Genomic DNA, 57,671 nt, shown 5'->3' on the forward strand with positions numbered 1-57,671 from the left:
GAAAAGAGTTTGATAATCATTTGATTGATGAATGTTTAACAGCATTTGGAATTAAACGGTCCTTAAGTCGCAAAGGCTGCCCCTATGATAACGCAATTGCAGAAAGCACATTCAAAGCAGTGAAAACAGAATTTGTGTCAAATACTATTTTTGATTCACTGGCGCAACTTAAATTGGAATTTAATCACTATGTGGATTGGTTTAATTATAATCGACTTCATTCAACATTAAATTACCAGTCGCCGATTGAATACAAAAGAAATCGATGACCTTATCTTTTTGGTACTAAAAAGTGTGGACATACCATAATAAATTTCTATTATTAGAGGTTAGTTGTTAATAAATTTTTAAACAGATAATGTTTTATTTTGAGGTGTTATGGATTATTTCCCCTTATTTTGTAAGCTAGAAAACCGTGATTGCTTATTAGTCGGTGGCGGTGAAGTTGCTGAACGTAAAGCTCGATTATTACTTGAAGCTGGTGCCCGCTTAACTGTCAATGCGCATGAATTTAACGAGCAATTCATATGCTGGAATGAACAAAAACAACTAGTTTTAGTTCAAGGGGAGTTTAATGCTGAATTACTGGATGATAAATGGTTAGTTATTGCGGCAACAGACTGTCAGGAAACTAATCAAAGAGTGAGTATTGAGACGGAAAAAAGGCGTATTTTTTGTAATGTGGTTGATTCTCCAAAAGATGCGAGTTTTATTATGCCCTCAATTATTGATCGTTCCCCTATTATGGTTGCTGTCTCTTCAGAAGGGCATGCTCCTGTTTTGGCTTGATTATTGCGTGAAAAACTAGAGTCCATTTTACCTCAACATTTAGGCAAATTAGCTAAATATGCCGGTTATTTACGTAATAAAGTTAAAACAACCTATCAAACAGTGACGGAACGTCGTCGTTTTTGGGAAAGGCTATTTTCTCATGATAGGTTAGCTCAAGCGATTGCTAATAGCGATTCAGATCATGTTGAAAAACTCACCAATGAGCTATTTGATACATCACTTGATTCCCGTGGTGAGGTTGTGTTAGTTGGTGCTGGTCCAGGTGATGCGGGCTTGTTGACTTTAAAGGGATTACAGCAAATCCAACAAGCAGATATTATTGTCTATGATAGATTAGTATCGGATGAAATTATGAATCTAACCCGTCGCGATGCTCAACGTATTTTTGTTGGTAAGCGAGCAGGATTTCATTGTGTACCTCAAGAACAAATAAATCAGATTCTTTTACAACAAGCTAAAAAAGGTAAGCGTGTTGTACGTTTAAAAGGTGGAGATCCTTTTATTTTTGGTCGAGGTGGTGAAGAGCTCGAAACATTATTTAACGCCGATATTCCATTTTCTGTAATACCAGGAATTACAGCAGCTTCAGGTTGTTCTGCATATAGTGGGATCCCATTAACGCATCGGGATTATGCTCATAGCGTACGTTTAATTACTGGTCATTTGAAAGATGGTAGTCACCTTGACTGGAAGAGTTTAGCCGCTGAAAAGCAAACATTAGTTTTTTATATGGGATTATCTCAAGCCAGTAACATCGAAAAACAATTAATTAAATACGGTATGAATGCAAATACGCCAATTGTAATTGTTGAAGAAGGCACAACAACGAAACAAAAAGTAATATCAGGCCAGTTATGTGATTTAGCACAATTATCTTTGCAAGCCTGTAGTCCTAGTTTAATTATTATTGGGCCTGTTGTTGCATTACGAGAAAAGCTAAATTGGTTTTCTGAGTGTTAGTGGGTGCTAAAGGTTTGATCTGTTCATATTTTAATGGCGTCTTTTTAACGTGTAAAAAAGTTTAATATAAACATAAAATACGATTAACAGTTCATAGTATAATGTGACTCTAAACCGAGGGAGATATCGCAAATACGCACTATTGCAGTTAGATAGTAAAAGCGCTTTTTTCTAAAATAAAGAACAAAATTCGTCACTAATAAAATGAAACACTGCCCAGTAAGTGTTTTATTTTAACTTGAGATAAAAATCAAATAAAATCAATACTATACCTGGATATTTTTTTATGAAAACTTTTTTGTTTTGGCGGTGTTATTTTAGGAAAGCGTTACTGTTTTAATTGTTCAATAAGAAGACAGGTTATAAAAATTACTTTGATCATAGTCAAAAAATAAAGCCTATGCTAGACTGAATCAAACTCTGAAGCTTTTTTACCTAAGTGGCATTTTCATATGGTGGATTAGTCGCGGTATAACGCAGAAATGGTTATGCTTCCCGATTTGGATAAGGTGTTTAATGTATATATGCAATTAGTTGATAATTATCAGCGTCGATTTCAATATCTGCGTTTGTCGATTACCGAGCTGTGTAATTTTCAGTGTCAGTACTGTTTACCACGTGGTTATCAGCCTAACAAGAAACATAAATTTTTGTCGCTCAATGAAATTAATCATGTTGTGGCAACATTTACTGATCTCGGTGTACGCAAAATTCGATTAACTGGTGGCGAGCCTACCTTGCGTCGCGATTTTATTGATATCTTATCGCTCATATCTTCCTATCCCAGCGTGAAGGAACTCGCTATTACGACCAATGGTTCACGTTTATTAAAAAATATTCACCATTGGCATCAAGCTGGTTTAAATGCGATTAATATTAGTATTGATAGTTTTTCTCCCCATTTATTTAAATTAATTACTGGTCAAGATAAGCTTAAAGAATTACTGCATTGTGTTGATAAATCGTTAGAAGTAGGTATAAAAAAAGTCAAAATTAACACCGTTTTGATGAAAAATATGAATGATAATTTAAATGATTATTTGTTATGGATTAAAAATATTCCAGTAGAGTTGCGTTTTATTGAACTTATGGAAACAGGCGAAAGCAATGATGTATTTAATCGTTATCACTTGTCTGGTAGTTTTATTGAAACACAATTAATTGCGCAGGGATGGGAGTTACAACCCAAAAAACCTTTATCAGGTCCAGCTAAGATTTATGTGCACAGCGATTATCAAGGAAAAATTGGTTTGATTATGCCCTATTCAAAAGATTTTTGTAAAAGTTGCAATCGATTACGTGTATCATCTATCGGTAAATTACATTACTGCCTATTTGGTGATGCGGCGGTTGATTTACGTGATTTGTTGGAAAGCTCAGAACAGAAACAACAATTAAAAGCAAGAATTCTTGCTTCATTAATGATTAAACCAGAAAAGCATTTGTTACATGATCATCGTGTAGGGCTCACCCCTAATTTATCTTATATCGGTGGATAATTGGCTGTTCTGTTTTGGGACATTGTCAATTTGCCAATGTTGTATAGCCCAATCTAGTAACTGTTTTTGAGTGGCGTCTTGCCAATCTTCTGGCACATATTGTCCTAGAAACTGTAAAGCCTGGACGGTTAACGCTTTAAAATTGTTTAAATCAATCGGGCTAGCATGATTTTGTTTTGATAGTTTATTGCCATTTTTATCTAATACTAGTGGTAAATGGCTGTAACTTGGCACAGAAAAACCAAGCAGTTGATATAGTGAGATTTGTTTTGCAGTAACAGGTAAAAGATCCGCGCCACGAACAATTTCGGTAATTCCTTGTTCATGATCGTCTAAAACTACCACTAAGTTATAGGCAAATAAGCCGTCTTTGCGGTGAATAATAAAATCTTCTTGCGCACTTGCTTTTTCAACTGTTTGTAAGCCACGAATCTGATCTTTAAATTGAAAAATAGGATGATTTTGTTTTAAACGTACAGCAACTTGTTGCTTATTATTGATAGATAAATGTCGTTCACGACAAAAGTTATCGTAAATACCATTTGTTAGGTTTTGAATTCGTTGTCTAGTACAGTCACAATAATAGGCTTGTTGTTTATCTATAAGTGTTTTTAAAACAGTGCGGTAACGCTCACTGCAAGATGATTGATACAAGACCGTATCATCCCAATATAAATTAAGCGCTTCAAGCGTTTTTAATATAAGTGATGATGCCCCTTTGACTTCTCGTGGTGGGTCGATATCTTCGATACGGACAAGCCATTTACCACGACAAGATTTAGCTTGGAGATAACTACCAAGAGCCGTTACCAACGAACCAAAATGTAATGGCCCTGATGGTGAAGGGGCAAAACGACCGATATAATGCATAGGTCTGATTTGGAATGATAGATAACAGGGATTACATACCCATTTGTTTTTCGCGAAGTTCTGCAAGCGTTTTACAATCAATACATAAATCGGCTGTCGGTCTTGCTTCTAAACGGCGGATTCCAATTTCAACACCACAAGATTCACAATAACCAAAATCGTCTGATTCGATTTTCTTTAACGTTTTTTCAATTTTTTTGATGAGTCTTCTTTCTCTATCTCTAGCGCGTAATTCAAGGCTGAATTCTTCTTCTTGTGTTGCTCGGTCAGCCGGATCTGGGAAGTTTGCTGCTTCATCTTGCATATGCGTAACTGTTTTTCCCATTTCACCTTGTAGCTGAGTTAGCCAAGCTTCTAAAATAAGTTTAAAATGTTTCAATTGCTTAGGGTTCATGTACTCCTCGCCTTTTGCCTCTTTATAAGGCTCAAGCCCAGCAATTGAAAGCAGGCTAAGAGAAGATGTATTTACTTTTTGTTCCTTTTTCACTGCAATCCCCTTAAGTAAAGATTATTTGAAAGCGCTAAACTATAGCAATAATTCAGCCTTTGGCAAATTTTTTTTATCATTTTTATAGTTAAAAAATAGGAAAAATAATACAACTATATGTTATTAATAAAGATAATTAATTATTCCACTTTTTTAATCCATTTTCAGGACATTTAGCTACTAAATCGTACAATTTGTCGTTATCGGGGAAAATAAGTTCAGGACTGATATCAAATAGTGGATAGAGGACAAATTCTCTATTTTTTATATGATAATGAGGGATAGTAAGTCTTTCATTATTAATGACTAAGTCATCATAAAGTAAAATATCTAAATCTAGGGTTCTAGCGCCCCAACGATTATTTTTGCGTACGCGTCCTTGTGCTTTTTCAATAGCTTGTAGTTCATCAAGCAATGCTATAGGCGATAAGCTTGTCGTCAGTTTAATTACTGCATTAAGATAATCATTTTGATCTTGTGGCCCTAAGGGCTTACTTCGGTAAAATGGTGAAATATCTACCACTTTTGTGCTAGGCAAACAGCGTAATGATTCAATAGCACGATTAGCTTGTGCAAACGGATCTTCAAGGTTGCTCCCTAAAGCAACATAACAAATTGACATAATTAGACTTATTTTTTTGTGATATTAAATATAATTGAATGGCAATATCTTAGCACATAAAACAATTGCCAAGAATGATTATATAAATAGATTCATGCTTATGACTTTGTGTTATAAAAATATAACCATATAATCTTTAACTTTTTATCTATTTTTCATTATGTTACCTATGGTAAAGCAAATTATTTTATTAAATGGTTATTTTTATTAGTTATTGTATTTATTGAGAATATAAAATGAATTCAGGTCAACAATTAAGTTTTTTAATAAAAAATACTTCAATAATCAGTGATCCTCAAGTTATTGATTGTGCTATCAAGGGGATAACCGATTATTTTGCCTGTAGTTTACAAGCTTGTCAGGAAGATGATGTTCATAAATTACTAGCATGGATAGCAGATGAGGGTGGAAATACTAGAGCTTTGCTGATTGGTCAAAAAAAGTTAGCTACGGCAAGGCAAGCAGCACTTTTTAATGGCTTTCAAGCGCATTGTTTAGATTATGATGATGTACATTCAGATGTTAGAGGCCACCCCTCAGCCGTTATTTTATCCGCTCTTATTGCTAGTGTTCGATTAGATAGTATTGAACAAAAGATTGATAGTCGACGTTTTTTAACGGCTTATGTTATTGGTATTGAAGTGATGGCTTTGTTGGGTAAAAGTGTTAATCCACAGCATTATGAAAAAGGTTGGCATGCAACTATTACTTTGGGTGGAATTGCTGCCACTGCTGCTATTTGTTATCTCTATGATGAACCTTTTTTATCACAGGCATTAACATTAGCAGCTACACAAGCATCAGGAATGCGTTTGTTAATGGGTACTCCGATCAAATTTTTACATGCAGGATTAGCAGCACAGCATGCTGTACAATCCGTTGAATGGTTAAGAGCTGGTATACATGCCGATCAGGATTTTTTAGATGATAAATTAGGTTTTTTGGCTATTTATGGGCAAGGTAATACACATTTTGATTTAAGTCATTGGGGTAAAACTTGGAAGATTGTGGATCCCGGATTATGGTTTAAAAATTATTCTTATTGTTCAGCTGCTGCTTATATTGCTGATGCGGGTCAATTACTTTACCAAAATCTTAGCTTTGAATTTGATAATATTAATAATATTGTTATTTATTTTGCACCGCCAAATAGTGATGCTGCATTGATATATAAAACCCCTTCATTGGCGCAGCAAGGACGTTTTTCGGCTGAATATGTTTTAGCATTAACTCTTTTAGGATTGCCACTTGGTTTTGAGCAGTTTTCATCACAACCTATTTCAAATGCAATAAAACAATTAATGCAGAAGATGAAACGAAGTTATCAAACGCATCTTACGCCACATCTAGAAGCTTATAATGGGCGTTATGTAATTATTGATATTTTTCTTAAAAATGGTAAAAAGATAAGTCAGCGTATTGATATTCCCAAAGGTTCTCCTAAAAACCCATATAGCCAAACTGAAATGTCGTTAAAATTGCATTCAGCGATTAAAGATCAAACTAAAACAGAGCAATTATTAACAGATATTCATAAACTAGCAAAAGGTTTAGATATTCGTCAATTTCTATTATCTTATTTATTTACTCTTTAAATGTTAAATTATTATCATTAGTTAGTATATTTTTTAACTAAATTTCAAAATCAATTTCGTCAGTTAGCTGGCGTAAAAATCGTTGCGTAATTTCATTTTGAGGATTATCGATGACTGATTTTGCTGGTCCCTCTTCGATAATCATTCCTTCTGCCATAAAGATAATTCGATCTGCAACGTACTTAGCAAACTCCATTTCATGCGTTACTATAATCATAGTAATATGTTCTTTTGCTAGCTGTAGCATGACTTGCAATACTTCGTGTACTCGCTCAGGATCGAGTGCAGAAGTCGGTTCATCAAATAATAATACATTTGGTTTAACAGCTAAAGCTCTTGCAATTGCAACACGTTGTTGTTGACCACCCGATAAAGTGATGGGATATTGTGTTGCGTATGGCAACATACCGACTCGTTCTAATAATGATAATCCTTGTTGTTTTGCTTTGGTTTTATCCATTTTTTGACCAACAATTAATGGATAAGTTATATTTTCTAATGCTGTTTTATTTTTAAATAAATTATAGTGTTGGAAAACCATAGCGGACTGTTTTCGTAAGTTGCTTTCTTCTTTAATACTATAATGCTTACTATTAAGTGATACAGTTCCTATTTTGATAGTGCCTGTATTTGGTTTTTCTAGTAAATTTAAACAACGTAACAGAGTTGATTTTCCTGAGCCTGATGGGCCAATAATGGCAACAACTTCACCTTGTTTTATATTTAAGTTGATGTCCTTTAATACTTCATTATTTGCAAAACGTTTAGATAAATGCGAAACAGAAATCATAACCTTACTCCTTAACGATGATAAGGTACATTGAGCTTTCGCTCTAATTGTTTTTGTATCCAAGAATAGGCAACAACAGTTAGCCAGTAAACAATACCTACAGCTAGATAGGTTTCGAAGTAGAGAAATGAGTTAGCGGTTAACATTTTCCCCGATGCTAATAGTTCTTGTACGCCAACAAAAAAGGCAACAGACGAATCTTTAAGTAATGAAATGAACATATTACCAGCGTTTGGTAGGGCATTGACCATAGCTTGTGGTAGTATAATACCTCGATAAACTTGTATTTTACTTAAACCAACGGTTATTCCTGCCTCTTTCTGACCTTGATCAACGGACTTTAAACTTGCCCGGAAAATTTCAGCTAAATAGGACGAATATTTTAAACTGAAGCAGATAATAGCTGCTGTTGTAGCGCCCATTTGTTTTAGAACAGGAAAAATTTGTGGTAATCCGTAATAAATAATAAACAGTAATACAACAGAAGGTATTCCTCGAAACAGTGATATAAACAGTGCAAAAAACGAATCGATAATGATTATTTTATTGCTACGTAATAGTGCAATTGTTAGTCCAAATATAATGGCAAACATAATCGATATGATGGTAATAAAAAGTGTAACAGGCAGATAAGGTAATATCTGCGGAAATACACTTAAAAAATAGTTTACATTAAAATTCATAGGGTAATATCTTCACCAAAATATTTAATAGCAAGGTTTTTCAATGTGCCATTGGTGCGTAACTTTTCGATGGCTTGATTGAATTTTTTACGTAGTGCTTGGCCTTTTTCATCTTTACTAAATGGAAAAGCAACTTGCTCAATAGTAATTGGCTCACCCACTAATTTAAACGGTAGATTTTTACGCTTAATTTCAGCCAGTAATATTGGCTTAGAATTGACATAACCATCAACTCGTCTATACTCCGTGTCATACATTGCACCATCTCGTGTTTCATAGGTCTTGATTGTTATTTCGTTGTTAGGAAAGGCTTTTTTTAGATTATTTATATGATTTGAGCCTAGCACACCGGCAATGGTTTTACCTTTAAAATCAGATAATTGCTTGATATCGTTGTTATCTTTGTGGGTAACAACTTGGCTACCGTAAAGGCTATAGGTATTGGAAAAATCATATTTGGCTTGACGAGCATCTGTAACCGCAACTGCATTGGCAATAGTATCTAAACGCCCTGAATCAAATTGCCCCATTAAACCACCAAATTCAGCAATGATCCATTCGACTTTATAGCCTAATTCGTTAGCAATTGCTTCAGTAACTTCAACATCAAATCCGACTAAATTGCCATCTTGTTTATAACCGTTTGGATAGCTTTGTCCTGTGGAGCCCACTTTAATTACATTTTGCTCTGTTACTTGATGATTGGATTTATTATCACAACCAATTAAGGCTAGGCTAGTTAATAATAGAGCGGACAGTAACTTGCTTATTTTTTTCATAGTTTATTACTCCTTTTTTCCATTCGGTATAGTTTTTATGATTTAAGATTTTTTCAAAATAAAGGGTGGTATGATCGGGTGTTAAATTAGCTTGCCCTATTTTTTTATAGCCTCTATTAATATAAGTTTGGGCAAGCCATGGATGATTTGCAGCAGTGCCTAACGTGACTGCAGGTAATTTTAGTTGGTTAATTAGAATTTGCTGTTCAACAAAATTCCATAATGCATTACCATAACCTTTGCCTTTATATTGTGGCGCTGTTGCAAACCAACCTAAATGCGGTACCCCATAAGGTCCAGGGTTATTGCCCCACGGAAAGCGAATACTTAAGGTTGATAGTAGATCACCTTCTTTTTCAAATAGATACACGGCATTGGAATCAATATGGTCAGCAATTTGCGATTGCGTGATTGTTGCTGCGGCAAAATGAATGCCTAATTGAGTGGTGGATTGATAAGCATAATGCAATAGAGCCTGATAAGCAGGAATGTCTTTATGAGTGATTAAGCGAAAGCTCATGCTAATACTCCACACTGTTCAGCATATTGAATAACTTGTGCTACTTTTTCCGGTGCAGAGCCAATATAGCTAATTGGATCTAACCAAGCATCAAGTTCGGATTCGGTGAATTCTTTATTTAAACGTGGTTCTTCTAATAATATATCTTTAAATGGTCGATTTTGTTCAAATGCTTTCATGGCGCTTTGGTAAACTAAATTATGTGCAGTTTGTTTACCTAATCGTTTGCCGATTTCAAACATCACTTTTTCAGATAGTAGTAAACCATTTTGTAGTGATAAATTGGTCAACATTTTGTCAGCATTGACTTTAAGTCCTTTAAGTACGGTAAGTGCTGTCTGTAATTGCGCTGAAATATAGAGAGTAATTTCTGGTAGTGCGATCCATTCGGCTCGCCAACTCATGGCATCGCGCTCATGTTCAACTTTCATTGATTCGTGAATTAACGCGACGCTTTTTAAAAGTGGAGCTGTCAAACTGGCTAAACCTTCTAATGCCGCTGGGTTGCGTTTATGCGGCATGGTAGTTGAGCCTATTTTTCCTTCCGAGAACGGTTCTTCAACTTCGTTAATTTCGGTACGCATTAAGTTGTAAAATTCATTGCCCATTTTACCTAATGTGCCACTAATTAGCGCAATGACTGATGCATATTCAGAAAAACGGTCACGAGCTGCTTGCCAACCGATATTAGGGATATTTAGTCCCAGTATTGTTAGAGCACGAGTTTCAACTTGTGGTCCTAACTTGCCCATTGAGGCATAAGTACAAATTGCACCACTAATATTACCGACTAATACTCGTTGTTTGATTTCACTTAAACGTTGTAAGTGCCGAATAAATTCATCTAACCATACGGCAAGTTTAAAACCAAAGGTTGTGGGGAGTGCTTGCATGCCATGGGTTCTTCCAACCATGGGTAAATACTGATACTTTTTAGCTAAACGTTTTAGTTCTAGTGCCACTAGTTTGCTATCGCGTTCAATTACAGTAAAAGATTGTTTTAATTGTAAAACAGTTGCAGTATCGACGATATCTTGTGTGGTTGCGCCGTAATGAATATATTGACCCGCATCACCGACTTGTTTTTGCAGTGCATTAATTGTTGACATTAACGAATGTTTGGCTTTAGCTGCTTCTTCGGCAATTTGTTCAATTGATAATTTAGATGCATCGGCTTTGGATATGATTGAATTGGCTGCTTCAATTGGAATAACGCCTAACTCGCCTTCCGCTTTAGCTAAAGCAACTTCGACATCCACCTGTTTTTGCAAGCGATTTGTCTCTGACCAAATTGCTCTCATTTCGTTAGTACCAAAGTTATTGCCCAAAATTAAAAAATCTAAAATATGTGACGCCATCAAACTATCCTCAATAATTGTTACTATCTTACTCAATAATTATTAGTAATTATTGGAGTATCGTCTAATAATCTGTTTTTCTATTGATATAACCAAATGGAATAAAATACTAATAAGAAGGAGGAGGTGTAAGTAATCATTAGAATAATTTTTGATTAATAAGGATATGTATGCCAAATCTAAACCTGTTTTTTATAGTAAAAAACATATTAATTTAAAGGGGGAAGTAAATAGAAACACCCTTTATTTGAGCGTTTCTATTGTTATGACTGTTTATTATTAAAATTTCTATAGTACTTCAACAATTGATTCGCAAAGTCTGGACATGTTATCTAATGTCATACCAGCCACGTTGATACGTCCTGAGTTTACGATGTAAATGCCATAATCATTACGTAATTTTAGTACTTGTTCTTCGTTCAAACCACTGAACGAAAACATGCCATTTTGTTTGGCAATAAAACTAAAATCTTGATTTGCACCTTTGTCTTGTAAGGTTTTTACAAATAGTTGTCGCATGCGGTGAATGCGTTGACGCATACTTGTTAATTCATCGATCCACTCTTCTTTTAATTCTTCATTGTTTAATATATAAGAGACGATTTTAGCTCCATGGGCAGGAGGGTTTGAGTAATTAGCTCGAATAATTGTTTTGACTTGACTAAAGGCTCGATCGGCAATTTCAGCATTTGCCGCAATTAATGTAAATGCTCCCACTCGTTCGTTATATAAACCAAAATTTTTAGAATATGAACTTGCAATAAGTAGTTCTGGATGATTATTGGCAAATAACCGTAACCCATAAACGTCTTCTTCTATACCTTGTCCAAAGCCTTGATAAGCTAAATCAAACAGTGGTAACCAACCATTTTTTAAGGCAAGATTCGATATAGCTTGCCATTGTTCTGGGGTTGGATCGATACCCGTTGGGTTATGACAGCATCCATGGAATAATACTGCTTCGCCAGCAGTAACTTGGTTTAAGCTACTCATCATGGCATCAAAATCAAGAGTGTACGTTTGTGCACTGTAATAATGGTATTCGCGTACTTCAAGGCCTGCCATTTGGAATACACTACGATGATTTGGCCAAGTTGGATTACTAACCCAAACTCGTTTTATTTTGGTTTTGCGAGCTAAAAAGTCTGCCATAATGCGTAAAGCCCCTGTTCCTCCAGGTGCTTGTGCAGTTCTTGCTCGTTCATTTTCACTACCAAAAAGCAAAGTTTGCGTTGCAATATTGAAGGATTTGAGACCGTCAATAGGAAAGTAACTTTTTGTGGTTTCGTCATTTAGTAACAAATGCCCTGCTTTTCTGACACTTTCTAAAATAGGGGTTTTGGTCGTTTCATCTTTATAAATACCGACACTTAAATTAATTTTATTGGTGCGTTCATCTTTATTATAAAGGTCTGCTAGCCCTAAAATGGGATCGGCTGGTGCCGCTGTCAAATTTTCAAACATAATCCACCTATTTAATTGATTATTATTACTGCATTATATACACATTATTTTGTAAGTTACAATTTCAAATAGGTATACGATAAAATAGATTTTTGTAAACATTTTTAACGTTCTTATAGTTACTGAAAAACTGTAAGTTGATTAAAAAATGAAATCAAATCATTAGTTAATGTCGTTAGTTCTCCTGTTATTAAGTCCTCTTTTACTATTTCGCCCGTTAAATTGTTTAATGAAATTATTTTTGTGCTGTCATCCGTCGTAGCTATAAAAATGGTTGGTGTTCGTTTTAATCTTTTTTGTTGGGATAAATGAGCTATTAAATTTTGTTCTAAAGTTGAAAAGTCATCATCGTTCCATGCTTGAATTAAGGTTAAATCTGTGTCGGTAAATTTAGCCGTCATATTACCAGCATATTGTGTACCATAAAAAATGTGAGCAGAGGGATGTAAAATGATACCAATAACTTGTTCAACAATCGATAGATCTCTTGGCGGCTCTAATAAGAATGGTTGCCAAAATACCGTGAGATGGTCAGTTTTTAAAATACAAGGCGAGGGGATGGCATGTAGTTCTTCGCCTTGTGGTGCGTATTTGAATTGCTCAATCCAACGAGTAGTAAAATTAAGTAAGGCAATTTTATTGACAGAGTTCATAAACAGATATATCTCATATTTAAATTATAATGTTATTTTATCTTCATTATACTGATTAAGTTTTGTTATGCATAATTGCATCGGTGTTTTATTTTTAGTTAATGGGATAATTAGTAAGAAAAAATTTTGTAAAAAAGTTTCAGGTAACTATGTGTTTCAGTAAAAAATCTAAGCAAATTAAATAAGTTATTTATTGTGTGGTTAAAGCAAGTTGAATATAACTAAAAATGAATTCTTAACTGTTTGTAAAATAGCCAGTTTAATTTGCTTGCTATCCTTGACTGAAACGTTAATAATAGTGGCGGATAATTTTATCCTTGTAATGCAGCAATGGCGTTAGACATTACAGTTTTTCAAAATAAAATAGCGTAAGTAGAATCATTATAATTAGATAATATGTTTATTTTAAACAATTGCATAAAGATTTAGTTTATTTGCTAAAGCCATTAAGAAACATAGGCTTGCAAATTAGCCATATTAATAGTGTCAATAAATTATACAATTAGGTTTTTTTTAATATTTAGTGCTTTTTAATTTAGCATGTTACTTAATGTATGATATTGATGTTGTGTAAGCGGTATCAGGTTCACATAAAATAATAACAAAAATAACATAAATAAAATAATGAATGCTGTATACCAATATTTAGTTAAGTACCATTATTCATCATTGTTAAAATAATCACTTATCAATAATAAGATTCTACCTACTGTTAATTAAGATTAATCAAGAGTGTAGAATAATGAAAAGAATGCTAATCAATGCAACCCAGCAAGAAGAGCTGCGAGTTGCGCTTGTTGATGGTCAACGATTGTATGATTTAGATATCGAAAGCCTTGGACATGAACAAAAAAAAGCGAATATTTATAAAGGTAAAATCACTAAAATCAATCCAAGTTTAGAAGCCGCTTTTGTTTCGTATGGTGGTGAGCGTGATGGTTTTTTACCTTTAAAAGAGATTGCTGAAAGCTATTTCCCATCTAATATTTCTGGTCGTCGTAGTATTAAACATCTGCAGGAAGGTCAAGAAGTCCTTATCCAAATTGAAAAAGAGATTCGTGGCAAAAAAGGTGCGGCTTTAACCACCTATATTAGTTTAGCTGGTAGCTATTTGGTGTTGATGCCTAATGATCCTCGTGCTGGCGGTGTTTCGCGCCGTATAGAAGGTGAAGAAAGAGCAGATCTTAAGCGTATTATTGATGCAATTGAAAAGCCAAGAGGCATGGGCGTTATAGCTCGAACGGCGGGTGTTGGTAAAAGCCAAGAGGAGTTGCAACAAGATTTAGATGCATTAGTTAACTATTGGACAGCAATTCAAAACGAAGCAAAAAAACATCCTGCACCAAGCTTGATTCATAAAGAAAGTGATATCATTACTCGTGCGTTTCGTGATTATTTGCGTGATGATGTTGGTGATATTTTAATTGATAATCCTAAAGTACTTGAGATTGCTAAAAAACGTTTAGCTGATTTGGGACGTGTTGAGTATATTAGTCGCTTAAAGCTTTATGAGGGTGATGTGCCATTATTTAATCATTTCCAAATAGAGGGGCAGATTGAATCGGCATTCCAGCGAGAAGTTCGCTTACCTTCTGGTGGTTCAATCGTTATTGATGCCACCGAAGCGCTTACAGCAATTGATATTAACTCGGCTAAATCCATTCGTGGTAGTGATATTGAAGAAACAGCATTTAATACTAACCTTGAAGCAGCCGAAGAAATAGCTCGTCAACTACGCTTACGTGATTTAGGTGGTTTGATTGTTATCGATTTTATTGATATGACACCAGTCCGTAATCAGCGTGAGGTAGAAAATCGCTTAAAAGAAGCGATGAAAACCGATCGTGCACGAATTCAAACTACGCGAATTTCACGCTTTGGTTTACTTGAAATGTCGCGCCAACGTTTAAGTCCTTCATTACGCGAAGCAACGCATCATATTTGTCCTCGTTGTCAAGGTACAGGTACAGTTCGGGACAATAACTCATTGTCTTTATCTATTCTTCGATTGATTCAAGAAGAAGCAATGAAAGATAATACAGTACAAATCGATGTTATTGTTCCTGTGCCAATAGCAAGCTACTTACTCAACGAAAAACGTCGTGCTATCACCAATATTGAAAGTATGCATCCTGATGTCAAAATTGTGATTGCTGGCGATGAAGAGATGGAAACCCCATTGTATAAGGTGATTCGTAAGCGTAGAGGCGAAGAAACAGATGTACTGAGTTATAATCTTCCAAAATTGATTCGTGAACTTGAGGAAGAGGAAGAAGAGCAACAAGCTGTTGAAGTTATTGTTGAACAAGCTGTATTATCAGGCCCTAAAGTTGAAGCATGTGTAGCACCAAAAGAAAAGGTAGAGTCAAAAACTAAAAAATCAGGCGGTCTGTTTAGTGGGTTATTTGGTAAATTACGTAAACTGTTTGTTACTGAAAAAGTAGAACCTCAGCTAGAAGTTAAAACAAGACCAACTAAAAGACGGGATAATCAACGTTCAAACAATCGACGTCAACGTAATCACCGAAACAACAATGCTGTTAATAATGGTAATTTTATTGCAGCAGGTAATATTGACGAGGTTAAAGAATCAAGTCGAAATAATAATCGCAGAGCTAAACAAAATAGTAATTCAAATACTAATTTAGCAAACTCTGAGAATAATTTTAAGGCAGATAAAGTTGTCGAGGAAGTAGTACAACCCAAACTGCGTGAGGCTAAGCCAAGACGTCAACAACGAGCATTAACTAGAAGTGTTCGTGTGAAAAATAGTAATGCTACTGCCACGGTGCAGACAGAACAAGAACGGGTAATTATTCCTTCTTTACTATTGCCTGTTATTGTCTCAGAATCGGCTGAGGGCAATATTGTATCGGAAATTCAACCGAAACGTCAGCGCCGTACTTCAAGACATTTACGAATGAATGGCCAACGTAATAAACGCCGTGTTCGTAATGTAGAATTAAAACAGTCTCCAATACCATTACCGTTTGCAGCAGCATCATTGGAATTAGCTTTAGGTCGTGTTGTTGTTGATTACAGTCAAATAGCTAATTATGAACCACATAATGTGGTACCTGTCATTCCATCGCTTTTACTCCCTGTTATTGTTAAAAATGAGGAAGATGTAAATAGTACTGCTAGTGTTAATGAGGTATCAAAAGCTCTTTTATTTGTAAGTGCTCAAGAGGATTTTACCGTTAATGAGAAAAATGATAGTGATCTTGTAATTAATGATTCACACTCAATAGGTTATTCTTCATCAGCAATGACTAAAGCACCTGCACCAGAATATGTGACTTATGATGTTGAAATAAAATCGCGTGAAGAATCAGATTATCATTTTGAAGGTAAAGGTAATGCTGGCGGTTTAAGTGCTCAGGATCATGCTTATGCTGCAGCAAGTAAACCAGTAATACTGGATAATCAATAAATAGATTAATACACGGTGGCGTGGTTATGTCGCCGTGTTTTAATTAATTATAATAGCGATAAAGATAAATAATGATTATCTATATTTTTAAGAAAATAGTAACGTTTTTGTTTATTATCTGCGTATTAGCTCAGATTAGTTTTTGTTTAGTTTATTTTAACCCTCACTCAACATTTAACATTAATAATTTAAGTTTTTTGGATGCATACAGTGCTTTTTTTAAACAGTTGCTGCAAGGTCAATTCAGATTGTTAACTGGAGAAACGGTGCCGTTTCTTCATACATTATTGGCTACATTTGAACTGTGTATTCTCGCTTTATTCGTTGCTTTACTGATTGGATTACCATTGGGAATTTTTCTTGGGCTTAGTAATATTAATTGGTTAAATAATATTATCCGTTTAGGATCTTTATTATTGTATTCTTGTCCTATAGTTATGGTTGTTATTATTGTTATGTATTGGTTATCGCCAACTTGGTCGATAACGATGAATTTTAATGTATCGCCATCAGTAGCTGGAACTTCTTTATTGGATCTTTTAATTTCATCAAAAACAGATAAATGGCATATGATATTTGATCAACTTCACTATTTGTTTTTGCCGATCATTATTTTAGCTATTCAACCAAGCATTATGACTATTCAACTTGTTAGCCAGAATGTAAGAAATACATCACGACAGAATTTTATTAAAATGGCGATTATTCGTGAGCGATCACCATTTAAAATTTTACGCCGTCATTTATTACCTAATTCCATTCCTGCGACTATTCCACAGCTAACTTATAATACGACAACACTATTGTTTTCAACTATGGTAATTGAAATTTTATTTAATCGAGTAGGATTAGGACAATGGGTGATGCTTGCTTATCATCATCATAATTATTTTGTTATTTCTATTGCCATTTTAGCCTGTGGCACTGTCATCAGTTTGTTAACGTTATTGGGCGAAATTTCGGCGGTAGTTATTTATCCTTTACGTCATAAGGAACATTATGTCTAGGCAAGAAAGATTGCTTAAAAATGTTAATTTAAGCTTTAATCGGTTGCATAACAATCTTTACTTAATTATTGGCTTTTATGGCATATTAGCGATCTCATTTGTGGCATTATCAACCAAATGGTTTTTTCATGCTCATTTAACCCCTATTTACCCAACTTCATTACCACCTGCTTGGTGGTCTAATGGTGATATTAATCATATATTAGGTACAAATGCTAAAGGACAAGATATTTTTGATTATTTGTTAATTGGTTATCGTTCAACTATGTCAATGACATTAAAGGCGGTTTTTTATGTGGCTGTCATTGGTGGGTTAATTAATTACTTAATGTTTTTTATATCATTTATACGCCCTTTTATATTATTTGTTTTTAAATTTTGTATGGTAGTACCACCGTTACTTGGTGTGATTGTGATTAGCTTATTATTAGAAGATGACATTACTAATGTTTTATTGGTAATAGGGTTATCTTATACGCCACGCTTTATTTATAATATTCATCAGCGTGCCATCAATGAATGGAATAAAACGTATATTACGGCCTATAGACTTGATGGATTATCTTCCTTTACAATTTTTAATCATTATATTTTACCTAATATTTTACCTATTTATTTGACTGAAATTGTTTCGCTATTTGGTTCGATTATTTTAACTATTACTACCATAACTTTTTTAGGTTTTGCCAATGATGTTTCTCGACCAGATTTAGGTATGATGATGTTTCAGATGAAAGATATCATTGCAACTAATTATTTAGCCTTTTTATCTCCGGGAATTGCGGTTTCTGCTACAATTATTTTGGTTTATTTATTCAATTTTGGATTATATGGCCGTCGAGCAGGAACTTAATTATGGCATTATTAGATATTCGGAATTTAACCATTGAGTTTATTACGCCAGATGGTCTTTTGCGCGCAATTGATCGTGTAAATTTAAAGTTGTCAGAAGGTGAAATTCGAGGTTTAGTTGGTGAGTCAGGATCTGGAAAAAGCCTTATCGCTAAAGCTATTTTAGGCGTAACTAATCATAATTGGAAGATTTCAGCTGATCGATTTTATTTTAATGGCATTGATTTACTTAAACTTACTCCTAGACAGCGCCGAAAAGTCATTAGTGCCAATATATCGATGATATTCCAAGAACCACAATCTTGCTTAGATCCTTCCATGAAAGTAGGACAACAATTAATTAGTGCAATTCCAAGAAGGACATTTAAGGGGCATTGGTGGCAAAGGTTATTTTGGCGTAAACATCGAGCGATTGAGTTATTGCATCGGGTAGGAATTAAGAATCATAAGGAGATATTAAAATCTTATCCGTTTGAATTGACTGAAGGTGAATGTCAAAAAGTCATGATTGCAATTGCGTTAGCTAATCAGCCTAAGCTACTTATTGCTGATGAGCCGACAAATGCGATGGAAGCAACTACTGAAGCACAAATTTTTAGGTTGCTAGCTAGTATGAATCAAAATGTGGGTACCACTATCTTATTTATTAGTCATGATCTGCAAATGGTTACCAGATGGACTGATCGTATCAATGTTTTATATTGTGGACAGACAGTTGAAGTTGCTGATAGTAAAGATTTAATTAAATTGCCTTATCATCCTTATACTCAGGCGCTAATTTATGCAATTCCTGATTTTGGTAAAGCGATGCCGCATAAAAGTCCTTTAAATACTTTGCCTGGAGTGATCCCATCATTAGAACACCTACCAATAGGTTGTCGATTAGGGCCTCGTTGTCCATATGCTCAGAAAAAATGTATTTTGGTGCCAGAATTGATACCGATAAAAGATCATTTCGTAGCCTGTCATTTTCCGTTAAATACTGATGAGTAGCCATAAATAATAGGAATATACGATGAATCCAATATTAAGAGTGCGTAACTTATCTAAGCAATTTAAAATTCCTAAAGGATTTCTGGGACATTTATACATTAATGCGGTGAAGCCATTATCGTTTTCTCTTAATGAAGGTAAAACACTTGCAATTATCGGGCAAAATGGTTCTGGCAAATCGACACTTGCAAAAATGTTAGTTGGTATGATAAAGCCCGATAGTGGAGATATCTGGATTGATGGTAATAAAGTTCAATACGGCGATTATAGCTATCGTTGTCAACTAATTCGTATGATATTTCAGCATGTAGAAAGTTCATTTGATCCAAGATTACGTATTGGGCAATTGCTTGAAATACCATTAAAGTGTAATGCTAATTATGATGCTCATGAACGTGAAAAGTTAATTAGAGATGTATTGAAGCAAGTTGGATTGTTACCTGAACATGCCTCTTATTATCCTTCAGTGATGGCTGCGGGGCAAAAACAGCGTGTGGCATTAGCTCGAGCATTGATTTTAAAACCCAAAGTAATAATTTTAGATGAAGCATTAGCTGCACTTGATATTTCGATGCGTTCGCAAATTGTTAATTTAATGCTGACGTTACAAGCTGAACAAAATATCTCTTATGTATATGTTACCCAAGATATTGGAATGATGAAACATATCAGCGATGAAATTTTAGTTATGCATAATGGCGAATTGGTTGAATATGGTAATACCGCTGAAGTATTAGCTTCACCGCTGAGTGATATTACCCAAAAATTAATCAATAGCTATTTTGGTGAAGCGCTTACCGCAGATACTTGGCGTACCGATACTCGTACTTTTTAATCAACAATTCTATTCGAGTTATTTTGATTTTTGCATGAAGCAATACACATTTCTTTAGAATGTTCGTCAATTTGTAATTTGATTATTTTGATTATTTTGTTAGATAAAAAATCTCGACAAATAAATTAAAAGATACTATATTTAGCTATACGGATTTCTAGACGTCTATTTGATGTTTAAAAATGACTTACCGATTTAGGAGTTTTTGTTATGCCTATTTGTATTCCTGACTCATTACCTGCGGTTGATGTATTACGTAATGAGAATGTATTTGTTATGACTTCATCTCGTGCTAATACCCAAGAAATTCGACCTCTTAAGCTTCTTTTTTTAAATTTAATGCCTAAAAAAATTGAAACAGAAAACCAATTTTTACGCTTACTTTCTAATTCGTCTTTACAAGTTGATATTCAGTTATTACGTATTGATCAGCGAGAGTCTAAAAATACGCCTATTGAACATTTAAATAGTTTTTATTGTGATTTTGATGATATTTGTGAGCAAAATTTTGATGGGTTAATTATAACAGGTGCCCCACTAGGGAAAGTGGCTTTTTCCGATGTTGTGTATTGGTCTAAGTTAGCTGAAATTATTACTTGGGCAAAGGATCATGTTACTTCAACTATGTTTGTTTGTTGGGGTGTTCAAGCTGCTTTGAATGTCTTATATGATTTACCAAAATTTACTCGCACGCAAAAGTTATCGGGTGTTTTTCAGCATCATATTGTGCAATCTAATGCGATTTTAACACGCGGTTTTGATGATACCTTTTGGGCTCCTCATTCTCGTTATGCTGATTTTCCAATTGATAAAATAAAAACATATACCGATTTAACTATTTTAGCTGAGTCTGATATTACTGGTCCTTATTTAATGGCTACAGCTGATAAGCGGATGGTGTTTGTAACAGGTCATCCTGAATATGATTCTTCAACGTTGGCAAATGAATATTATCGAGACTTAAATGCAGGCATTCATCCTGATATGCCATATAACTATTTTCCTGATAATAATCCTCATTTAACACCAAAAGCCACATGGCGTAGCCACGCTTACCTATTATTCAGTAACTGGCTCAACTATTATGTTTACCAGTTAACTCCATTTGATTTAACTACTCGAAATTTAACGATTGATGACTAATAAAGGTTAGCCGCATCTTATAATCAAATTTTGTTAGGTTGTTGCTAGATTTATTTAACAATAACCTATTTAAATTGGATCTTACAATTCCAAATATTAAATAATAATTGGTTAAACTTGCGAAATATGATCTGAATGTAATTTTAGTTATATAACTAGACTTGCAACCAGAATGTTACAGGACCATCATTAATCAATGATACTTGCATATCGGCTGCAAATTGGCCAGTTTGAGTTGTTATTTTTTGTTGGCATTGTTCTACAAAAAACTGGTAAAGCCTATTTGCTTCATCGGGTTTAGCGCCTTTTGTAAAGCTTGGTCGCATTCCTTTTTTAGTGTCTGCAGCTAGGGTAAATTGAGAAACAACTAATACTTCGCCATTAGCTTGGTTAACATTTAAATTCATTTTTCCTTCATTATCGCTGAAAATACGATAACCTAAAACTTTGTCACATAAACGAATTGCTTTTTGTTCGTCATCGTCTTGCTCAATTCCGAGTAAAATCAGTAATCCCTGATTAATTTGTCCAATGATATTATTGTCTACTGTCACACTAGCTTTTTTTACTCGTTGGATTAAGGCGATCATAATTTAATTACTCTGGTAAAGAAGGGTTGTTAACAATATGTTTTTTTTGTCGGTTATAGTCAGTTAAGGTTGCTGCAAATTCGGCCCCAAACAAGACAATGCACCAAGAAAAATAGATCCAAACTAACATAATGGGGATTGATGATACTACTCCGTAAATGAGTTGATATGTTGGAAACGAAGTAACATATAGTGCAAATGCGCGTTTACCTATTTCAAATAATGCTGCAGCGACAAACGCTCCAATCATCGATTCTTTTAAAGGTACAGACTCGGTCGGGATAATGCTATAAAGTAGCCAAAATCCAACTACAGAAATAATAAACGGTAAGCAATTAAGTAGTATATTACCCGTTGTTGCTGTAGATAGCCATTTCAATGAAAAAACATAAGAGCTAACCGCTATACTAGAGCCGATTAAAATTGGGCCTAAGGTTAGTATTGTCCAATACATGGTTAGATTGTATATAAAGGAACGTTTGCGTTTAGTTTGCCAAATATGATTAAGTGCTGTATTAATTGAGTTGATAAGCAACAGTGATGTGACAATCAGACCAATTATACCAACAAAGGTCATTTTTTTTGTATTGGAGATGAATTGTTCTAAATAATTTTGAATGGTGTCACTCGCCGTTGGAACAAGATTGTTATAGATTAATTGTTTCAATAAATGGCTAATTTCATCAAACATAGGAAAAGCTGAGAGTAAAGAAAAAATAACGGTAATAAGTGGAACTAGTGCTAGGATGGTGGTATAAGCGAGTCCCGCAGAAGAAGTTGTTAGTCGGTCATGGTTGATACGATTCCATAACATTTTCATAAAAATCTGTATTTGCGTCATTGATCTCATCGGCTTTTTATATTCTCGTTAGAAATAACACAATTATTAATCCCATTACTATTTAATAAGTTTAATGTGATATCGGCTTCTTTTTTACTGGTATAAGGTCCTACTGTGACTCGATATAATTGGCCTGAAGAAATATTGCCACTAACCCCCGTCATTGCGAGCTTAGCTTTTAGTTTATCAGCATTAGATTTATCTTTAAATGCACCACATTGTAATAGCCATTTGTTTGTAATAGCTTGTGTTGGCTGTGATTGTGATGTTACATTTGATGTTTGGTTTTTCGTTGTTGCTTCTTTTTGAGAAGGCGTTACAGTGCGTGCATTATTGACAAAGCTATTTAAGATTTGCTCTCTTTCACTAGCAATTGAACTTGATGTTGAGCCATAATTAGCATTAGGGGCTTCTAATTCTTTAAGGTATGTCCAACGCTCTTGAGGTTGTTCAGGTAAAGTTATTGAAGGAGGTTGAGTTTTTGCTTTTGGTGGTTCAACGGATTTTTTAGGTGTATTATTTGCAACAAAATAGAGAATAGCAGAAAATAAAATAATAATTATAATAGCCAAAAATATCATAAAATTAGGCTTATTTCGTGACTTATTTTTTTTTGATTGGCTCTTTTTTCTGACATAATCACGCTGAACCACAATAAACTCTCTTTTTAATAATATTGTATAAAATAAAACTAGTATATAAATAAAAAAAGTGGCTTACACCACTTTTTTCGTATTTCTTTAACTATGTTAGTCAAAAGATTAATGTATTAAGCCAACGCTTTAATTTGTTTGATTAGATTTGCTTTATGACGTGCAGCTTTATTTTTGTGAATTAAGCCACGAACCGCTTGACGGTCAACAACTGCTTGCATGTCTTTGAATGCCACTTCAGCTGTTTGTTTATCACCAGCTGCGACAGCTGCGTAAACTTTCTTAATATAAGTACGCATCATTGAACGGTTACTAGCATTATGTTTACGGCGTTTTTCGGATTGAACCGCACGCTTCTTAGCTGATTTGATATTAGCCAAAGTCAACTCCCAAGTTTAGATAAAAATTACATATTAATAAGGTGGCAAAATATGCCTTAATTTCTTCCTATTGTCAATGGCGTTACATAAAAAAATATGTTGGTAGTTTTTGTATTTATTATTAATGTTTATTATTTGCACAGCAATCCCTATAACCTAAAAAGAATTTTTATGTTAGAATAGCGTAAGTTTTATTTTATTTATATTTTACAAGGGGAAGTATCATGTCTATTATTAGAATGCAAGATCTTGATCTAAAAGGAAAACGCTTATTTATTCGCTCAGATCTTAATGTGCCGGTCAAAAATGGTAAGGTAACTTCCGATGCGCGTATTAAAGCATCACTACCTACTATTGAAGAAGCCATCAAAAAAGGTGCTAAAGTAATGGTTACCTCTCATATTGGCCGTCCAACAGAAGGTGAATATAATCCAGAGTTCTCTTTACAACCTGTTGTTGATTATTTAAAAGAACACGTGTCATTCCCTGTTCGTTTAGTAAAAGATTACCTCAATGGTGTAGATGTAAAAGAAGGCGAGTTAGTTGTACTTGAAAACGTTCGTTTCAATGTAGGCGAAGGTAAAGATGATGAAACTTTGTCTAAAAAATACGCTGCTCTTTGTGATATTTATGTAATGGATGCATTTGGTACAGCTCACCGAGCTCAAGCTTCGACTCATGGTGCTGGTAAATTTGCTCCAGTGGCTTGTGCTGGTCCATTGTTAGCAGCTGAACTTGATGCGTTAGGTAAAGCATTAGATAATCCAGAAAGACCAATGGTTGCTATCGTTGCTGGTTCTAAAGTATCAACAAAATTAACCGTACTTGATTCTTTATCAAAAATTGCTGACCAAATTATTGTCGGTGGCGGTATTGCTAATACTTTTATTGCCGCTGAAGGTTATAATGTAGGTAAGTCTCTTTATGAAGCAGACTTAATTTCAGAAGCTAAAAAATTAATGGCTAACTGTGAAATCCCAGTTCCAACTGATGTTCGTGTTGCAACAGAATTTAGTGAAACAGCAACAGCGACTGAAAAATCAGTTAAAGATGTTAAAGAAAATGAACAAATTCTTGATTTAGGTGATAAATCAGCAGAAGTATTAGCAAGTATTATTAAAAATGCTAAAACCATTTTATGGAATGGTCCAGTGGGTGTTTTTGAATTTCCTAATTTCCGCCGTGGTACTGAAATTGTAGCAAAAGCAATTGCCGATAGCGAGGGTTTTTCAATTGCTGGTGGTGGAGATACATTAGCTGCAATCGATCTATTTGGTATTGAAGATAAAATCTCTTATATTTCAACTGGTGGTGGGGCTTTTCTTGAGTTTGTTGAAGGTAAAAAACTCCCCGCTGTTGCGATGCTAGAAGCTAGAGCAAAGGCCTAGTATTTGAGTTCAGTAAAAGGATGAGATAATTACTAATCCTTTAATTTTTATAAATAAATTTATAGGTAATAAAATGGTTACTAAGATTTCTGATGTTGTTAAACCTGGTGTTGTCACTGGTGATGATGTTCAAAAAGTATTTCAAATCGCTCGCGAAAATAACTTTGCATTACCTGCGGTTAACTGTGTTGACACAAATACTATCAATGCCGTTATTGAAACAGCCGCAAAAGTAGGTTCTCCTGTTATTGTTCAGTTTTCTAACGGTGGAGCTCAATTTATTGCTGGTAAAGGCCTAAAATTAGAAGGTCAAGAATGTGCTGTGTTGGGTGCTATTTCTGGCGCAAAACATGTTCATCTTATGGCTGAAAAATATGGAGTCCCTGTTATTGTTCATACTGATCACTGCGCTAAAAAATTACTTCCATGGGTTGATGGCTTACTGGATGCAGGTGAAACTCATTTTGCTAAAACAGGTAAACCATTATTTTCATCTCATATGATTGATCTTTCAGAAGAGTCATTAAAAGATAATATTGATATTTGTTGTCAATATCTTGCTCGTATGTCAGCAATGAAAATGACTTTAGAGTTAGAGCTAGGATGTACTGGTGGTGAAGAAGATGGTGTTGATAATAGTCATATGGATAGCTCAGCACTTTATACTCAACCAGAAGATGTAGCTTATGCTTATGAGCGTTTAAGTGCTATCAGTCCTCGTTTTACTATTGCAGCTTCATTTGGTAATGTGCATGGAGTTTATAAACCAGGTAATGTTAAATTAACGCCAAAAATTTTAGATAACTCACAAAAATATGTATCTGAAAAATATAATCTACCAGCTAAATCATTAAACTTTGTATTCCATGGTGGATCAGGCTCTACACCAGAAGAAATAGCTGAAGCAGTTAGTTATGGTGTAATTAAAATGAATATTGACACAGATACGCAATGGGCTAACTGGTCTGGTATCTTAGATTACTACAAAGCAAATGAAGCTTACTTACAGGGGCAATTAGGTAACCCTGAAGGCGTTGATGCTCCAAATAAAAAATACTACGATCCTCGCGTATGGTTACGTAAGGGACAAGATTCTTTAGTTGCTCGTTTAGAACTTGCATTTAAAGAGCTTAACGCTGTAGATGTTCTTTAATTTTTATGTTATTTAGGATTAAAGCAAGGTATTTGCCTTGCTTTTGATTTATCTATTCTTAAATTAAATCTTGCATTTTCATTTAAGTTATAGGATAATTCTACCCTCATTTAACTTAGGGGAGCTGTCTATTTATTAATAATTATTAATAGAGGCGTTTGCACCCGAGCAAAGGAAACTAAAAATGGCAAAAAAAGTACAAGCTTACATCAAGTTGCAAGTTGCAGCTGGTGCAGCAAATCCTAGCCCACCAGTTGGTCCAGCACTTGGTCAACATGGTGTGAATATCATGGAATTCTGTAAAGCATTTAATGCAAAAACAGAAAGCATGGAAAAAGGATTACCAATTCCTGTAGTAATTACAGTCTATTCTGACCGTTCATTTACATTCGTAACTAAAACACCTCCAGCTGCTGTTTTGTTAAAGAAAGCGGCTAAAATCAGATCTGGTTCAGGTGAACCTAATAAGAAAAAAGTAGGTAAAGTAACGAGTGCACAAATTCGCGAAATCGCTGAATTGAAAGCTGCAGATATGAATGGTGCTACCATTGAAACGATGATGCGTTCTATTGAGGGAACAGCTCGTTCAATGGGCTTGGAAGTGGAGGGTTAATTCATGGCTAAATTATCTAAGAAGGCTAAACTTATCCGCGAAAAAGTAAACGCAACTAAACAATATGAAATCAATGAAGCAATTACTTTATTAAAAGAATTAGCTACAGCTAAATTTACAGAAAGTGTTGATGTTGCTGTGAATTTAGGTATTGATTCACGTAAATCAGATCAAAATGTTCGTGGTGCAATCGTTCTTCCTCATGGTACTGGACGTAGCGTGCGTGTTGCTGTCTTTACTCAAGGTGCAAATGCAGAAGCGGCAAAAGAAGCTGGTGCTGAATTCGTGGGTATGGACGATCTTGCAGATCAAATCAAAAAGGGCGAAATGGATTTTGATGTCGTAATTGCATCACCTGACGCTATGCGCGTTGTTGGTCAATTAGGTCAAATTTTAGGACCACGTGGTTTAATGCCAAATCCTAAAGTTGGAACTGTAACTCCTAACGTTGCAGAAGCTGTAAAAAACGCTAAAGCTGGTCAGATCCGTTACCGTAATGATAAGAATGGTATTATCCATACTACTATTGGTAAAGCTGATTTTGATGCAGATAAGCTTAAAGAAAATTTAGAAGCATTACTTGTTGCGTTGAAACGTGCAAAACCAGCCTCTTCTAAAGGTGTATTTATTAAGAAAGTTAGCCTTTCTACTACAATGGGTGCTGGTGTTGCTATTGATCAAGCAACATTAAATGCAACTGTTTAATTATTATTTATAATTTATAATTAAATAGAGAAATCGGTTGGTGTCTGGCCTTAACCAGACCCCGTCCAAGACCGTAGGTGTGGTTGTTGTGTGACTACTTAATTTTCCTACGTAGACGGTGACAGAACCTGATAAGATATAATAGAAGGATTCTGCTCATCGTGGTTGTGCTAGCTATATTTGTAGCTAGCTTGAATAAGTCTAGGCTTTTGCCTAGTATAATCCAGGAGCAATACCAATGGCACTAAATCTTCAAAATAAACAAGAAATTGTTGCTGAAGTCAATGAAATCGCCAAAGGTGCGCTATCTGCAGTTGTTGCTGATTCTCGAGGCATAACTGTAGAAAAAATGACTGCATTACGTAAATCTGCTCGTGAAGCTGGTGTTTATATGCGTGTTGTTCGTAATACGCTATTACGCCGTGTTGTTGAGGGCACTCAATATGAGTGTTTAAAAGATACGTTTGTTGGTCCAACTCTAATTGCATTTTCAAATGAGCACCCAGGTGCTGCAGCGCGCCTTTTTAAGGCGTTTGCGAAAGAAAATGAAAAATTTGAGATTAAAGCCGCAGCCTTTGAAGGTGAGTTGATTACTGCAGCGAATATTGATCGCTTAGCAACATTACCTACATATGAAGAAGCATTAGCTCGCTTGATGTCAACCATGAAAGAAGCCGCAGCTGGCAAATTGGTTCGTACTCTTGCAGCGGTTCGCGATCAAAAAGAAGCTGCTTAATTGGCGGTTTGATTGTGAATTTTATTAATTAAAAAATGTAAATTTGGGAAACTATATTATGTCTATCACTAAAGAACAAATTTTAGATGCAGTTGCTGAAATGTCTGTTATGGATGTTGTTGAACTTGTATCAATGATGGAAGAAAAATTTGGCGTTTCTGCAGCAGCAGCTGTAGCCGTAGCCGCAGCAGGTCCAGCTGAAGCAGCAGAAGAGAAAACTGAATTTGATGTAATCTTAAAAGATGTTGGTGCTAATAAAGTAGCTGTTATCAAAGCAGTTCGTGGTGCAACTGGTTTAGGCTTAAAAGAAGCTAAAGATCTTGTTGAATCAGCTCCAGCAACAGTTAAAGAAGGCGTTAGCAAAGCCGATGCTGATGAACTTAAGAAAGCACTTGAAGAATCTGGTGCAGTTGTCGAACTTAAATAAGTTTATCGATATTCCGATAAATGGCTGGGGGTTTTATACCTCCAGCCTTTTTGCGCTATAATAAGTTAAAGAATTTTATTTGAAGATTATCAATAAAAAATAATAAAGAAATAGTATATTTATTAAGCCTAATCAATTGATATTTATAGATATTTTCGATGAGGTGTCAGGTGTATCAGTTGGCGATAACACCCTGATGAATATTTAATCATGCTAAAATAGCAGATAAGCAAGTTGAGGAACTAATGGTTTACTCTTATACCGAGAAAAAACGAATTCGTAAGAATTTTGGTAAGCGTCCACAAGTCTTGGATATACCGTATCTTCTTTCTATTCAACTTGATTCGTTCCAGAAATTTATTGAGCAAGATCCAGAAGGACAATATGGCTTAGAAGCTGCATTCCGTTCAATATTTCCGATAAAAAGTTATAGTGGTAACGCTGAGTTACAGTACGTGAGCTTTATGATGGGCGAACCTGTGTTTGATGTTAAAGAATGTCAAATTAGAGGGATCACTTACTCAGCACCGTTGCGCGTAAAATTACGTTTAGTTATTTATGATAAAGATGCGCCAGAGGGAACAGTTAAAGATATTAAAGAGCAAGACGTCTATATGGGCGAAATTCCTTTAATGACAGACAATGGTACATTTGTGATAAACGGTACAGAGCGTGTAATCGTATCGCAATTACATCGTAGTCCAGGTGTGTTCTTTGATAGTGATAAAGGTAAAACGCACTCTTCTGGTAAAGTTTTATATAATGCTCGGATTATTCCTTATCGTGGTTCTTGGCTTGATTTTGAATTTGATCCAAAAGATAATCTTTTTGCTCGTATTGACCGTCGTCGTAAACTTCCAGCAACAATTATTTTACGTGCATTAGGTTATGAAACAGAAGAAATTTTAGATATTTTCTTTGAAAAAACTATTTTTGAAGTTAGCAAATCTAAGTTAAAAATGGATCTTATTCCAGAGCGTTTACGTGGTGATACAGCGCTATTTGATATTGAGTCAAAAGGTAAAGTTTACGCTGAAAAAGGTCGACGTATTACAGCTCGTCACATTCGTGAGTTAGAAAAAGATAAAGTTAGTAAAATTGATGTACCAGTTGAATATATTGTTAATAAAGTTCTTGCTAAAAATTATGTTGATGAAGAAACAGGTGAGGTAATTGCTTTTGCCAATACACCGATTTCATTAGAACTATTACTTCAATTAACGAATGCTGGATATAAAAAGATAGAAACATTATTCACTAATGATTTAGATCATGGTGCATTTATTTCTGAAACCTTAAATGTTGATTCAACTCGTGACCGTCTTGGAGCATTAGTTGAAATTTATCGCATGATGCGTCCGGGTGAGCCACCTACAAAAGAAGCAGCTGAAGCGTTATTTGATAATTTATTCTTCTCTGACGAACGCTATGATTTATCTGCTGTTGGTCGAATGAAGTTTAACCGTTCATTAGGGCGTGATGACATTGAAGGCGAAAGCGTTTTAACGAAAGATGATATCGTTGACGTAATGAAGAAATTAATCGCTATTCGTAATGGTCACGGTGAAGTTGATGATATCGACCATTTAGGTAATAGACGTATTCGTAGTGTTGGCGAAATGGCAGAAAACCAATTTCGTATTGGTTTAGTTCGTGTTGAACGAGCAGTGAAAGAACGCTTATCTCTAGGTGATCTTGATTCACTAATGCCACAAGACATGATTAATGCTAAACCAATTTCAGCAGCGATTCGTGAATTCTTTGGTTCAAGTCAGTTATCTCAGTTTATGGATCAAAATAATCCACTATCCGAAATTACGCACAAACGTCGTATTTCAGCTTTAGGACCAGGTGGTTTAACGCGTGAGCGGGCAGGATTCGAAGTGCGTGACGTACATCCAACGCACTATGGACGTGTATGTCCAATCGAAACGCCTGAAGGTCCAAACATTGGTTTGATTAATTCATTAGCAGTTTATGCTCGTACCAATGAGTATGGATTTTTAGAAACACCATACCGTCGTGTTATTGATGGTATTGTAACTGATGAAATTAACTATCTATCAGCGATCGATGAAAGTGAATTTGTAATTGCTCAGGCAAACTCAAATCTTGATGAAAGTGGTCGTTTTAAAGAAGATTTAGTAACTTGTCGTTTAAGTGGTGAATCGGGTTTATATAGTCCTGAACAAATTCATTATATGGATGTATCAACTCAACAAATCGTATCAGTTGGTGCTTCATTAATTCCGTTCCTTGAACATGATGATGCGAACCGTGCCTTAATGGGTGCGAACATGCAACGTCAAGCTGTACCAACGTTGAAAGCTGAAAAGCCGTTTGTTGGGACAGGTATGGAACGTGCAGTAGCTGTTGACTCGGGTGTAACAGCGGTTGCTCGTCGTGGTGGTATAGTTCAATATGTTGATGCATCACGTATTGTGGTTAATGTTAATTCAGATGAAATATACGCCGGTGAAACAGGTATTGATATTTATAACTTAACTAAATATACCCGGTCTAACCAAAATACTTGTATTAACCAAATTCCATGTGTGGAATTGGGAGAAAAAGTTGAACGTGGCGATGTACTGGCAGATGGACCATCTACTGATTTAGGTGAATTAGCATTAGGTCAAAATATGCGAGTGGCATTTATGCCATGGAATGGTTATAACTTTGAGGATTCTATTTTAGTTTCTGAAAAAGTGGTACAAGACGACCGTTTTACCTCGATTCATATTCAAGAGTTATCTTGTATTTCTCGTGATACAAAATTAGGTGCAGAAGAAATTACGGCGGATATTCCAAACGTAGGTGAAGCAGCACTGTCTAAACTTGATGAGTCAGGTATTGTATATATCGGTGCTGAAGTAAAAGGTGGCGATATTCTGGTTGGTAAAGTGACACCTAAAGGTGAAACTCAATTAACACCAGAAGAAAAATTACTACGAGCTATTTTTGGTGAAAAGGCATCCGATGTTAAAGATACCTCATTGCGTGTGCCAAATGGTGTTTCGGGTACAGTTATTGATGTTCAAGTATTTACTCGCGATGGCGTAGAAAAAGATAAGCGTGCGATTGAAATCGAAGAGATGCAACTCAAGCAGGCGAGAAAAGATTTAACTGAAGAACTTAAAATCTTAGAAGCTGCATTGTTTGCTCGAATTCGTGATGTATTAATTTCAGGTGGAATCAAAGCGGATAAATTAGATGCTTTACCACATCAAAAATGGCTAACAATTGGTATTGCAGACGAAGATAAGCAAGCTCAATTAGAACAGTTGGCCGAACAGTACGACGAAATAAAAACAGAGTTTAACAAAAAACTTGAAGCTAAACGCATGAAGATCACTCAAGGTGATGATCTACAGCCTGGCGTTCTTAAAATCGTTAAAGTGTACTTGGCAGTTAAACGTCAAATTCAGCCAGGTGATAAGATGGCTGGTCGTCATGGTAACAAAGGGGTTATTTCAAAAATTAACCCAATTGAAGATATGCCATATGATGAAAAAGGTCGTCCAGTTGATATCGTATTGAATCCGCTAGGTGTTCCATCCCGTATGAATATTGGACAGATCTTAGAAACTCATTTAGGTATGGCTGCTAAAGGTATTGGTCAGAAGATCGATGCTATGCTAAAAGAGCAGCAGGAATTAGCTAAATTACGTGAGTTTATTCAGAAAGCGTATGATCTTGGTTTAGGTGCTGCGCAAAAAGTTAATGTTGCACAATTCACTGATCAAGAAGTGATGACTTTAGCACAAAATTTACGTAATGGTATGCCATTAGCAACACCTGTATTTGATGGTGCTAAAGAGCAAGAAATTAAGGCATTACTTGAACTGGGTGACTTACCAACTTCTGGTCAAATTACTTTGTATGATGGTCGTACAGGTGAAAAATTTGAACGTCCAGTTACTGTAGGTTATATGTATATGCTCAAATTGAATCACTTAGTTGATGACAAAATGCATGCCCGTTCTACAGGTTCATACAGTCTGGTTACTCAACAACCATTGGGTGGTAAAGCTCAATTTGGTGGTCAACGTTTTGGTGAGATGGAAGTGTGGGCACTTGAAGCATATGGTGCAGCTTATACCTTACAAGAAATGTTAACTGTTAAATCAGATGACGTAAACGGTCGAACTAAGATGTATAAAAATATTGTAGATGGTGATCATCGTATGGAACCTGCGATCCCAGAATCATTTAATGTACTATTAAAAGAGATTCGTTCGCTAGGTATAAATATAGAGTTAGATGAAGAGTAATTTTTGCTAACTTAAATGATTTCTATTTATAGGGATAACTTATTAGTAATAATAAGTTATCTAATTGGTTTAACTCCATAGGAGTCAATTGTGAAAGACTTATTAAAGTTTCTAAAAGCACAAACAAAAACTGAAGACTTTGATGCTATCAAGATAGGCCTTGCTTCTCCTGATATGATTCGCTCATGGTCTTTTGGTGAAGTCAAAAAACCTGAAACAATCAATTATCGTACGTTCAAACCTGAACGTGATGGATTGTTTTGTGCACGTATTTTCGGACCAGTAAAAGATTATGAATGTTTATGTGGAAAATATAAACGTCTAAAACACCGTGGTGTTATTTGTGAAAAATGTGGAGTTGAAGTAACTCAAGCTAAAGTACGTCGTGAACGTATGGGGCACATTGAACTTGCATCTCCAACTGCTCATATCTGGTTTTTAAAATCATTACCTTCTCGCATCGGCTTATTACTTGATATGCCACTTCGCGATATTGAACGAGTGCTTTATTTTGAGTCATTTATGGTTCTTGATGGTGGCATGACTAATTTAGAGCGAGGTCAGATTTTAACTGAAGAGCAATATCTTGACGCGTTAGAAGAGTTTGGTGATGAGTTTGATGCTCGTATGGGTGCTGAAGCTATCCAAGAATTATTGCGTAATATTGATGTGCAAGCAGAATGTGAAGCTCTACGCGATGAGCTAGCAACTACTAATTCTGAAACTAAGCGTAAAAAACTAACTAAACGTATTAAGATTATCGAAGCATTTATTCAATCAGAAAACAAACCTGAATGGATGATCTTAAATGTATTACCTGTGTTGCCACCAGATTTACGTCCATTGGTTCCACTAGATGGTGGGCGTTTTGCAACATCAGATCTAAATGATCTTTACCGTAGAGTTATTAACCGTAATAACCGTTTAAAACGTTTGTTGGATTTAGCTGCACCAGATATTATTGTCCGTAATGAAAAACGTATGTTACAAGAATCTGTTGACGCATTATTAGATAATGGTCGCCGAGGTCGTGCGATTACAGGTTCTAACAAACGCCCATTAAAATCCCTTGCCGATATGATCAAAGGTAAGCAAGGTCGTTTCCGTCAAAACTTGTTAGGTAAACGTGTTGACTATTCGGGTCGTTCTGTAATTACTGTAGGTCCATACTTGCATTTGCATCAGTGTGGTTTACCGAAGAAAATGGCACTTGAATTATTCAAACCATTTATTTACGGAAAATTAGAACGTCGCGGTTATGCAACAACCATTAAAGCTGCGAAGAAAATGGTTGAGCGTGAAGATGCAATTGTTTGGGATATCTTAGATGAAGTTATTCGTGAACATCCAGTATTATTAAACCGTGCTCCAACGTTACATAGATTAGGTATTCAGGCGTTTGAACCTATCCTAATTGAAGGTAAAGCGATTCAATTACACCCACTAGTTTGTGCGGCATTTAATGCTGACTTTGATGGTGACCAAATGGCGGTTCACGTTCCATTAACGTTAGAAGCTCAGTTAGAAGCACGTGCGTTAATGATGTCAACCAACAATATTCTTTCACCGGCAAGTGGAGAACCTATTATCGTTCCTTCTCAGGATGTGGTTTTAGGCCTTTACTATATGACTCGAGATAAAGTTAATGCCAAAGGTGAAGGCATGGTATTAACTGGTCCTAAAGAAGCTGAAAAGCTATACCGTTTAGGCCTAGTTGAATTGCATGCTAAGGTTAAAGTTCGTATTACTGAAAGTCAACGAAATAGTGTAGGTGAGTGGGAAGATACTACTTCGATTGTTGATACAACTGTCGGTCGTGCAATTCTATGGTTAATTATGCCAAAAGGAATGAACTTCTCTGTTATTAATCAGCCTCTTGGTAAAAAAGCGATCTCTAAGATTTTAAATATTTGTTATCGCCAATTAGGTATGAAAGATACAGTAATTTTAGCAGACCAAATTATGTACACTGGATTTGCTTATGCAGCGCGTTCAGGGGTATCTGTTGGTATTGATGATATGGAGATTCCAGCTAAGAAATCACAAATCATCAATGAAGCTGAAATTGAAGTTGCTGAAATTCAAGAGCAATTCCAATCAGGCTTAGTAACTGCTGGTGAACGTTATAACAAAGTTATCGATATTTGGGCAGCAGCTAATGAACGTGTTGCTAAAGCCATGATGGATAACTTATCAACTGAAAAAGTCATTAACCGTGAAGGTGAGGAAGAAGTTCAATCTTCTTTCAATAGTATTTACATGATGGCCGACTCAGGTGCACGTGGTTCTGCTGCACAGATTCGGCAGCTAGCTGGTATGCGTGGTTTGATGGCAAAACCAGATGGTTCGATTATCGAAACACCTATCACAGCGAACTTCCGAGAAGGATTAAACGTACTTCAGTACTTTATTTCTACTCATGGTGCGCGTAAAGGTCTTGCCGATACTGCATTAAAAACCGCAAACTCAGGTTACTTAACTCGACGTTTAGTTGACGTTGCACAAGATCTAGTGGTAATCGAAGACGACTGTGGCACCTTAGAAGGTGTGGTCATGACACCAGTTATTGAAGGTGGTGATGTTAAAGAACCACTTCGTGAGCGTGTATTAGGTCGAGTCACAGCTGAAGATGTATTAAAACCTGGTAGTGCAGATATCTTAATTCAACGTAATACTTTGCTCGATGAAAATAAATGTGACTTACTTGAAGCTGAATCGGTAGATAGCGTTAAAGTACGTTCAGTTGTTTCGTGTGATACTGATTTTGGTGTTTGTGCAAAATGTTATGGACGAGATTTGGCTCGAGGTCACTTGGTTAATAAAGGTGAAGCTATCGGCGTTATTGCTGCGCAATCAATTGGTGAACCAGGTACTCAGTTAACCATGCGTACGTTCCATATTGGTGGTGCGGCATCGCGAGCTGCTGCTGAATCAAGCGTACAAGTTAAAAACAAAGGTAGTATTAAATTAACTAATGCTAAATTTGTAACTAACCCAGATAAGAAATTGGTTATTACTTCGCGTAATGCTGAATTAACTATTATTGATGAATTAGGTCGAATGAAAGAAACTTATAAAGTTCCTTACGGTTCGATTTTAAGTAAAGGTAATGGTGTAACAGTTGATGCGGGTGAAACTGTTGCTAACTGGGATCCGCATACAATGCCAGTTATTTCTGAAGCAAAAGGTTTTGTTCGTTTTGTTGATATGGTTGATGGGCAAACTATTACTCGCCAAACTGACGAATTAACTGGTTTATCATCTATTGTGATATTAGACGTAGCCGAACGTACTGGTGTGGGTAAAGATTTACGTCCAGCAATTAAAATTGTTGATGCTAAAGGCAAAGATATCTATCTTTCTGGTACAGAAATGCTTGCACAATACTTTTTACCAGGTAAAGCGCTAGTACAGTTAGAGGATGGTGCAGAAATCAATATTGGTGACACACTTGCTCGTATTCCACAAGCATCTGTTGGTACCAAAGATATCACCGGTGGTTTACCTCGTGTTGCTGACCTATTTGAAGCACGTAAACCAAAAGAGCCTGCTATTTTAGCTGAAATTGATGGTATCATTTCATTTGGTAAAGAAACGAAAGGTAAACGTCGTTTAATTATCACTCCGTTAGATGGTAGTGAACCATATGAAGAAATGATTCCAAAATGGCGTCAACTTAACGTGTTTGAAGGTGAACAAGTTGGTCGTGGAGATGTAATTTCTGATGGACCTGAATCGGCTCATGACATTTTACGTCTACGTGGTGTTAATGCTGTAACACGCTATATTGTAAACGAGGTTCAAGAAGTTTATCGCCTACAAGGTGTGAAAATTAACGATAAACACATTGAAGTTATTGTGCGCCAAATGTTACGTAAAGCAACAGTTATCCATCCTGGTGGCTCTCGCCTGCTTGAAGGCGAACAACTTGAAGTTTCACGCTTGAAGATTATCAACCGTGAACTTGAGGCTCAAGGTAAAGAACCAATTGTTTATTTACACGATCTACTTGGTATTACCAAAGCATCATTAACGACTGAATCATTTATTTCTGCAGCTTCGTTCCAAGAAACGACTCGCGTCTTAACTGAGGCAGCGGTAGCTGGTAAAAATGACGAATTACGTGGCTTAAAAGAAAACGTAATTGTTGGTCGATTAATTCCAGCTGGTACAGGTTATGCTTACCATAAGGAACGTTTACGTAAACGAGCAATGCCATCGACGGATGAGATTCAAACAACAATTTCAGCTGAAGAAGCTACAGCTAATTTAGCTGAGTTACTAAATTCTGCTGAAGAAAATCAATAGTCTCATTAGATTTGATTCATAAATAGCACGCACAGCGTGCTATTTTTTTATATGATAAATAAAAGTTATAAATTAAAAAAGTATAGGCACGTATGTTGTAATGAATCGTCTTTACCTTTCACAAGGGAAAATAGAAGAGAGCTATGCGCTGTTTTCTACAGAGTGGACGTCTAAAGTGGATTTTAAAGCTTAAGTTAATTTTGCACAATTTGCTCATAATCTTCATAATATAAATAGCTAAGTATAAGAAGATTAATTTTTTAATCTTAAAAAAGTTAAATAAAATCAATATTCAATCTGAGCATTTTTGGAAAAATAAACTAATCTTTTAATTTTTACCTATTTTTTACAATGGTTGAATATTATCCTCAATGTATAAATGACAGTATTATCTAATTAATCAAATTATAGAAATTGTATTTTTAAATGTATTTGTGAGGGTTGGGTTTTATGATCTAAATCACAAAATTGAACATAGATTTAATCAATAAATTGTTGTATCAAGAGTAACAATTCTTGCTTATTGCTGTATTTAGCAAACTTTATAATAAATTTCCTCTTGTAGACGGAAAAATTCTCTATCCACATTAAGCCTTGATTGATTTACGCTTATTTCATCCAATTCAAAAAACAATAAGAGATATGTATTAGCTATGAACCCAATAAAATTTCGAATGATCGAGGATAATTTAGAACCAGAGTTAGTTACTGAACAAACCATTACGATCATCAATAGTTGGTTAGTACAGCATCAAATCATACAAAATGATGTTCAAAAAGCGATGTTATTTTCACATGTAAAAGCTATGGTTGAAAGGGCCAAAACATTAGAAACATTACCTGAAGTCGCCCCTGGGTTATTTGATGAACTTTCAGAAGAATCTTTAGAATTGGCAAGAAAAACAATAAACTTATTTGATAATTTACCGATAGAAGAAGCATATTTATTGGCAGTTCATTATGAAGTAGCTAAAGCAAATTAAACGATTACTAGACAAGTAAAAAACAATAATTAATAGGAGAAATATTATGGCAGAAGTGGTCATTGTTATCGGCGATAGAATGGGAAAAGGGCAAAAAATTGCGGAGGGAATTAATTCAGTAGAAGGTTGTCGTGCAATTGTCATTCCAGGTATGGCTGCAGATATGAAATTAGGTGACGTAATGAATAAAGAAAATGCCGATTTGGGCCTTTCATTTTGTGGTAGTGGCGGAGCTGGTGCTATTACTGCACAAAATAAATATGGCTATTCACAACGCCATGGTATGCGATCAATTGAAGAAGGTGAAACAGCTATCAATGACGGCTGTAAAGTTCTTGGTTTTGGTTTTATGGACACGGAAGAATTAGGACAACGTGTAGCAAAAGCATTTCTAAAAAAATATCCACGTTCATAAACGGTAAATAAGAATGAAAAAAACAGAACAGATACTTGTTAGAGTAAAAGGTCATGGTGATTCTAAGCAGCGAGCTTTTGCTATAGCTTTAAGTCAGGTTCAGAAAGAAGTACTCAAAAACACTAATAATATTATGTTGCGAATAGAACCAATTGACATTCAAGTTGTATCAGCAATAGAAAAGATAACAACAGAACGTTTTTTGTTTATCTTTTTACCAAGGAAAAAGACATTTTATGAAATCACGCTTGATGTATCTGTTAACCTAATTTTTATTGATTTAAATGATATTAAATGTACATCAAAATAACATAACGTAAAAGGGAAGTTATGGAAATTTTAATTATTGCATTCAAGTCTATTATTATCGGTGGACTTTGTGGTTTTGGGGTTGGTGCGGGAGCTGCTCGAATGTTTCATGCACCAACTTATCAAGGGATGGGAGCGTTTCGGACATTAGGTGAACTTAATTCTTGTGAAGGTGATCCTGCAGCGCACTTTTCATTTGGTTTAGGGTTCTTTTTTAATGCGTGGGCTTCATCGGTTGCTGCTGGTTCTTTTACTCAAGACGTCGATCATCGCATCATCCCTAACTGGGGTGGAGCTTTATTGATGATAAAAAATCGTAATCTTGCAGAAACCTTACATGATCCTAAAAAGATGGCATTTGCTTGTGCATTTATTGGGATGATTGTGGTGCTATTTTTAAATACAACTACTTCGGTTATTCCTGATTCGCTAAAAATTACTGCAACGAAGGTTCTTGTTCCTGCCGCTAACTTGCTAGTAGCAACTGTTATGCCCGTTATTTTCTGGTTAGCCGCTCTAGATGCAGGGCGTCGTAGTGGATTTTGGGGAACGTTATTTGGTGGGCTTGCACAGTTAATTATGGGCAATGCAGTACCTGGTTTGGTGTTAGGTATATTGATTGGTAAAGGTGTAGATGATAGTGGCTGGAACCGTGTGATGAAAATCATGTTAGTTGCTGTCATTATTTTATTTGTTATGAGTGGATATTTCCGTGGTTTTGATTTGAAGATGATTAACTCGTTTAGAGATGGTTTATCTTATTGGTTTAAATAATATAGGGATACATTATGAATACACAAACAATGATCAATAAAAGTTTTTGGTATGCCGATTGGTCTTTCCCTATCATTTGTGGGCTATTATCTGCCGGTATTTTTGCTGGAACGCATACATTCTATGTGTACGGTATTGGTGCATTTAATGAAATTGCATTTGTTGCTATGCTTAAATCAGGAATGACCACTGGCGATTATGGTGCTGTTGCAGCTTTTAGTGCGAGTTTTTTATTTGCTCGTGTTATTGAAGGTTCATTAGTCGGTATTCTAGATATCGGTGGTGCATTACAAACAGGTATTGGGCTTGGTGTACCTGCGTTACTACTAGCTGGTGGCTATACTTTACCTGTTGAAAATTTTTTTGCAGCGTTAGCAACTGGATTGATATTAGGTGCGCTTATAGGTTTAATTATTATTCTTATTCGTAAATTTACCGTCAATAGTGGTGGTTCAACTTTTGGTGCTGATGTCATGATGGGGGCCGGGAATGCATCAGGACGATTTCTTGGTCCTATGATTATTTTATCTGCGATGGTTGCTTCAATTCCTATTGGTACTGGTTCATTATTGGGGGCGCTACTTTTTTATATATGGAAAAAACCAATCACAGGTGGAGCTATTTTAGGTGCTATGATTTTTGGTGGTATATTCCCAATTTTATAATATTAGTTATTCCCCTCTGTAATTTATTAAATTGCAAAGAGGGGATTCGGAATAGAATATGTATGATTTAATTATAAAAAATGCCAAACAAATTGATGAATCAGTAACAGATATTGCTATTCATCATGGAAAGATTGTTGCGATTGCTAGTTCTATTACAGACCAATCTGAGCGTGTCTTAGATCTACAAAATAAGCACTATGTCAGTGCAGGATGGATTGATTCACACACCCATTGTTTTGCTCGTTCACCTATTTATCATGATGAGCCTGATTTGATCGGCGTTAAAGCTGGTGTCACCGCGGTTGTTGATGCTGGTAGCATTGGAGCTATCGATGTAGATGAGTTTTATCAATTAGCTCAGCAAGCAAGTACACATGTTTACTCTTTTTTAAATATTTCTAAAATCGGGTTATTAAGGCAAAGTGAACTGGCCGATTTACAAGATATTGATTTATCATTATTTGATTCGGCATTAGCTAAGTATCCCGAATTTATTATTGGTATCAAAGTTCGAATGAGCCGTAGTGTAGTAGGTGAAAATGGCATTTTACCTTTAGTTAAAGCTAAAGAAATGCAAAAAAAGAGTGGTTTACCTTTAATGATCCATGTTGGTAATAATCCTCCAGAACTTGATGAAATTGCTGATTTGTTAACAGAAGGTGACATTATTACACATTGTTTTAATGGTAAACCCAATCAAATCTTTGATAAACAAAATAAACTGCGTGGTTCAATTAAACGAGCCATTGAACGTGGTGTGATATTGGATGTCGGTCATGGTGGTGAAAGTTTTAGTTTTTCAGTAGCAGAACGTGCTAAATGCTTAGATATTTATCCTAATACTATTAGCTCTGATATTTATTCTAAAAATCGTTTACAGGGACCAGTTTTTAGCCTGGCTAATGTGATGACAAAGTTTATCTGTCTTGGTTATAGTCGAAAAAGAATCATTGATAGTGTGACGAAAAATGTGGCACAAGTTTTGCAGCTTAAAAATAAAGGTGTTTTATCGGTTGGTTATGATGCAGATTTGACTATTTTTGATATTAGACAGCAAACAGTTTCATTATTAGATTCAGAAGGTGAAGTTAGACAAAGTGATGAGCAATTTGTTCCTCTAGCCTCTATTGTTGCTGATGAGAAAAACCATTTGATACGAATTAAAATAACAGAAGAAGGTAGTAAAAATGAGCTCAGAATCTCAAACTGAAAAAGATGTTTACAGTAAATATAACCTAAAAAAGGTAATTAATGCATCAGGACGAATGACAATTTTAGGTGTTTCAACGCCAAGGCCTGAAGTGGTCGATACTGTATCTCATGGGCTAAATGAATATTTCGAAATTAAAGATTTGGTTGATAAAACCGGTCAATATATTGCTAAATTGCTTAATGTTGAAAATGCGGTGGTAGTATCATGTGCTTCTGCTGGTATTGCCCAAGCTGTTGCTGGATTAATTATCAAAGATGATCGCGATTTATTATTTAATTTGCATTCATCTGACAAATATGTCCCCCGTGAAATCATTGTTCCTAAAGGTCATAATGTTAATTTTGGTGCACCAATTGGCACAATGGTTTCTTTAGGTGGTGGGGTTATTGTTGAAGCTGGTTATGCCAACGAGTGTAAGCCTGAACATATTGAATCACTAATTAATCCAGATACTGTCGCAATTTTATATATTAAGTCACATCATTGTGTCCAAAAAAGCATGTTGTCGGTTGCACAAACTGTAGCAATTGCAAAAAAACATAATATCTCATTGATTGTTGATGCAGCGGCGGAAGAAGATTTACAAACTTATTATCAGCAAGGCGCAGATTTGGTCGTTTATAGTGGTGCTAAAGCAATTGAAGGGCCAACTAGTGGTTTGGTTATTGGTCGTCATCAGGCGGTGGAATGGTTAAAACTACAATCACAAGGTATTGGCCGACCAATGAAAGTAGGAAAAGAAGGTATTTTAGGATTAACAAAAGCTATTGAACTTTATATTACTGATAAAAAGACTGAAACAGGACAGCAAATGGTGACTAAAATGACACCATTTATTGAAAGCCTAAATACACTTGATGGAGTATCTGCCAGAGTCGTTTGGGATGGTGCAGGACGTGATATTGCGCGTGCAGAAATAACGTTTGATGGAAGTGTAATAGGTAAATCTGCAATTGAGATAGTTGACCTGATGAAAAAAGGCGAAATTGCAGTGTATTTCAGAGAATATAAAGCCAATGAAGGTAAAGTTGATGCCGATGTGCGTAGTGTAACATCAGCCCAACTCGATATTATTTACAACAAAATCAAAAATATTATTCAAGGAGCAAAATAATGCAACTGACTCCAAATTATTATAACGATCGTGTTTGTTTAAATGTTTTAGCAAATTCAATCGATAATGCAAAAGAGATTTATGAAGCGGCACAAAATCATGTAGTTGTTGGTATCTTATCTAAAAACTATCCAGATAATGAATCAGCGATTGCGGATATGCAAAAATACGCAGCAGCTATCGATAATGCCATTTCTGTGGGGCTTGGTGCAGGTGATCCAAATCAGTCAATTATGGTGTCTGAAATTTCAGCGGCACTTCAACCACAGCATATTAACCAAGTTTTCACTGGTGTTGCAACTAGCCGAGCATTATTAGGGCAAAAACAAACTGTTATTAATGGTTTAGTTTCGCCGACAGGTAAAGTTGGTTTAGTTAATATTGCAACTGGACCTTTAAGCTCAAATTCCCCAGCAGGAGTTATTCCAGTGGAAACGGCTATAGCTTTATTGAAAGATATGGGCGGCAGTTCAATAAAATATTTTCCCATGGGTGGACTAAAACATAAAGATGAATTTGAGTATGTGGCTAAGTGTTGCGCTGAGTACGATTTTTATCTTGAACCGACAGGTGGAATTGATCTAGATAATTATGAAGCAATTTTAAAAATTGCTTTAGATGCAGGTGTAAAAAAAATTATTCCACACATCTATAGTTCTATTATTGACAAAGCGACTGGTGCAACGCGAACCAATGATGTCAAACAACTTTTAGCAATCACACAAAAACTAGTAGGATAAATGATGTCATCTAAAGTGCTTTTCTCTTATCAGCGATTAGCGTATTTATTTGATACTATAAAAAAGGAGACACTACCTCAGCAAGAGTTAGCTAATCGCTTTTCAGTATCTACTCGCACAATTCGTACTGATGTTTCAGCACTTAACGATGTTCTACGTAGTTATGGTGCTCAGGTTGATTATACTAAAAATGTAGGATATCAACTTGTAGTAACCGATCCTGTCAGTTATGCTCAATTGCCTATTACTCAAGCAATTGAGCAAGTACCAAGAACTAGTAAAGAAAGGATTTCGACTTTATTGATTGCTTTTTTAACACAGTCCAATTCTGTGAAATTGGATGATATCGCTGATGAGTGGTTTTTAAGTCGCAGTACTTTACAAAATGATGTTATTGAGGTTAAACAATATTTAGATAAGTACAATTTATCTCTTGAAAATCGCCCTTATTATGGGATGTACTTAGTTGGCGAGGAGTCATCAATTCGAGCGTGTTTAACTGATATATTGTGGCAACGTCATATGGCAGAAGATACTATAAACGTAAACAGGCTTCGTCAGACGATATTAAATGATATTGATTTAGATTATCTTGAAAAGATTTTACAAAACCAACTTGAACGTTTTGAACTAAAGTTAAATGCTGAAGGACAGGGATATTTGCTTTACAGTTGCGCTGTATCTATCACTCGTATTACTCAAGGTTATGAGCTGCTTGAATATCAAGTTGATCAAATTAATACAACAGTTATTAGTGCTGCACGTGAAATTTCAGAAGAGTTTTCATATTTTTTAGGCAGTGTACTTTGTGATGCGGAATTTAATTATCTGTGTGTACAAATTATTTCTCGAATAATAACAGAATCCCCAAATCAAGCAAAAAGTTTGGCGTTAGTTGAGCATATATTATCTTATATTAATGATACATATCACTATAATTTATGGGATGATACTAAATTACGCCAAGATATGCTGATTCATACGTCATCAATGTTATCTAGGATAAAATACCAAATAAGAACAACCAATCCTTTATTGCATGAAATTAAACAATATTATCCATTTGCTTATGATATTACGCTTTCTGCGTTAACTAATACAGAAAAGTACACCGAATCAAAAATGACAGAGGATGAAATCAGTTATTTAGCCTTACATATTGGTGTAGCATTGGAGCGAAATTATAGTGCAGGGCATGAAAGATTTGCACAAATTCTATTAGTTAGTGAGCTCAGTAACTCAACTTTGCGTATGGTTGAATCAAAAATTAAGAGAGATTTTCCGCATATACAAATTAATCGTACACTTTCCTATCGAGAGTATGAGCAATTAACACGGATAGAAGAGGATTTTGTTGTATCAACTGTTCGCTTAACCGAAAAAGACAAACAAATTGTCAAAATAGCACCATTTCCGACAGCTTATCAGCTTGAACAATTAGGGCGATTGGCAATGGTTGATCGAAAAATGCCTTATATTATTGAACGTTTTTTTGATGAAAAGTTTTTTATTATTATTGATAAACCAGTGACACAAAAAGAGATTTTTAAAAGTATTTGTGTAAGGCTTGAACAATCAGGATATGTTGGTAGCGATTTTTATCCATCAGTTGTTGAGCGTGAAAAAATAGTCTCTACATTATTAGGTGAAAATATTGCTATTCCTCATTCAGTTGGATTGTTGGCAAGAAAAACTGTAGTTACGACTATTTTAGCACCACAAGGTATTGTTTGGGATAAAAATGAAGTTGCACATGTTATTTTTTTATTAGCAATTAGCAAAGATGAATATGAAGATGCTATACGAATATATAATTTGTTTGTAAATTTTGTCAAAGAAAAGTCTACCAAACGTTTATTAGATAGCAGAACTTTTGATGATTTTCGAGCGATTATGAAAGATAGTTTGTGTCGATTATCATAATAAATGAAAAGACCAAAATAACTACTTTTATACTGAGATATGGGTGTTTTCTGAAAAAACTTTACAAGAAAAAAATAATCATTAACAAAATGAATATTAAAGTAATAATCAACAACTCAAACAAATTATATTGTGTGATCCCATTGACGAAACCTTGATTTAAAGGTAATATGCGCGCCTTATGGCATTGTGTAGTTTTTAACTACACTAAAAAAATTTTTTAAGGTAGTATGCATATCTTATGCAAAATAAATTACCATTTACTATTGACCCGATTAAATCGGCACAAAAACGACTTGATTATATTGGATATTATCCACTTCAAGCGGTAAATAGGGTTGATAGCCCAAAAAGTGATATTGAGTGTAGTTTGTCTTTTTATTATGATGAACAAAAACTCTGCATTATCAATATTGATGCAAAATTAACGTTAGAACAAACTTGTCGACGTTGTTTTAAACCTTTTGTCACTGAAGTTCATGTGACGAATAAATTTAGTCCTGTTAAGAGCGATGCTCAAGCAGAGACGCTACCGGAACATTATGAACCCGTTTTGATGAACGAGTTTGGTGAAGTAGATATATTAGCGTTACTTGAGGACGAAATTATTCTCTCGTTACCAATTGCGCCGGTACATGATAGTAAACACTGCGAAGTGTCAGAAGCAGATATGGTATTTGGTGAAATTCCTACTGAGAATGAAAAAACAAATCCATTTGCAATTTTAGTTAGTTTAAAGAATAAGGGGTAAATCCATGGCTGTTCAACAGAATCGTAAAACTCGTGCAAAACGTGGTATGCGTCGTTCTCATGATGCATTAACTGTTGCTAATATCTCAGTTGATGAATCAGGTAAAACACATTTGCGTCATCACGTAACCGCTGATGGTTATTATCGTGGTCGTAAAGTGATTTCTAAATAATTATTTAGTAATTAGAAATCCTCAGGTGACATTTTGGATAATCTAACCATTGCGTTAGATGCTATGAGCGGGGACTTCGGTCCTCGTATTGTTGTTCCTGCTGCAATACAAGCACTAAATAATTATCCAACTCTTTCAATTTTTCTGGTAGGGTGTCTAACAGAAATCAATCCTTTTTTGCCTAAAGAAAAAGCAAAGTTAATTACTCAATACCAACAAGAAGGTCGATTAATGTTGATAGAATCGACATCAGTAATAGCTAATGATATGAAACCTTCTTATGCAATTCGTAATAGTCAAGGATCTTCTATGAGAATTGCGCTTGAACTAGTTAAAGATAATAAAGCTCAAGCATGTGTAAGTGCTGGTAATACTGGTGCGTTAATGGGGCTGTCAAAACTACTTTTGCATTCATTGATGGGTATAGATCGTCCTGCACTCGTTGCTATAGTTCCAGCATTAAACAATCAAAATACAGTAGTATTGGATTTAGGAGCTAATGCTGAGTGTGATAGTGATATGTTAGTTCAGTTTGCGATAATGGGTGAAATTTTAGCTAAAACAGTGCTTAATATTGAATATCCTCGTGTTGCATTACTTAATATTGGTGAAGAAGACATTAAAGGTTTGGATAAAATTCGTGCGGCTTCTGCTATTTTGAAATCAAATAACAAAATTAATTATATCGGTTATTTAGAAGGTAACGAACTTTTAACGGGTAAAACTGATGTACTCGTTTGTGATGGTTTTGTGGGTAATGTAACGTTAAAAACAGTGGAAGGCTTAATAAAAATTTTTATGTCTTCTTTTAAATTATCGTTAGGCCATAATTCATTATTATTGAAATTATTGAGTAAATGGCTACAAAGAAAAATTGCAAAAAATTTTGGTTATTTAGATCCCGGACGATATAATGGCGCTTGCTTGCTTGGACTTCGAAGTATTGTGATTAAAAGTCACGGTAGTGCCAATCAAAAATCATTTTATGCAGCAATAGAACAAGCTATTTTGGCTATACAAACAAATATACCTGAGAAGATAGCAACGAGCCTTTCTTCCGCACTACCCGAGAGCGAATAATTAGATGTATACAAAGATATTAGGAACTGGGAGTTATCTTCCAAAACAGATAAGAACTAATGCAGATCTTGAAAAAATGGTTGATACCAGTGATGAATGGATCACAACGCGTACTGGTATTAAAGAAAGACGTATCGCAGAGCCAGATGAAACTGTAACGAGCATGGCTTATGAAGCTGCTATAAATGCAATTGAAATGGCCAATATCGATAAAAAAGAAATCGGTATGATTATTGTTGCAACAGCAACTTCGGTCAATGCATTTCCAAGTTCTGCAACAGAATTACAAGCTAAATTAGGTATTGGTGATGTCGTTGCTTTTGACGTGTCAGCTGCTTGTTCTGGGTTTATTTATGCGCTTGATATTGCTGACAAATATGTTAAAAGTGGTGCAATTAAATATGCTTTAGTTGTTGGTTCTGACATGTTAACCCGTGGTGTTGATCCAAATGATCGAGGCACCATTATCATTTTTGGGGATGGTGCAGGAGCGGTTGTTGTCGGCGCATCAGAAGAACCAGGTATTATTGCTTCGCATCTTCATGCTGATGGTCGTTATGGTGATTTATTAAAATATCCATATGTTGATCGCCGTAATATGAATGATCCTGTTTATATGACAATGCATGGCAATGAAGTGTTTAAAGTGGCAGTTAAAGAACTGTCAAATTTGGTTGACGAGCTTTTAACTGAGAACACGCTCAATAAAGCAGATTTAGATTGGTTAGTTCCGCATCAAGCTAATTTAAGAATTATTTCTGCAACCGCAAAACGCTTAGATATGGATATGAATAAAGTTATTGTCACATTAGATAAGCAGGGCAATACTTCTGCTGCTTCTGTGCCTTGTGCTTTAGATACTGGTGTAAGAGATGGACGAATTCAACGAGGTCACCTAATTTTATTAGAAGCCTTTGGTGGCGGATTTGTTTGGGGATCTGCACTAATTAGATTTTAGTTTATGAAGTATTTTTAATGATCAAGGATTTAATAATGACCAAATTTGCAATGGTATTTCCAGGACAAGGCTCTCAAGCTGTCGGTATGTTAAAAGATCTTGCTGATAATTTTCCGATTGTCAAATCAACATTTGATGAAGCTTCTGATGTGTTAGGTTATGATTTGTGGGATTTAGTACAAAAAGGCCCAGTTGAAGAACTAAATAAAACATGGCAAACACAGCCAGCACTACTTGCTTCATCTGTTGCAATATTTAGAGTCTGGCAAAGTGTTAATGGTACTCAACCTGATTTTATGGCTGGTCATAGTTTAGGTGAATATTCTGCTTTAGTTTGTGCAGGCGTGATTGAGTTTAAAGATGCGATTAAATTAGTCGAATTACGCGGAAAATTAATGCAAGAAGCCGTGCCAAGCGGCACAGGTGCAATGTATGCTATTATTGGATTAGATAATGAATCAATTAGCAAAGCATGTGAGCAAGCGGCTCAAGGGCAGATTGTTGCGCCAGTGAATTTTAATTCGCCTGGTCAAGTAGTTATTGCTGGTAATAAAGAAGCTGTTGAACGTGCAGGCTCACTATGTAAAGATGCGGGTGCTAAGCGTGCATTACCGCTTGCTGTTAGCGTGCCATCACATTGTGCATTAATGAAGCCAGCAGCTGACAAATTAGCGACTACATTAAACGATATTGAATTTAACACACCAAAGTTTGCTGTTATTAATAATGTCGATGTTAAAGTTGAAACATCTGCAGAAAAAATCAAAACTGCATTAATTGCTCAGCTTTATAGCCCTGTACGTTGGACTGAAACTGTTGAATATATGGCAAAACAAGATGTAAAAATTTTAGTTGAAATGGGTCCTGGGAAAGTATTAACGGGATTAACTAAACGTATTGTTGATACACTTTCTGGTCTTGTGGTTAATGATAAAGTATCATTAGAAACGACATTAGAAAACACAAAGTAAAATGGTAAAAGAGGTGGTTATGAACCTATCAGGAAAAATTGCTTTAGTTACGGGAGCAAGTCGTGGAATTGGTAAAGCAATTGCAGAAAAGTTAGTTGCTTGTGGCGTAACTGTTATTGGTACGGCAACAACAGAAAAAGGTGCTGAAGCTATTAGCCATTACTTAGGATCAAATGGTAAAGGTCTTGCTTTAAATGTGACAGATGAAACATCAATTGAGTCGGTTATTAGTGCAATTAAGACTGAATTTGGTGATATTGATATTTTGGTTAATAACGCAGGTATTACTCGTGATAATTTATTAATGCGAATGAAAGAAGACGAATGGCAAGATATTTTGAATACAAATCTAACATCTGTTTTTCGTTTATCTAAAGCATTATTGCGCACAATGATGAAAAAACGCTATGGAAGAATTGTAACCATTGGCTCAGTAGTAGGCACAATGGGAAATGCTGGCCAAGCTAACTATGCTGCAGCTAAAGCTGGGTTAATTGGTTTTAGTAAATCATTAGCACGTGAAGTTGCATCACGAGGTATTACTGTTAACGTGGTTGCACCTGGTTTTATTGCAACTGATATGACTGATGCATTAACAGATGAACAAAAATCTTTAACATTAGCACAAGTTCCTGCTGGACGATTAGGTGAACCAGCAGAAATAGCTAATGCAGTAGCATTTTTAGTATCAGATGAAGCATCTTATATTACTGGTGAAACTTTACATGTCAATGGCGGCATGTATATGGTGTAATTGGTTAGAATAGTGTAAAATGAGCCATTATTTTAACGGTTTGAACAAAAACTAAGCAATTGGGTTGAAAAATGATTGGCATCTTTTTCAACATTTTATAAACTTACATTCACCGCCACTTTCGGCGATTTTTATAGGAAAAAAAAGAGTATGAGCACTATTGAAGAGCGAGTTAAGAAAATTATTGTTGAGCAACTTGGTGTAAAAGAGGAAGAAGTTAAAAACGAATCTTCTTTCATTGAAGATCTTGGCGCTGACTCTCTTGATACAGTTGAATTAGTTATGGCTTTAGAGGAAGAATTTGATACTGAAATTCCTGACGAAGAAGCTGAAAAAATTACAACTGTTCAATCTGCAATTGATTATATTACTGCAAATCAATAAGGTTAGTAGAGTTTTTATGATAGGCGGTCAAATGATCGCCTAGTTTATATTTATATCTTTAATTATTAACTTAAAAACAAGTCGGTATAAATCTTTAGAAAACTCAAAATAAAAATTTTCAATGATTCAAATTTCATTTCAATCCTTTCCTGGAGGGCAATGTGTCTAAACGCAGAGTTGTTGTTACTGGAATGGGCATGATATCTCCTGTAGGTAATACAGTTGAATCCACTTGGCAAGCTTTGTTAGCTGGGCAAAGTGGTGTTGAACTCATAGAGCACTTTGATACAGCCCCTTTCGCAACGCGCTTCGCAGCGATGGTTAAAAACTTTAATGGCGAAGATTATAATATTTCACGCAAAGATGCACGTAAAATGGATTATTTTATCCAATATGGTATTGCTGCAGGTATGCAGGCAATGCAAGATGCAGGCATTGAAATCACGAATGAAAATGCAGAACGAATCGGTTGTGCTATAGGTTCAGGTATTGGTGGGCTTGGGTTGATTGAAGAAAACCACAGTGCATTAGTAAATGGTGGACCACGCAAAATTAGCCCGTTTTTTGTACCATCAACAATTGTTAATATGATTGCGGGACACTTATCTATTATTTATGGATTAAAAGGACCGAGTATTACTATTGCAACAGCTTGTTCTTCAGGTGTTCATAATATTGGTCATGCTGCACGCATGATTGCTTATGGTGATGCAGATGCTATGTTAGCGGGTGGTGGCGAAAAAGCGAGTACTCCATTGGGTATCGGTGGTTTTGGTGCAGCTCGTGCTTTATCAACTAATAACGACAATCCTAAAGCAGCAAGCCGTCCTTGGGATAAAGACCGTGATGGTTTTGTGTTGGGTGATGGTGCAGGAATCATGTTCTTAGAAGAATATGAACACGCCAAAAAACGCGGAGCTAAGATTTATGCTGAACTAGTTGGATTTGGTATGAGTGGTGATGCTTATCATATGACTTCGCCTCCAGCCGATGGTAGTGGTGCGGCCTTAGCAATGAAATGTGCACTTCGTGATGCAGGTATTGCTCCAGATCAGGTTGGTTATATTAATGCTCATGGTACATCGACCCCCGCTGGTGATAAGGCTGAAACCCAAGCGGTAAAAAGTATTTTTAAAGAAAATGCTAGCAAAGTGATGGTGAGTTCAACTAAATCTATGATAGGGCATTTATTGGGTGCAGCTGGTGCGGTTGAGTCAATTTTCACTGTCCTAGCATTACGTGATCAAGCTGTTCCGCCGACAATTAATCTTGATAATCCTGATGAGGGGTGTGATCTTGATTATGTTCCTCATACAGCGCGTCAGGTTAAAAATTTAGAATATGCACTTTGTAACTCTTTTGGTTTTGGCGGAACCAATGGTTCGGTACTATTTAAAAAAATATAATTTTTAATTATTTTCCCATCACAAAAAGTGGTGGGAATTTATTCATTTCTTGTTAATGTGTTGTCAATAATAGTCCATTTTTATTAAGTAAAAATGTAGCGTATTCCCCATCTTTCCAACATTTTATTTGGTCAATTGAATGTTAAAGCTTATTTTATATTCATACTAACAAATATTCTTTTTCCTTGATTGAAGACGATATGTTTAGTGTATGTTCAAATTTTATTCTTATATTTTAGGAGCTTTAAATTCGGCAGATGCCTGCTATTCATGATGGCTTTACTGTATCAGAAGCAATACATGATTATTGGTATGGAAAAAAGTAGCGATAGGTACTTTTGCAATGTTAATGTTAATTGATAGTGATCCAGATCCAGATATGATTGAAACTGTATATAATTTCAGTGAATCTGTCGGTTTACCAACCAAGCTGGCTGAATTTGGCTTAGCTAATACCAGTGATGAAGAGTTGATGAAAATCGTTATAAAAGTAGCAAATACAGAGGGATTACGTCGTAAATAGTTTTGCACTTTTTTAGATTAATTGTGCTAACTTTAAATGTACTCTGGTTGGTTTTTACATCAAGAATTTTTATTTCTTTTACATTTTGTTGTAAGTTCATGTAGGTAAAGAGAATAAGAATATTCTTCTTGCTTATGTTATAATTCAAAGCCAATTTTATAGCTTCATTTCTGGTAATTATGGCAGAACCAAAATTTATTCATCTTCATTTGCATAGTGATTTCTCTATGATTGATGGAATTGCTAAGGTAGGTGCATTAGTAAATGAAATGAGCAAGTTGCAGATGCCTGCATTTGCAATCACTGATTTTACTAATCTTTGTGGACTGGTTAAGTTTTACGGCTCAGCAATGTCAAAAGGTATTAAACCCATCATTGGTGCAGATCTCGCTATTAGAAGTTCTCAATTGCCTGATGATATTTATCGTTTAACTCTGTTAGCTGCTAATAATCAGGGATATCAAAATCTTACTTTATTAATTTCTAAAGCTTATCAGCGAGGATACATTGGAGATTTGCCTGTTGTTGATAATGAGTGGTTAATTGAGCATCGAGAAGGGTTAATTGTATTAGCTGGACGTGAAAGTGATATTGGTATCGGTATCGTTCGCAATAATCAAAGTATTATTGAGCATGCTATTAATTTTTACCTTGAAAATTTTAATGAGCATTTTTATTTTGAGTTAGTACGGACTAAACGAATCAATGAAGAGCTATTTATTCATAGTGCAGTAAGATTAGCTGAACAGTATCAATTACCCGTGGTTGCTTCTAATGATGTTCGCTTTTTAAAATCTTCAGATTTTGAGGCTCACGAAATTCGTGTTGCTATTCATGATGGGAATACACTTGAAGATCCCTCTCGACCTAAAAATTACTCAGCAGAGCAGTATTTACGATCTGAACAGGAAATGTGTGAACTATTCTCTGACATACCAGAAGCGCTTGAAAATAGTGTTGAAATAGCAAAGCGCTGTAATGTAACCATTCGGTTAGGTGAATATTTTTTACCTAAATTTCCTACTGGTGATATGTCGACAGAAGATTTCTTAGTGCATAAATCGCGTGAAGGTTTAGAAGAAAGACTTGAGTTTTTATTTCCCGATCCAGAAGTTAGAAAACAAAGAAGACCTGAATATGATGAGCGTTTAGAAACAGAATTAACAGTTATTAATCAAATGGGTTTTCCTGGATACTTTCTAATCGTTATGGAATTTATTCAATGGTCGAAAGATAATGATATTCCCGTCGGACCTGGGCGTGGTTCAGGTGCGGGTTCACTAGTTGCGTATGCTTTAAAAATTACCGATTTAGACCCACTGGCGTTTGACTTACTTTTTGAACGATTTTTGAATCCAGAACGTGTTTCAATGCCTGATTTTGATGTTGACTTTTGTATGGAAAAGCGAGATCTAGTAATTGATCATGTTGCTGATATGTATGGTCGTGATGCAGTCTCTCAGATTATTACTTTTGGAACTATGGCGGCTAAAGCAGTAATCAGGGATGTTGGCCGAGTACTTGGACATCCTTATGGCTTTGTTGATCGGATTTCCAAATTAATTCCCTTAGATCCGGGAATGACATTGGTTAAAGCTTTTGAAGTTGAGCCTCAACTTCAGGAGTTATACGATAATAATGAAGAAATTAAATCATTAATTGATATCGCACGTCAATTAGAAGGTGTAACTAGAAATGCAGGTAAGCATGCTGGGGGCGTTGTAATTTCACCAACTAAGATTACAGATTTTTCGCCAATTTATTGTGATCCAGAAGGAAATCACCCAGTAACCCAGTTTGATAAAAATGATGTTGAATATGCAGGCCTTGTTAAATTTGACTTTTTAGGACTAAGGACATTAACCATTATTGATTGGGCAATCAAAATGATTAATGAACGTCAGTTAAGAGAAGGAAATAAGCCTATCGATATTACTCGAATTCCTCTCGATGATCAGGCGTCATTTGATTTGTTATTGAAAGCCGAAACAACAGCTGTGTTCCAACTTGAATCTCGAGGTATGAAAGACTTAATAAGGCGATTAAAACCTGACTGTTTTGAGGATATGATCGCTTTAGTTGCCTTATTTAGACCAGGTCCGTTACAATCAGGTATGGTAGACAACTTTATTGACCGTAAACATGGCAGAGAAGAAGTGTCCTATCCTGATATTAAATATCAACATGAATCATTAAAACCTATCTTAGAACCAACATACGGTATTATTTTGTACCAAGAACAAGTTATGCAAATTGCTCAGACTTTGTCGGGTTATACATTAGGTGGTGCGGATTTATTACGTCGAGCTATGGGGAAGAAAAAACCTGAGGAAATGGCAAAGCAACGCTCTGTTTTTAAAGAAGGTGCCGAAAAGCAAGGTATCGATGGTGAGCTTTCCATGCGCATTTTTGATTTAGTGGAAAAATTTGCCGGTTATGGTTTTAATAAATCTCATTCAGCAGCTTATGCGCTTGTTTCTTATCAAACATTATGGTTAAAAACTCACTATCCAGCAGAATTTATGGCTGCAGTTATGACTGCCGATATGGATAATACTGATAAAATTGTCGGTTTGGTTGATGAATGCTTACGGATGGGATTAAAGGTTAATCCACCAGATATTAATAGTGGTCTTTATCACTTTCATGTGAATGATAAAGGTGAGATTATTTATGGGATTGGGGCTATAAAGGGTGTCGGTGAAGGTCCTATTGAGGCAATTGTTGAAGCACGTAATAGTGGTGGATATTTTAAAAATATATTTGAACTTTGTGCTCGAACAGATATGAAAAAGATCAACCGCCGTGTACTTGAAAAACTTACTATGGCAGGGGCATTTGATAAATTAGGCCCTCACAGAGCAGCTATTTTGCATAGTATTAATGATGCAATGCAGGCAGCGGATCAATATGCAAAAGCTCAAGATATTGGTCAAGAAGATATGTTTGGAGTCTTAGCGGAAGAACCTGAACAAGTTGAGCATGCTTATGCTGCGGTACCTGAATTACCCGATCAAGTTTTGCTTGATGGCGAGCGTGAAGCTTTAGGACTTTATTTAACAGGGCATCCTGTAACGCAATATTTAAAAGAATTAAATCGTTATACTGGTGGATTGCGAATTAGTGAAGCATCTCCGACAGGCTGGGGAAAAACGGTCACTTTTGCTGGTATTGTTACTGATGCTAGGACTCGAATTACTAAAAAAGGTAAAAAAATTGGCTTGTTTACTTTAGATGATCGTTCAGGCCGTATTGATGGTATGCTTTTTGCAGAATCTTTGGAAAATTTTGGACATTTACTCGTAAAAGATAAGATCTTAATTGTTACAGGCCAAGTTAGTAATGATGATTTTAATGGTGGTTTTAAAATGTCAGTGCGAGATATTGTTGATCTAAAAGATGCCCGTACTAAATATGTAAAAGGATTGTTTATTACATTAACTGAAAGCGAAGCAAATCAAGCAATATTGCAACGTTTACAACAACTTTTAGAACCTTATCGTCATGGTAGTGTGCCTGTTAGCTTATATTATCACCGGGATGATTCGGTTGTTAGGATTCAATTCGGTACGACATGGAGGGTTATTCCAGAGGACGCTCTGATTATTGAATTAAAGACACTTATTGGCATAGATCGTATTGAATTTGAGTTTGAATAAGAAAACAAACTTATTAATAGTAGTCTGGTTGATTAATTAAATTTATTAAATAATGTTACTTTAATTAAATGTAAGTGGTATAACATTTTGAATAGTTGAAGTCTAATAATATAAATTTAGGTGACTTCAATGAGTATTACATAGTAGAATTGGATTAATTTTATTTTAAAAATTAGCCAGTATACTGTATTAGATGTGTATTTTTTAAAATACCAAATAAATTAAGAGGCAATTACAAGCGTTATGAACAATTTTTTGGAATTTGAAAAGCCGATAGCGGAATTAGAAGCAAAAATTAATTCCTTAAAGAATATTGATTCGCAACAAGTTGAATTAGATATTAATTTAGATAAAGAGATTAAGCAATTACATAAAAAAAGTCGTGAATTAACAAAAAAAATATTTGCTAATTTAACTCCCTGGGAAATTGCGCAATTAGCTAGACATCCAAATCGTCCTTATACATTGGATTATCTGAAAGAAATTTTTACTGATTTTGATGAATTAGCTGGTGATAGGGCTTATGCCGATGACAAAGCAATTGTTGGTGGAATAGCTCGTATTGATGGAAGATCTGTGGTGGTTATTGGGCATCAAAAAGGTCGAGAAACAAAACAGAAAATTTACCGGAACTTTGGTATGCCCGCTCCAGAAGGGTATCGTAAAGCTTTACGATTAATGCAATTAGCGGAGCGTTTTAAATTACCGATTATCACTTTTATTGATACTCCAGGTGCTTATCCCGGTATTGGTGCCGAAGAGCGAGGGCAAGCAGAAGCTATTGCTCGTAATTTAAGAGAGATGTCACGTCTTAAAGTACCAACTATTTGTACAGTAATTGGAGAGGGGGGCTCTGGGGGCGCTCTTGCTATTGGGGTTGCAGATAAAGTTAATATGCTTCAATATAGTACTTATTCTGTCATATCGCCAGAAGGTTGTGCTTCGATTCTATGGAAAAGTGCCGATAAAGCATCAGTTGCAGCTGAAGCTATGAATATGACTGCAGATAAATTACTAAAATTGAATCTTATTGATTCAATTATACCTGAGCCACTGGGTGGTGCCCATCGTGATTATGCTGTCGTATCTACTTCACTCAAAACACAATTACTTAGTGATCTTAATGAACTTGAAAGTATGGATTTATCTGCATTATTAGAAAGAAGATATCAACGTTTGATGAACTATGGTTACGTAAGGTAATTTTAAATTTGGAATATTGTAATGAAAAAATCGACAGGCTTACTACGTATCCTTAAGGCAACAAAATATTCTTTAAAAGGCTTAAGATCGGCGATCAAACATGAAGCTGCATTTCGCCAAGAGTTAATTCTATTAGTTGTGGCTTATATTGTTGTAATGCTAATTGATTTCTCTATTTATGAACGTATTTTGCTACTTGGTTCAATTGGAGTGGTGATGATTACTGAGTTAATAAATAGTGCAATTGAGTGTGTAGTTGATCGTATTG

52 protein-coding genes, 1 pseudogene and 1 riboswitch (1 of these 54 running past the window's edge) are annotated in these 57,671 nt (G+C 35.4%); of the genes and pseudogenes, 39 read left to right on the forward strand and 14 right to left on the reverse strand.

What is annotated here, in order from left to right:
• From A9G37_RS07395 to moaA, 3 genes and pseudogenes are all read left to right on the forward strand, one after another.
• Positions 1-269, forward strand: a 269-nt coding sequence (locus tag A9G37_RS07395; RefSeq protein WP_141670985.1) for an IS3 family transposase, incomplete at its 5' end; no start/stop codon positions are given.
• Positions 270-378: 109 nt separating this feature from the next.
• A pseudogene (cysG, locus tag A9G37_RS07400) lies at positions 379-1,752 on the forward strand (siroheme synthase CysG).
• A 406-nt stretch (positions 1,753-2,158) separates the two neighbouring features.
• Positions 2,159-2,280, forward strand: a riboswitch (molybdenum cofactor riboswitch).
• On the forward strand, positions 2,277-3,251 hold the full coding sequence (gene moaA, locus A9G37_RS07405; RefSeq protein ID WP_065575102.1) for a GTP 3',8-cyclase MoaA: 975 nt from the start codon (positions 2,277-2,279) through the stop codon (positions 3,249-3,251). (Overlaps the previous riboswitch by 4 nt.)
• Here the strand turns inward: moaA and gluQRS are convergent.
• The 3 genes from gluQRS to folK all read right to left on the reverse strand — a co-directional run bounded on the left by gluQRS (position 3,231) and on the right by folK (position 5,230).
• On the reverse strand, positions 3,231-4,121 hold the full coding sequence (gene gluQRS, locus A9G37_RS07410) for a tRNA glutamyl-Q(34) synthetase GluQRS (protein WP_065575103.1): 891 nt from the start codon (positions 4,119-4,121) through the stop codon (positions 3,231-3,233). The two genes, moaA and gluQRS, sit on opposite strands and share 21 nt — an antisense overlap.
• A gap of 31 nt (positions 4,122-4,152) precedes the next feature.
• Positions 4,153-4,608: an RNA polymerase-binding protein DksA gene (gene dksA / locus A9G37_RS07415; RefSeq protein ID WP_034910366.1), complete on the reverse strand. Its 456-nt coding sequence runs from the start codon at positions 4,606-4,608 to the stop codon at positions 4,153-4,155.
• Positions 4,609-4,744: 136 nt separating this feature from the next.
• Positions 4,745-5,230 carry a 2-amino-4-hydroxy-6-hydroxymethyldihydropteridine diphosphokinase gene (gene folK / locus A9G37_RS07420; protein WP_065575104.1) on the reverse strand — a complete coding sequence of 162 codons (486 nt, stop codon included), beginning with the start codon at positions 5,228-5,230 and terminating at the stop codon, positions 4,745-4,747.
• Between the two features lie 236 nt (positions 5,231-5,466).
• Here folK and A9G37_RS07425 point away from each other — a divergent pair, with 236 nt between their 5' ends.
• On the forward strand, positions 5,467-6,825 hold the full coding sequence (locus A9G37_RS07425) for an MmgE/PrpD family protein (RefSeq protein WP_065575105.1): 1,359 nt from the start codon (positions 5,467-5,469) through the stop codon (positions 6,823-6,825).
• 37 nt (positions 6,826-6,862) lie between these two features.
• On the opposite strand, the gene A9G37_RS07430 is transcribed toward A9G37_RS07425, so the two are convergent.
• The 7 genes from A9G37_RS07430 to syd all read right to left on the reverse strand — a co-directional run bounded on the left by A9G37_RS07430 (position 6,863) and on the right by syd (position 13,072).
• Positions 6,863-7,615 carry an amino acid ABC transporter ATP-binding protein gene (locus tag A9G37_RS07430; protein ID WP_065568694.1) on the reverse strand — a complete coding sequence of 251 codons (753 nt, stop codon included), beginning with the start codon at positions 7,613-7,615 and terminating at the stop codon, positions 6,863-6,865.
• An 11-nt stretch (positions 7,616-7,626) separates the two neighbouring features.
• Positions 7,627-8,298, reverse strand: coding sequence for an amino acid ABC transporter permease (locus tag A9G37_RS07435; RefSeq protein WP_065568693.1), 672 nt, complete (start codon positions 8,296-8,298; stop codon positions 7,627-7,629).
• Positions 8,295-9,077, reverse strand: a complete 783-nt coding sequence (locus tag A9G37_RS07440; RefSeq protein WP_065568692.1) for an amino acid ABC transporter substrate-binding protein — start codon at positions 9,075-9,077, stop codon at positions 8,295-8,297. The genes A9G37_RS07435 and A9G37_RS07440 overlap by 4 nt, the downstream gene beginning before the upstream one ends.
• Complete coding sequence (locus A9G37_RS07445) at positions 9,034-9,597, reverse strand: GNAT family N-acetyltransferase (RefSeq protein WP_081297693.1); 564 nt, start codon at positions 9,595-9,597, stop codon at positions 9,034-9,036. The genes A9G37_RS07440 and A9G37_RS07445 overlap by 44 nt, the downstream gene beginning before the upstream one ends.
• Positions 9,594-10,955 (reverse strand): adenylosuccinate lyase, encoded by a 1,362-nt coding sequence (gene purB / locus A9G37_RS07450; RefSeq protein ID WP_065575106.1) that lies wholly within the window; start codon positions 10,953-10,955, stop codon positions 9,594-9,596. The genes A9G37_RS07445 and purB overlap by 4 nt, the downstream gene beginning before the upstream one ends.
• Before the next feature lie 288 nt (positions 10,956-11,243).
• Positions 11,244-12,419 carry an amino acid aminotransferase gene (locus tag A9G37_RS07455; RefSeq protein WP_065575107.1) on the reverse strand — a complete coding sequence of 392 codons (1,176 nt, stop codon included), beginning with the start codon at positions 12,417-12,419 and terminating at the stop codon, positions 11,244-11,246.
• Positions 12,420-12,538: 119 nt separating this feature from the next.
• Entirely contained in the window at positions 12,539-13,072 is a 534-nt protein-coding gene (gene syd / locus A9G37_RS07460) for a SecY-interacting protein (protein WP_065575108.1), read from the reverse strand.
• Between the two features lie 742 nt (positions 13,073-13,814).
• On the opposite strand from syd, the gene rne reads away from it, so the two are divergent.
• From rne to metA, 6 genes are all read left to right on the forward strand, one after another.
• Entirely contained in the window at positions 13,815-16,505 is a 2,691-nt protein-coding gene (gene rne / locus A9G37_RS07465; protein ID WP_065575109.1) for a ribonuclease E, read from the forward strand.
• A gap of 248 nt (positions 16,506-16,753) precedes the next feature.
• Entirely contained in the window at positions 16,754-17,512 is a 759-nt protein-coding gene (locus tag A9G37_RS07470) for an ABC transporter permease subunit (protein ID WP_218059341.1), read from the forward strand.
• Entirely contained in the window at positions 17,505-18,365 is an 861-nt protein-coding gene (locus A9G37_RS07475) for an ABC transporter permease subunit (RefSeq protein ID WP_065575111.1), read from the forward strand. Before A9G37_RS07470 ends, A9G37_RS07475 begins: the two co-directional genes overlap by 8 nt.
• A gap of 2 nt (positions 18,366-18,367) precedes the next feature.
• Positions 18,368-19,357 (forward strand): peptide ABC transporter ATP-binding protein, encoded by a 990-nt coding sequence (locus tag A9G37_RS07480; RefSeq protein WP_065575112.1) that lies wholly within the window; start codon positions 18,368-18,370, stop codon positions 19,355-19,357.
• Positions 19,358-19,379: 22 nt separating this feature from the next.
• Entirely contained in the window at positions 19,380-20,192 is an 813-nt protein-coding gene (locus A9G37_RS07485) for a peptide ABC transporter ATP-binding protein (RefSeq protein WP_034910395.1), read from the forward strand.
• Between the two features lie 210 nt (positions 20,193-20,402).
• The gene (metA, locus tag A9G37_RS07490) at positions 20,403-21,335 is read left to right on the forward strand and encodes a homoserine O-acetyltransferase MetA (RefSeq protein WP_065575113.1); all 933 of its coding nucleotides are present in this window, start codon (positions 20,403-20,405) and stop codon (positions 21,333-21,335) included.
• Between the two features lie 155 nt (positions 21,336-21,490).
• On the opposite strand, the gene dtd is transcribed toward metA, so the two are convergent.
• The 4 genes from dtd to rpsT all read right to left on the reverse strand — a co-directional run bounded on the left by dtd (position 21,491) and on the right by rpsT (position 23,799).
• Positions 21,491-21,925: a D-aminoacyl-tRNA deacylase gene (gene dtd, locus A9G37_RS07495; protein ID WP_065575114.1), complete on the reverse strand. Its 435-nt coding sequence runs from the start codon at positions 21,923-21,925 to the stop codon at positions 21,491-21,493.
• Positions 21,926-21,932: 7 nt separating this feature from the next.
• Complete coding sequence (locus A9G37_RS07500; protein ID WP_218059342.1) at positions 21,933-22,766, reverse strand: virulence factor BrkB family protein; 834 nt, start codon at positions 22,764-22,766, stop codon at positions 21,933-21,935.
• Positions 22,767-22,771: 5 nt separating this feature from the next.
• Entirely contained in the window at positions 22,772-23,419 is a 648-nt protein-coding gene (locus tag A9G37_RS07505) for an SPOR domain-containing protein (RefSeq protein WP_065575116.1), read from the reverse strand.
• A gap of 116 nt (positions 23,420-23,535) precedes the next feature.
• Positions 23,536-23,799, reverse strand: coding sequence for a 30S ribosomal protein S20 (gene rpsT / locus A9G37_RS07510; protein WP_065575117.1), 264 nt, complete (start codon positions 23,797-23,799; stop codon positions 23,536-23,538).
• 224 nt (positions 23,800-24,023) lie between these two features.
• Here rpsT and pgk point away from each other — a divergent pair, with 224 nt between their 5' ends.
• The 29 genes from pgk to A9G37_RS07655 form a co-directional block, all read left to right on the forward strand.
• Positions 24,024-25,187, forward strand: coding sequence for a phosphoglycerate kinase (gene pgk / locus A9G37_RS07515; RefSeq protein WP_065575118.1), 1,164 nt, complete (start codon positions 24,024-24,026; stop codon positions 25,185-25,187).
• A gap of 73 nt (positions 25,188-25,260) precedes the next feature.
• Positions 25,261-26,340 carry a class II fructose-bisphosphate aldolase gene (fbaA, locus tag A9G37_RS07520; RefSeq protein ID WP_034910416.1) on the forward strand — a complete coding sequence of 360 codons (1,080 nt, stop codon included), beginning with the start codon at positions 25,261-25,263 and terminating at the stop codon, positions 26,338-26,340.
• Positions 26,341-26,524: 184 nt separating this feature from the next.
• Entirely contained in the window at positions 26,525-26,953 is a 429-nt protein-coding gene (gene rplK / locus A9G37_RS07525; RefSeq protein ID WP_065575119.1) for a 50S ribosomal protein L11, read from the forward strand.
• A 3-nt stretch (positions 26,954-26,956) separates the two neighbouring features.
• Positions 26,957-27,658: a 50S ribosomal protein L1 gene (gene rplA, locus A9G37_RS07530; RefSeq protein ID WP_065575120.1), complete on the forward strand. Its 702-nt coding sequence runs from the start codon at positions 26,957-26,959 to the stop codon at positions 27,656-27,658.
• 238 nt (positions 27,659-27,896) lie between these two features.
• Complete coding sequence (gene rplJ, locus A9G37_RS07535; RefSeq protein ID WP_034910420.1) at positions 27,897-28,394, forward strand: 50S ribosomal protein L10; 498 nt, start codon at positions 27,897-27,899, stop codon at positions 28,392-28,394.
• Between the two features lie 58 nt (positions 28,395-28,452).
• On the forward strand, positions 28,453-28,821 hold the full coding sequence (gene rplL, locus A9G37_RS07540; RefSeq protein ID WP_034884317.1) for a 50S ribosomal protein L7/L12: 369 nt from the start codon (positions 28,453-28,455) through the stop codon (positions 28,819-28,821).
• Between the two features lie 245 nt (positions 28,822-29,066).
• Positions 29,067-33,095, forward strand: a complete 4,029-nt coding sequence (gene rpoB / locus A9G37_RS07545; RefSeq protein ID WP_065575121.1) for a DNA-directed RNA polymerase subunit beta — start codon at positions 29,067-29,069, stop codon at positions 33,093-33,095.
• A 90-nt stretch (positions 33,096-33,185) separates the two neighbouring features.
• Positions 33,186-37,403 (forward strand): DNA-directed RNA polymerase subunit beta', encoded by a 4,218-nt coding sequence (gene rpoC, locus A9G37_RS07550; protein WP_065575122.1) that lies wholly within the window; start codon positions 33,186-33,188, stop codon positions 37,401-37,403.
• A 653-nt stretch (positions 37,404-38,056) separates the two neighbouring features.
• Positions 38,057-38,386 carry a hypothetical protein gene (locus A9G37_RS07555; protein ID WP_065575123.1) on the forward strand — a complete coding sequence of 110 codons (330 nt, stop codon included), beginning with the start codon at positions 38,057-38,059 and terminating at the stop codon, positions 38,384-38,386.
• A gap of 46 nt (positions 38,387-38,432) precedes the next feature.
• Positions 38,433-38,801, forward strand: a complete 369-nt coding sequence (locus tag A9G37_RS07560) for an SFCGS family glycine-rich protein (RefSeq protein ID WP_034910428.1) — start codon at positions 38,433-38,435, stop codon at positions 38,799-38,801.
• Between the two features lie 13 nt (positions 38,802-38,814).
• Positions 38,815-39,111, forward strand: a complete 297-nt coding sequence (locus tag A9G37_RS07565; protein ID WP_065575124.1) for a DUF4312 family protein — start codon at positions 38,815-38,817, stop codon at positions 39,109-39,111.
• A 20-nt stretch (positions 39,112-39,131) separates the two neighbouring features.
• Positions 39,132-39,884, forward strand: a complete 753-nt coding sequence (locus A9G37_RS07570; RefSeq protein ID WP_034910435.1) for a DUF4311 domain-containing protein — start codon at positions 39,132-39,134, stop codon at positions 39,882-39,884.
• A 29-nt stretch (positions 39,885-39,913) separates the two neighbouring features.
• Positions 39,914-40,549, forward strand: coding sequence for a DUF4310 family protein (locus tag A9G37_RS07575; protein WP_065575151.1), 636 nt, complete (start codon positions 39,914-39,916; stop codon positions 40,547-40,549).
• A gap of 58 nt (positions 40,550-40,607) precedes the next feature.
• A complete protein-coding gene (locus A9G37_RS07580) occupies positions 40,608-41,762 on the forward strand; it encodes an amidohydrolase/deacetylase family metallohydrolase (protein ID WP_065575125.1) in 1,155 nt (384 codons plus the stop codon).
• Positions 41,740-42,879, forward strand: coding sequence for a DgaE family pyridoxal phosphate-dependent ammonia lyase (locus A9G37_RS07585; RefSeq protein ID WP_065575126.1), 1,140 nt, complete (start codon positions 41,740-41,742; stop codon positions 42,877-42,879). Before A9G37_RS07580 ends, A9G37_RS07585 begins: the two co-directional genes overlap by 23 nt.
• Positions 42,879-43,619, forward strand: coding sequence for a 2-dehydro-3-deoxy-phosphogluconate aldolase (gene dagF, locus A9G37_RS07590; protein WP_065575127.1), 741 nt, complete (start codon positions 42,879-42,881; stop codon positions 43,617-43,619). Before A9G37_RS07585 ends, dagF begins: the two co-directional genes overlap by 1 nt.
• Positions 43,620-45,542 (forward strand): BglG family transcription antiterminator, encoded by a 1,923-nt coding sequence (locus A9G37_RS07595; RefSeq protein WP_141671125.1) that lies wholly within the window; start codon positions 43,620-43,622, stop codon positions 45,540-45,542.
• Between the two features lie 241 nt (positions 45,543-45,783).
• Complete coding sequence (yceD, locus tag A9G37_RS07600) at positions 45,784-46,293, forward strand: 23S rRNA accumulation protein YceD (RefSeq protein ID WP_065575129.1); 510 nt, start codon at positions 45,784-45,786, stop codon at positions 46,291-46,293.
• A 4-nt stretch (positions 46,294-46,297) separates the two neighbouring features.
• Positions 46,298-46,465, forward strand: coding sequence for a 50S ribosomal protein L32 (rpmF, locus tag A9G37_RS07605; RefSeq protein WP_025316508.1), 168 nt, complete (start codon positions 46,298-46,300; stop codon positions 46,463-46,465).
• Between the two features lie 33 nt (positions 46,466-46,498).
• Complete coding sequence (plsX, locus tag A9G37_RS07610; protein WP_065575130.1) at positions 46,499-47,545, forward strand: phosphate acyltransferase PlsX; 1,047 nt, start codon at positions 46,499-46,501, stop codon at positions 47,543-47,545.
• 4 nt (positions 47,546-47,549) lie between these two features.
• Positions 47,550-48,503 carry a beta-ketoacyl-ACP synthase III gene (locus A9G37_RS07615; RefSeq protein ID WP_034910448.1) on the forward strand — a complete coding sequence of 318 codons (954 nt, stop codon included), beginning with the start codon at positions 47,550-47,552 and terminating at the stop codon, positions 48,501-48,503.
• Between the two features lie 35 nt (positions 48,504-48,538).
• On the forward strand, positions 48,539-49,474 hold the full coding sequence (gene fabD, locus A9G37_RS07620; RefSeq protein WP_065575131.1) for an ACP S-malonyltransferase: 936 nt from the start codon (positions 48,539-48,541) through the stop codon (positions 49,472-49,474).
• A 19-nt stretch (positions 49,475-49,493) separates the two neighbouring features.
• Positions 49,494-50,228 (forward strand): 3-oxoacyl-ACP reductase FabG, encoded by a 735-nt coding sequence (gene fabG, locus A9G37_RS07625; RefSeq protein ID WP_065575132.1) that lies wholly within the window; start codon positions 49,494-49,496, stop codon positions 50,226-50,228.
• 150 nt (positions 50,229-50,378) lie between these two features.
• Entirely contained in the window at positions 50,379-50,612 is a 234-nt protein-coding gene (gene acpP, locus A9G37_RS07630; protein WP_034910452.1) for an acyl carrier protein, read from the forward strand.
• Between the two features lie 161 nt (positions 50,613-50,773).
• Positions 50,774-52,018 carry a beta-ketoacyl-ACP synthase II gene (gene fabF, locus A9G37_RS07635; protein WP_034910454.1) on the forward strand — a complete coding sequence of 415 codons (1,245 nt, stop codon included), beginning with the start codon at positions 50,774-50,776 and terminating at the stop codon, positions 52,016-52,018.
• Positions 52,019-52,325: 307 nt separating this feature from the next.
• Positions 52,326-52,541, forward strand: coding sequence for a hypothetical protein (locus A9G37_RS07640; RefSeq protein WP_141671126.1), 216 nt, complete (start codon positions 52,326-52,328; stop codon positions 52,539-52,541).
• Between the two features lie 179 nt (positions 52,542-52,720).
• On the forward strand, positions 52,721-56,200 hold the full coding sequence (gene dnaE / locus A9G37_RS07645) for a DNA polymerase III subunit alpha (protein WP_065575133.1): 3,480 nt from the start codon (positions 52,721-52,723) through the stop codon (positions 56,198-56,200).
• A 243-nt stretch (positions 56,201-56,443) separates the two neighbouring features.
• Positions 56,444-57,403 (forward strand): acetyl-CoA carboxylase carboxyl transferase subunit alpha, encoded by a 960-nt coding sequence (gene accA, locus A9G37_RS07650; protein WP_065575134.1) that lies wholly within the window; start codon positions 56,444-56,446, stop codon positions 57,401-57,403.
• Positions 57,404-57,424: 21 nt separating this feature from the next.
• Positions 57,425-57,671, forward strand: the 5' portion of a protein-coding gene (locus A9G37_RS07655) for a diacylglycerol kinase (protein WP_065575135.1). 122 nt of this gene lie beyond the right edge of the window; the window shows 247 of its 369 coding nt (coding positions 1-247); its start codon is at positions 57,425-57,427; the stop codon falls past the right edge of the window.

The organism is Gilliamella sp. GillExp13 (genome assembly GCF_001690815.1).
GTDB classification, from domain to species: Bacteria; Pseudomonadota; Gammaproteobacteria; order Enterobacterales; family Orbaceae; genus Gilliamella; species Gilliamella bombi.

Bases quoted from the DNA above. Each gene is read 5' to 3' on its own strand.
- moaA (WP_065575102.1), top strand. From the start codon at position 2,277: ATGCAATTAGTTGATAATTATCAGCGTCGATTTCAATATCTGCGTTTG.
- gluQRS (WP_065575103.1), bottom strand. From the start codon at position 4,121: ATGCATTATATCGGTCGTTTTGCCCCTTCACCATCAGGGCCATTACAT.
- folK (WP_065575104.1), bottom strand. From the start codon at position 5,230: ATGTCAATTTGTTATGTTGCTTTAGGGAGCAACCTTGAAGATCCGTTT.
- A9G37_RS07425 (WP_065575105.1), top strand. From the start codon at position 5,467: ATGAATTCAGGTCAACAATTAAGTTTTTTAATAAAAAATACTTCAATA.
- A9G37_RS07430 (WP_065568694.1), bottom strand. From the start codon at position 7,615: ATGATTTCTGTTTCGCATTTATCTAAACGTTTTGCAAATAATGAAGTA.
- A9G37_RS07435 (WP_065568693.1), bottom strand. From the start codon at position 8,298: ATGAATTTTAATGTAAACTATTTTTTAAGTGTATTTCCGCAGATATTA.
- A9G37_RS07440 (WP_065568692.1), bottom strand. From the start codon at position 9,077: ATGAAAAAAATAAGCAAGTTACTGTCCGCTCTATTATTAACTAGCCTA.
- A9G37_RS07445 (WP_081297693.1), bottom strand. From the start codon at position 9,597: ATGAGCTTTCGCTTAATCACTCATAAAGACATTCCTGCTTATCAGGCT.
- purB (WP_065575106.1), bottom strand. From the start codon at position 10,955: ATGGCGTCACATATTTTAGATTTTTTAATTTTGGGCAATAACTTTGGT.
- A9G37_RS07455 (WP_065575107.1), bottom strand. From the start codon at position 12,419: ATGTTTGAAAATTTGACAGCGGCACCAGCCGATCCCATTTTAGGGCTA.
- syd (WP_065575108.1), bottom strand. From the start codon at position 13,072: ATGAACTCTGTCAATAAAATTGCCTTACTTAATTTTACTACTCGTTGG.
- rne (WP_065575109.1), top strand. From the start codon at position 13,815: ATGAAAAGAATGCTAATCAATGCAACCCAGCAAGAAGAGCTGCGAGTT.
- A9G37_RS07475 (WP_065575111.1), top strand. From the start codon at position 17,505: ATGTCTAGGCAAGAAAGATTGCTTAAAAATGTTAATTTAAGCTTTAAT.
- A9G37_RS07480 (WP_065575112.1), top strand. From the start codon at position 18,368: ATGGCATTATTAGATATTCGGAATTTAACCATTGAGTTTATTACGCCA.
- A9G37_RS07485 (WP_034910395.1), top strand. From the start codon at position 19,380: ATGAATCCAATATTAAGAGTGCGTAACTTATCTAAGCAATTTAAAATT.
- metA (WP_065575113.1), top strand. From the start codon at position 20,403: ATGCCTATTTGTATTCCTGACTCATTACCTGCGGTTGATGTATTACGT.
- dtd (WP_065575114.1), bottom strand. From the start codon at position 21,925: ATGATCGCCTTAATCCAACGAGTAAAAAAAGCTAGTGTGACAGTAGAC.
- A9G37_RS07500 (WP_218059342.1), bottom strand. From the start codon at position 22,766: ATGACGCAAATACAGATTTTTATGAAAATGTTATGGAATCGTATCAAC.
- pgk (WP_065575118.1), top strand. From the start codon at position 24,024: ATGTCTATTATTAGAATGCAAGATCTTGATCTAAAAGGAAAACGCTTA.
- fbaA (WP_034910416.1), top strand. From the start codon at position 25,261: ATGGTTACTAAGATTTCTGATGTTGTTAAACCTGGTGTTGTCACTGGT.
- rplK (WP_065575119.1), top strand. From the start codon at position 26,525: ATGGCAAAAAAAGTACAAGCTTACATCAAGTTGCAAGTTGCAGCTGGT.
- rplA (WP_065575120.1), top strand. From the start codon at position 26,957: ATGGCTAAATTATCTAAGAAGGCTAAACTTATCCGCGAAAAAGTAAAC.
- rplJ (WP_034910420.1), top strand. From the start codon at position 27,897: ATGGCACTAAATCTTCAAAATAAACAAGAAATTGTTGCTGAAGTCAAT.
- rplL (WP_034884317.1), top strand. From the start codon at position 28,453: ATGTCTATCACTAAAGAACAAATTTTAGATGCAGTTGCTGAAATGTCT.
- rpoB (WP_065575121.1), top strand. From the start codon at position 29,067: ATGGTTTACTCTTATACCGAGAAAAAACGAATTCGTAAGAATTTTGGT.
- A9G37_RS07555 (WP_065575123.1), top strand. From the start codon at position 38,057: ATGAACCCAATAAAATTTCGAATGATCGAGGATAATTTAGAACCAGAG.
- A9G37_RS07560 (WP_034910428.1), top strand. From the start codon at position 38,433: ATGGCAGAAGTGGTCATTGTTATCGGCGATAGAATGGGAAAAGGGCAA.
- A9G37_RS07565 (WP_065575124.1), top strand. From the start codon at position 38,815: ATGAAAAAAACAGAACAGATACTTGTTAGAGTAAAAGGTCATGGTGAT.
- A9G37_RS07570 (WP_034910435.1), top strand. From the start codon at position 39,132: ATGGAAATTTTAATTATTGCATTCAAGTCTATTATTATCGGTGGACTT.
- A9G37_RS07575 (WP_065575151.1), top strand. From the start codon at position 39,914: ATGATCAATAAAAGTTTTTGGTATGCCGATTGGTCTTTCCCTATCATT.
- A9G37_RS07580 (WP_065575125.1), top strand. From the start codon at position 40,608: ATGTATGATTTAATTATAAAAAATGCCAAACAAATTGATGAATCAGTA.
- A9G37_RS07585 (WP_065575126.1), top strand. From the start codon at position 41,740: ATGAGCTCAGAATCTCAAACTGAAAAAGATGTTTACAGTAAATATAAC.
- dagF (WP_065575127.1), top strand. From the start codon at position 42,879: ATGCAACTGACTCCAAATTATTATAACGATCGTGTTTGTTTAAATGTT.
- A9G37_RS07595 (WP_141671125.1), top strand. From the start codon at position 43,620: ATGATGTCATCTAAAGTGCTTTTCTCTTATCAGCGATTAGCGTATTTA.
- yceD (WP_065575129.1), top strand. From the start codon at position 45,784: ATGCAAAATAAATTACCATTTACTATTGACCCGATTAAATCGGCACAA.
- rpmF (WP_025316508.1), top strand. From the start codon at position 46,298: ATGGCTGTTCAACAGAATCGTAAAACTCGTGCAAAACGTGGTATGCGT.
- A9G37_RS07615 (WP_034910448.1), top strand. From the start codon at position 47,550: ATGTATACAAAGATATTAGGAACTGGGAGTTATCTTCCAAAACAGATA.
- fabD (WP_065575131.1), top strand. From the start codon at position 48,539: ATGACCAAATTTGCAATGGTATTTCCAGGACAAGGCTCTCAAGCTGTC.
- fabG (WP_065575132.1), top strand. From the start codon at position 49,494: ATGAACCTATCAGGAAAAATTGCTTTAGTTACGGGAGCAAGTCGTGGA.
- acpP (WP_034910452.1), top strand. From the start codon at position 50,379: ATGAGCACTATTGAAGAGCGAGTTAAGAAAATTATTGTTGAGCAACTT.
- dnaE (WP_065575133.1), top strand. From the start codon at position 52,721: ATGGCAGAACCAAAATTTATTCATCTTCATTTGCATAGTGATTTCTCT.
- accA (WP_065575134.1), top strand. From the start codon at position 56,444: ATGAACAATTTTTTGGAATTTGAAAAGCCGATAGCGGAATTAGAAGCA.